The 57,671-nt window shown below is 51.4% G+C and carries 38 protein-coding genes and 2 pseudogenes (2 of these 40 running past the window's edge); 20 read left to right on the top strand and 20 right to left on the bottom strand.

What is annotated here, in order from left to right:
* On the top strand, positions 1–15,227 hold the 3' portion of the coding sequence (gene siiE, locus LDB27_RS20380; protein WP_046380565.1) for a non-fimbrial adhesin SiiE. It extends 1,459 nt beyond the left edge of the window; only the last 15,227 of its 16,686 coding nucleotides appear in the window; the start codon falls outside the window, past its left edge; its stop codon occupies positions 15,225–15,227.
* 39 nt (positions 15,228–15,266) lie between these two features.
* A complete protein-coding gene (gene siiF, locus LDB27_RS20375) occupies positions 15,267–17,333 on the top strand; it encodes an SPI-4 type I secretion system protein SiiF (protein WP_000358567.1) in 2,067 nt (688 codons plus the stop codon).
* A gap of 277 nt (positions 17,334–17,610) precedes the next feature.
* Here the strand turns inward: siiF and LDB27_RS20370 are convergent, their stop codons facing one another.
* Positions 17,611–17,892: a YjcB family protein gene (locus LDB27_RS20370; protein WP_000719058.1), complete on the bottom strand. Its 282-nt coding sequence runs from the start codon at positions 17,890–17,892 to the stop codon at positions 17,611–17,613.
* A gap of 562 nt (positions 17,893–18,454) precedes the next feature.
* Between LDB27_RS20370 and LDB27_RS20365 the strand changes: the two genes are divergently transcribed.
* Positions 18,455–20,056, top strand: coding sequence for an EAL domain-containing protein (locus tag LDB27_RS20365; RefSeq protein WP_000083655.1), 1,602 nt, complete (start codon positions 18,455–18,457; stop codon positions 20,054–20,056).
* Here LDB27_RS20365 and soxS read toward each other — a convergent pair.
* A complete protein-coding gene (soxS, locus tag LDB27_RS20360) occupies positions 20,044–20,367 on the bottom strand; it encodes a superoxide response transcriptional regulator SoxS (protein ID WP_000019483.1) in 324 nt (107 codons plus the stop codon). The genes LDB27_RS20365 and soxS overlap by 13 nt on opposite strands.
* A gap of 86 nt (positions 20,368–20,453) precedes the next feature.
* On the opposite strand from soxS, the gene soxR reads away from it, so the two are divergent.
* Together soxR and LDB27_RS20350 are read left to right on the top strand one after the other, a co-directional pair.
* The gene (soxR, locus tag LDB27_RS20355; RefSeq protein WP_000412686.1) at positions 20,454–20,912 is read left to right on the top strand and encodes a redox-sensitive transcriptional activator SoxR; all 459 of its coding nucleotides are present in this window, start codon (positions 20,454–20,456) and stop codon (positions 20,910–20,912) included.
* A gap of 292 nt (positions 20,913–21,204) precedes the next feature.
* Complete coding sequence (locus tag LDB27_RS20350) at positions 21,205–21,873, top strand: glutathione S-transferase family protein (RefSeq protein WP_000958575.1); 669 nt, start codon at positions 21,205–21,207, stop codon at positions 21,871–21,873.
* On the opposite strand, the gene LDB27_RS20345 is transcribed toward LDB27_RS20350, so the two are convergent.
* Complete coding sequence (locus tag LDB27_RS20345) at positions 21,854–22,075, bottom strand: hypothetical protein (RefSeq protein WP_001530555.1); 222 nt, start codon at positions 22,073–22,075, stop codon at positions 21,854–21,856. The genes LDB27_RS20350 and LDB27_RS20345 overlap by 20 nt on opposite strands.
* A gap of 145 nt (positions 22,076–22,220) precedes the next feature.
* Between LDB27_RS20345 and ghxP the strand changes: the two genes are divergently transcribed.
* Both ghxP and LDB27_RS20335 read left to right on the top strand, forming a co-directional pair.
* Complete coding sequence (gene ghxP, locus LDB27_RS20340) at positions 22,221–23,570, top strand: guanine/hypoxanthine transporter GhxP (RefSeq protein ID WP_000106907.1); 1,350 nt, start codon at positions 22,221–22,223, stop codon at positions 23,568–23,570.
* A 149-nt stretch (positions 23,571–23,719) separates the two neighbouring features.
* A complete protein-coding gene (locus LDB27_RS20335) occupies positions 23,720–25,366 on the top strand; it encodes a Na+/H+ antiporter (protein ID WP_001549778.1) in 1,647 nt (548 codons plus the stop codon).
* 94 nt (positions 25,367–25,460) lie between these two features.
* Here the strand turns inward: LDB27_RS20335 and LDB27_RS20330 are convergent, their stop codons facing one another.
* Complete coding sequence (locus LDB27_RS20330) at positions 25,461–26,348, bottom strand: LysR family transcriptional regulator (protein ID WP_000354962.1); 888 nt, start codon at positions 26,346–26,348, stop codon at positions 25,461–25,463.
* 103 nt (positions 26,349–26,451) lie between these two features.
* Here LDB27_RS20330 and LDB27_RS20325 point away from each other — a divergent pair, with 103 nt between their 5' ends.
* Entirely contained in the window at positions 26,452–26,862 is a 411-nt protein-coding gene (locus LDB27_RS20325) for a CidA/LrgA family protein (protein WP_000257347.1), read from the top strand.
* The gene (locus LDB27_RS20320) at positions 26,855–27,544 is read left to right on the top strand and encodes an LrgB family protein (protein WP_001067096.1); all 690 of its coding nucleotides are present in this window, start codon (positions 26,855–26,857) and stop codon (positions 27,542–27,544) included. Before LDB27_RS20325 ends, LDB27_RS20320 begins: the two co-directional genes overlap by 8 nt.
* A gap of 38 nt (positions 27,545–27,582) precedes the next feature.
* On the opposite strand, the gene actP is transcribed toward LDB27_RS20320, so the two are convergent.
* From actP to acs, 3 genes are all read right to left on the bottom strand, one after another.
* Positions 27,583–29,232 (bottom strand): cation/acetate symporter ActP, encoded by a 1,650-nt coding sequence (gene actP, locus LDB27_RS20315; protein ID WP_000832536.1) that lies wholly within the window; start codon positions 29,230–29,232, stop codon positions 27,583–27,585.
* The gene (locus LDB27_RS20310) at positions 29,229–29,543 is read right to left on the bottom strand and encodes a DUF485 domain-containing protein (protein ID WP_000999620.1); all 315 of its coding nucleotides are present in this window, start codon (positions 29,541–29,543) and stop codon (positions 29,229–29,231) included. Before LDB27_RS20310 ends, actP begins: the two co-directional genes overlap by 4 nt.
* A gap of 239 nt (positions 29,544–29,782) precedes the next feature.
* Positions 29,783–31,741 carry an acetate--CoA ligase gene (gene acs, locus LDB27_RS20305; RefSeq protein ID WP_000083874.1) on the bottom strand — a complete coding sequence of 653 codons (1,959 nt, stop codon included), beginning with the start codon at positions 31,739–31,741 and terminating at the stop codon, positions 29,783–29,785.
* 431 nt (positions 31,742–32,172) lie between these two features.
* On the opposite strand from acs, the gene nrfA reads away from it, so the two are divergent.
* The 9 genes and pseudogenes from nrfA to LDB27_RS23995 all read left to right on the top strand — a co-directional run.
* Entirely contained in the window at positions 32,173–33,609 is a 1,437-nt protein-coding gene (gene nrfA / locus LDB27_RS20300; protein ID WP_000101784.1) for an ammonia-forming nitrite reductase cytochrome c552 subunit, read from the top strand.
* Between the two features lie 111 nt (positions 33,610–33,720).
* On the top strand, positions 33,721–34,287 hold the full coding sequence (nrfB, locus tag LDB27_RS20295; protein WP_000115063.1) for a cytochrome c nitrite reductase pentaheme subunit: 567 nt from the start codon (positions 33,721–33,723) through the stop codon (positions 34,285–34,287).
* Positions 34,284–34,955 (top strand): cytochrome c nitrite reductase Fe-S protein, encoded by a 672-nt coding sequence (gene nrfC, locus LDB27_RS20290; protein WP_001278026.1) that lies wholly within the window; start codon positions 34,284–34,286, stop codon positions 34,953–34,955. Before nrfB ends, nrfC begins: the two co-directional genes overlap by 4 nt.
* The gene (gene nrfD, locus LDB27_RS20285) at positions 34,952–35,908 is read left to right on the top strand and encodes a cytochrome c nitrite reductase subunit NrfD (protein ID WP_000186604.1); all 957 of its coding nucleotides are present in this window, start codon (positions 34,952–34,954) and stop codon (positions 35,906–35,908) included. Before nrfC ends, nrfD begins: the two co-directional genes overlap by 4 nt.
* A complete protein-coding gene (locus LDB27_RS20280; RefSeq protein WP_371062301.1) occupies positions 35,901–37,637 on the top strand; it encodes a heme lyase CcmF/NrfE family subunit in 1,737 nt (578 codons plus the stop codon). Before nrfD ends, LDB27_RS20280 begins: the two co-directional genes overlap by 8 nt.
* 82 nt (positions 37,638–37,719) lie before the next feature.
* Positions 37,720–38,139, top strand: a pseudogene (gene nrfF / locus LDB27_RS24000) (heme lyase NrfEFG subunit NrfF); the annotation flags it as partial.
* Positions 38,136–38,756, top strand: a complete 621-nt coding sequence (nrfG, locus tag LDB27_RS20275; protein WP_000083226.1) for a heme lyase NrfEFG subunit NrfG — start codon at positions 38,136–38,138, stop codon at positions 38,754–38,756. The pseudogene nrfF and the gene nrfG, both read left to right, overlap by 4 nt.
* Positions 38,757–39,100: 344 nt before the next feature.
* Positions 39,101–40,411 (top strand): glutamate/aspartate:proton symporter GltP, encoded by a 1,311-nt coding sequence (gene gltP / locus LDB27_RS20270; RefSeq protein WP_000793278.1) that lies wholly within the window; start codon positions 39,101–39,103, stop codon positions 40,409–40,411.
* 4 nt (positions 40,412–40,415) lie between these two features.
* Positions 40,416–40,492: pseudogene (locus LDB27_RS23995) on the top strand (hypothetical protein); the annotation flags it as partial.
* 76 nt (positions 40,493–40,568) lie between these two features.
* Here the strand turns inward: LDB27_RS23995 and yjcO are convergent.
* The 6 genes from yjcO to LDB27_RS20240 all read right to left on the bottom strand — a co-directional run bounded on the left by yjcO (position 40,569) and on the right by LDB27_RS20240 (position 46,604).
* Entirely contained in the window at positions 40,569–41,258 is a 690-nt protein-coding gene (gene yjcO / locus LDB27_RS20265; protein ID WP_000803307.1) for a Sel1 family TPR-like repeat protein YjcO, read from the bottom strand.
* A 176-nt stretch (positions 41,259–41,434) separates the two neighbouring features.
* Positions 41,435–43,582, bottom strand: coding sequence for a formate dehydrogenase H subunit alpha, selenocysteine-containing (locus LDB27_RS20260; RefSeq protein ID WP_011233236.1), 2,148 nt, complete (start codon positions 43,580–43,582; stop codon positions 41,435–41,437).
* A 371-nt stretch (positions 43,583–43,953) separates the two neighbouring features.
* Entirely contained in the window at positions 43,954–44,862 is a 909-nt protein-coding gene (gene lpxO / locus LDB27_RS20255; RefSeq protein WP_000457029.1) for a lipid A hydroxylase LpxO, read from the bottom strand.
* A 257-nt stretch (positions 44,863–45,119) separates the two neighbouring features.
* A complete protein-coding gene (gene phnO, locus LDB27_RS20250; protein WP_001530527.1) occupies positions 45,120–45,554 on the bottom strand; it encodes an aminoalkylphosphonate N-acetyltransferase in 435 nt (144 codons plus the stop codon).
* Positions 45,555–45,705: 151 nt separating this feature from the next.
* Positions 45,706–46,149 (bottom strand): VOC family metalloprotein YjdN, encoded by a 444-nt coding sequence (gene yjdN, locus LDB27_RS20245; RefSeq protein ID WP_001131301.1) that lies wholly within the window; start codon positions 46,147–46,149, stop codon positions 45,706–45,708.
* 119 nt (positions 46,150–46,268) lie between these two features.
* The gene (locus tag LDB27_RS20240; protein ID WP_000056482.1) at positions 46,269–46,604 is read right to left on the bottom strand and encodes a zinc ribbon domain-containing protein YjdM; all 336 of its coding nucleotides are present in this window, start codon (positions 46,602–46,604) and stop codon (positions 46,269–46,271) included.
* A gap of 467 nt (positions 46,605–47,071) precedes the next feature.
* On the opposite strand from LDB27_RS20240, the gene proP reads away from it, so the two are divergent.
* Positions 47,072–48,574, top strand: a complete 1,503-nt coding sequence (gene proP / locus LDB27_RS20235) for a glycine betaine/L-proline transporter ProP (protein WP_000919710.1) — start codon at positions 47,072–47,074, stop codon at positions 48,572–48,574.
* Between the two features lie 69 nt (positions 48,575–48,643).
* Positions 48,644–48,733 (top strand): LpxT activity modulator PmrR, encoded by a 90-nt coding sequence (gene pmrR / locus LDB27_RS20230; protein ID WP_000844399.1) that lies wholly within the window; start codon positions 48,644–48,646, stop codon positions 48,731–48,733.
* Positions 48,734–48,740: 7 nt separating this feature from the next.
* Here the strand turns inward: pmrR and pmrB are convergent, their stop codons facing one another.
* The 7 genes from pmrB to melR form a co-directional block, all read right to left on the bottom strand.
* Entirely contained in the window at positions 48,741–49,811 is a 1,071-nt protein-coding gene (gene pmrB, locus LDB27_RS20225) for a two-component system sensor histidine kinase PmrB (protein WP_071585826.1), read from the bottom strand.
* A gap of 9 nt (positions 49,812–49,820) precedes the next feature.
* Positions 49,821–50,489: a two-component system response regulator PmrA gene (gene pmrA / locus LDB27_RS20220; RefSeq protein WP_000697894.1), complete on the bottom strand. Its 669-nt coding sequence runs from the start codon at positions 50,487–50,489 to the stop codon at positions 49,821–49,823.
* Positions 50,486–52,129 (bottom strand): phosphoethanolamine transferase EptA, encoded by a 1,644-nt coding sequence (gene eptA / locus LDB27_RS20215; protein WP_001630070.1) that lies wholly within the window; start codon positions 52,127–52,129, stop codon positions 50,486–50,488. The genes pmrA and eptA overlap by 4 nt, the downstream gene beginning before the upstream one ends.
* 133 nt (positions 52,130–52,262) lie before the next feature.
* Positions 52,263–53,600: an arginine/agmatine antiporter gene (gene adiC, locus LDB27_RS20210; RefSeq protein WP_000093130.1), complete on the bottom strand. Its 1,338-nt coding sequence runs from the start codon at positions 53,598–53,600 to the stop codon at positions 52,263–52,265.
* A gap of 139 nt (positions 53,601–53,739) precedes the next feature.
* Positions 53,740–54,501 carry an AraC family transcriptional regulator gene (locus LDB27_RS20205; RefSeq protein ID WP_001217075.1) on the bottom strand — a complete coding sequence of 254 codons (762 nt, stop codon included), beginning with the start codon at positions 54,499–54,501 and terminating at the stop codon, positions 53,740–53,742.
* 297 nt (positions 54,502–54,798) lie between these two features.
* Positions 54,799–57,066, bottom strand: a complete 2,268-nt coding sequence (gene adiA / locus LDB27_RS20200) for an arginine decarboxylase (protein WP_001542850.1) — start codon at positions 57,064–57,066, stop codon at positions 54,799–54,801.
* A gap of 232 nt (positions 57,067–57,298) precedes the next feature.
* A protein-coding gene (gene melR / locus LDB27_RS20195) for a transcriptional regulator MelR (RefSeq protein ID WP_000106992.1) crosses the window boundary here: on the bottom strand, positions 57,299–57,671 show its 3' portion. Its footprint extends 560 nt past the window's final position; 373 of the gene's 933 nt are visible here — the last part of the coding sequence; its start codon lies beyond the right edge, outside the window; its stop codon occupies positions 57,299–57,301.

Here is a 57,671-nt window from a genome sequence, read left to right as displayed (position 1 = left end):
ATGGGACATGGAGCTATACGCTCACTACGCCGCTCAAGGATGGCGAATACAATATAACAGCAACAGCTACTGATATTGCCGGGCATACCTCAGCGACGGCAAATCTGCCTTTTACTATTGATACACGTATCAGCTATTTCAGCGCTGAGATTGAAACGACTGATGATAGCGGTATTGTTGGAGATAACGTTACTAACAATACTCGCCCAACCTTTACAGGTAAAACTGAGCCAAATGCTATTATCAGTGTCATAAATAGTGAGACTGGCGAAGAGGTTATTTTTAAAGCGAATGACAAGGGCGAATGGACGTTCAATTTCACTTCCGACTCAGTGGAAGGGGTTAACAATCTTACGTTCACTGTTGAAGATGTCGCTGGCAACAAAAAGGATTTTTCCTTTAGTTACGTTATCGATACTGTTGCCCCTGTACCTCCGACAGTTTCTTTGGAGGATTTTGTTGTTTTACCGAATGGTATAATTTTATCAGGGAATGATTTACCGGCTTTAGTCGGTACGGCAGAGCCAAAGTCTACCATCTTATTGATGCGAGATGGTAAATTATATGACAGCATTGAGGTTGACTCAAACGGGACCTGGAATTATCAGTTTAGTAATAAATTTCTTCAGGGTGCCTATGATATTGAAATCATTTCTCAGGATGCCGCCGGTAATAAATCCTCTACTGTTAAATATTCTTTTACTATTCAAACTGAAGTTGTACCTCCAAAAGCGGAACTCGATGCCAGTGATGATTCCGGTGCAAAAGGCGACTGGATTACCAATAAACATAATGCTCTGACATTACTGGGAACAGCGGATAGGTTTGCTACCGTAAATATCCTTATCGATGGTAAAACGATAGGCGTGACGACTGCGGATGCAGACGGTAACTGGAATTTTGATATTTCCCGAAATCTGTCTGACAATGTTTATAAGATTACGGTTGAATCCATCGATCCTTTAGGAAGAACGTCATCTGTAGATTATCAGCTTACCATTGATAGCTTTACGCCGATCCCTACTGTTATGTTGCATGATAGCGCTGATTCTGGCGTTAAAGGCGATATGATTACTAAAATTAATACGCCGTTGTTTACCGGGATGGCTGAAGCTAATGCTAAGGTTTCCATCTATGTTGACGGTGTGTTAAGTGGCGAGGCTATTGCTGGCGATGATGGTGTATGGAATTTTCAATTTACCACAGCGTTATCCGATGGCTCGCATGACGTAACGGTAAAGGTAGAAGATATTGCCGGTAATACTGCCTCCTCATCAGCGTATAATTTCCAAATCGTAACGCAAACGCAAAAACCAACAATAGAGTTGGTCAACGATACGGGGGTTGATAATACAGACCATATTATTAATGAAAAGAATCCTGCACTGACAGGAACCGCTGCACCCTATTCAACGGTTAAACTCTATATTGATGGTGCACTGATCGCTGAGGTCAGAACAAATAAAGATGGCAGATGGGAGTATACCCTGAAAGCCGATCAAGGTTTGGTTGATGGCGATCATAGAATAACCGCTTCAGTTGAAGATATCGCTGGCAACATTGCCCATTCGGATCCTTTCTTAATTAGCGTCGATACTGCTATTTCAATACCGATAGTTTCATTGAGCCCGGATTCAGATTCGGGAATTTCAGATGATAATTTAACGAATATCGTTAAACCTACCTTGCACCTAAAAGATATTGATCCGGACATTATCAGTGTTCAGGTATGGGATGCCGCGTCTGATACGCAGATCGGTGTTGCCACGCAACAACCTGATGGTTCATGGGCCTATACCTTTACTTCAGATTTAACGGAAGGCTTGCATCAGGTTTATGTCAAGGTTGAGGACATTGCGGGTAATAAAGCGAACAGCGCGGTATTCGATTTTACTATCGATACCACAGTATCAACGCCGGTGATTTCCCTGCTTTCTAAGGATGATACGGGGGTTGCAGGCGATAACCTGACCAACATCAATAAGCCAGGTTTTGCTATTTCCGGTGTTGATGCCGATGCGCATCGGGTCGTCGTACAGGTGATGCACAATGGCGTGAGCGAAGAGATCGAACTTTCCCACCTCAATGGTAGCTGGTTATTTACACCAGGGAATACGTGGGCGGATGGCAGCTACACGTTAACGGTGAAAGTAGAAGATAAGGCAGGAAATACCAACTACTCAGCGCCGCTGACGGTCGTTATCGATACCCAAATCGCCATTGATGGGGTGGAACTGGTCAACGATAGCGGTGTGAAAGGCGATAATATGACCAACGACGACCGTCCCCACTTTCGTGTGACGGTACCGACGGATGTCAATGAAGTCCGTCTGAGCATTGACGGTGGTAATTCGTGGGTTCAGGCAACTCCGGGCGTGGCAGGAAGCTGGGAGTATATCTGGCCGACAGACCTGGCAGATGGTCAATACACGCTAACGGTGGAAGCGACTGATAAAGCAGGCAATACAGTGACGAAGACCATCGATTTCGCGGTGGATACCACGCTGTCAGTGCCGGTCATCGTACTGAATAGCGCGGACGATACCGGTGTCCAGGGCGATAACATGACGAATAGCACCCAGCCGACATTCGCCCTGCAGCATATTGATGATGATGCCGTTCGCGTTACGGTCAGCGTGGAGCATGGCGGCGTCACCACCACATTTGACGCCACGAAAGGTGTAGGCGGATGGACCTTTACGCCGACAGGGGCGTGGGCGGATGGTGATTATACCCTGAGTGTGTCAGTCGAAGATAAAGCGGGAAACACCAGCCATTCGGCATCGCTGACGGTGACGGTGGACACGCAAATCGCCATTAATAACATTGAACTGGTCAATGACAGCGGTATTCCCAACGATAATCTGACTAATAACGTGCGTCCGCACTTCCAGGTGACGGTACCGACGGATGTCAACGTGGTGCGCCTGAGCATTGACGGCGGCAAGACGTGGTTCAACGCTACCCAGAACGCGACGCCGGGCGTCTGGGATTATATCTGGCCGGATGATGTGGCCGACGGAGGCTATACCCTGACGGTAGAAGCGACCGATGAGGCGGGAAATAAGACAACACAGACGCTCGATTTCACCATCGATACCACTCTGTCTGTGCCGACCCTCTCGCTGGACAGCGCAGATGACAGCGGCATCGCGGGCGATAATATCACCAATGTTAAAACGCCGGGCTTTACCCTCAACAATATTGATGCCGATGTCAGCCGGGTAACAGTGGAGGTAATGCACAATGGCATTAAACAGGAGGTGCCACTGGTTCAGACCGGCGGACAGTGGCGCTTTGCGCCGACCAGCGACTGGGCGGACGGCGACTATATCCTGACGGTGAAGGTAGAAGATAGGGCCGGAAATGTGAAGCAGTCCGCGCCGTTGACGGTGACAGTGGACACGCACATCGCCATTGACCGTATTGAACTGGTTAACGACAGCGGTATCCCCGGCGATAATCTGACCAATGAAGCACGCCCGCACTTTCAGGTGACAGTACCGGCGGATGTTAACGGTGTAAGACTGAGCATTGATGGCGGCAAAACGTGGTTTGACGCTACGCAGAGCGCGACGCCGGGCGTTTGGGATTATACCTGGCTGACGAATGTGGCTAACGGCCCTCACACCCTGATGGTGGAAGCGTCCGACAAGGCGGGAAACAAAACGACGCAGAAACTGGACTTCATCATCGATACCATGCTGTCAGAACCGACGATTACCCTGGACAGTGCGGATGACAGCGCCGCTGGCGATAACATCACCAACGTTAAGATGCCAGGCTTTACCCTCGGTAATATCGACGCCGACGTGACCAAAGTGGTGGTGACGGTGGCGCATGATGGTAAGAACCAACAGATAGAGTTGATTAAGAACGGCGGTGTGTGGCGCTTTACGCCGGGCGCAGCCTGGACCGATGGCGACTATACGCTGACGGTAAAGGTAGAAGATAAGGCGGGTAATACAAATTATTCTGCGCCGCTGACGGTGACTATCGATACGCAAACGTCTATTGATCGCATTGAACTTCTTAATGACACGGGTATTGTCGGGGATAACCTGACCAATGAAGCACGTCCACAGTTTCATATTACGGTACCGACGGACGTGAACTCTGTGCAACTGAGTCTTGATGGCGGCATCAACTGGGTTAACGCAACGCTGACGCCCGACGGCGTTTGGGAGTATATATGGCCGACAGATCTGGTCGAAAATACGTATACCCTGACAGTGAAAGCAACCGATGTTGCAGGCAACACGGCGACGGAAACGCTCAATTTTATCATTGATACCACATTGTCGACACCGACCATCACGCTGGATAGCGCAGATGATAGCGGCACCGCCAACGATAATAAGACTAACGTTAAAACACCGGGTTTTATTATCGGCGGTATTGATTCTGACGTGACTCAGGTCGTCGTGCAGGTGATGCGCGATGGTCACAGCGAGGAGGTGGAGCTGACGCAGACTAACGGGCAGTGGCGTTTTGTACCCGGCAGCGCGTGGACTGATGGCGACTATACGCTGACGGTAACGGTGAAAGATGAGGCGGGTAATATTCGCCACTCAGCGCCGTTGACGGTCACCATCGATACGCAAATCGCCATTGACCATATTGAACTGGTCAATGACAGCGGTATTCCCGACGATAATCTGACCAATGAAGCGCGCCCGCACTTCCAGGTGACGGTACCGACGGATGTCAACGTGGTGCGCCTGAGCATTGACGGCGGCAAGACGTGGTTCAACGCTACCCAGAGCGCGACGCCGGGCGTCTGGGATTATACCTGGCTGGCTGATGTGGGAGAGGGTAAGCATACCCTGACAGTGGAGGCGACCGACAAGGCGGGAAACAAAACGACGCAGCAACTGGACTTCATCATCGATACCCTACTGTCAGAACCGACTATCGTGCTGGACAACACGGACGACAGCGGAACAAAAGGCGATAACCTGACCAACGTAAATAAGCCGACGTTTTTACTGGGCAATATTGACGCAGACGCGCGGTATGTCACGGTTGAGGTGCAGCATGGTGGCACGAAAGAAGTGCTGACGGCCACCAAAGACGCGACCGGCAACTGGAGCGTAACACCGACCGGCACATGGGCAGATGGCGACTATACGCTGACGGTGAGGGTGGAAGATGAGGCGGGGAACGAAAAACACTCAGCGTCGCTGACGGTCACTGTTGATACCCAAATCACCATTGATGCTATTGAACTGGTTAATGATAACGGTATTCCCGGCGACAATATGACTAACGACGCCCATCCGCAGTTCCGCGTGACGGTACCGGGGGACGTTAACGAAGTCAGTCTGAGCATTGACGGTGGCGTGACCTGGGTTAAGGCGACACAGAGCGCGACGCCGGGCGTCTGGAATTATACCTGGCCGGGCACCGTGCCGGATGGCGACTATACGCTGAATGTGAAAGCGACTGACAATGCGGGTAATACGGTGACGGAGACACTCCACTTCACTATTGATACCACGCTGTCGACGCCGGTCATCGTACTGGATAGCGCGGACGACACCGGCATCCAGGGCGATAACATGACCAATCGCACCCAGCCGACATTTAACCTGCAACATATTGATGATGATGCCGTTCGCGTTACGGTCAGCGTGGAGCATGGCGGCGTCACCACCACATTTGACGCCACGAAAGGTGTAGGCGGATGGACCTTTACGCCGCCGACATCATGGGGGGCGGGCGATTATACCCTGAGTGTGTCAGTCGAAGATAAAGCGGGGAACACCAGCCATTCGGCATCGCTGACGGTGACGGTGGACACGCAAATCGCCATTAATAACATTGAACTGGTCAATGACAGCGGTATTCCCGACGATAATCTGACTAATAACGTGCGTCCGCAGTTCCAGGTGAAGGTACCGACGGATGTTAACGAGGTGCGCCTGAGCATTGACGGCGGCAAGACATGGTTCAACGCTACCCAGAGCGCGACGCCGGGCGTCTGGGATTATACCTGGCTGGCTGATGTGGGAGAGGGGAAGCATACCCTGACAGTGGAGGCGACCGACAAGGCGGGAAACCAGACGACGCAGAAACTGGACTTCATCATCGATACCCTACTGTCAGAACCGACTATCGTGCTGGACAACACAGACGATAGCGGAATAAAAGGCGATAACCTGACCAACGCGAATAAGCCGACGTTTTTACTGGGTAATATTGACGCAGACGCGCGGTATGTCACGGTTGAAGTGCAGCATGGCAGCACGAAAGAAGTGCTGACGGCCACCAAAGGCGCGACCGGCATCTGGAGCGTGACACCGACCGGCACATGGGCAGATGGCGACTATACGCTGACGGTGAGGGTGGAGGATGAAGCGGGTAACGTAAAATACTCGGCGCCGCTGACGGTCACGGTTGATACCCAAATCACCATCGATGTTATTGAACTGGTTAATGATAACGGTATTCCCGGCGACAACCTGACCAATGACGTTCGTCCACACTTCCGCGTCACGGTGCCAGGGGATGTCAACGAGGTACGTCTGAGTATCGACGGCGGTAATACGTGGGTTCGTGCAACACAGGGCACGGCAGGGAGCTGGGATTACACCTGGCCGAAAGATGTGACCGACGGGCTACATACCCTGACGGTAGAAGCGACCGATAAGGCGGGAAATAAGACGACGCAGACGCTCGATTTTACCATTGATACCCGGCTGTCAACGCCTACCATCACTATGGATAGCAGGGACGATACAGGTGCCATTGGCGATCATATTACGAGCGTCAAAAGACCGGGCTTTACCATTGGCAATATTGACTCCGATGCGCAATCGGTCATTTTGCGGATCACACAGGGCGGCAATAGCCAGGAAGTGACACTAACCCAGGTTGGAGGACAGTGGCGCTTTACGCCAGATGCTGACTGGGCGGACGGTAGCTATACACTGACGGTAGAGGTAACGGATAACGCAGGAAACGTTCGTCAGTCCACGCCGCTGATAGTGACGGTAGATACGCAAACCAGCATTACTGATATTACATTGGTCAATGATCATGGCGTGCCGGATGACAATCTAACTAACAGCACCCGTCCGCAGTTTGAGATCACGGTGCCGGCGGATGTGAATTCTGTGCAACTGAGCATTGATGGCGGCGCAAACTGGGTGAGCGCGGCGCAGGGTATCGAAGGCGTCTGGGGCTATACCTGGCCAACGGATATGGGCGATGGAAAACACACCCTAACCGTCATGGTCACCGACAGAGCGGGCAATACGGCGACGCAAACGCTTGAATTTTTCATCGACACCCGGTTGTCGACGCCGACCATTGCGCTGGATAGCACGGATGATACCGGTACGCCTGGCGATGATATGACCAATCGCACCCGGCCGACCTTTATTCTGCAGAATATCGATTCGGATGTTATCAACGTTACAGTCAGCGTCACGCATAATGGAACGACAACCTCGTTTACTGCGACACAGGGGGCTGGAGGATGGAGCTTTACACCGCCAGCGCCGTGGGGCGACGGTGATTATACGCTGACGGTGACAGTGGAGGATCGGGCGGGAAATACGCGTCCGTCTACGCCGCTGACGGTGACAGTGGATACGCAAATAGCCATTGATCATATTGAATTAGTCAACGATAGCGGCGTCCCTGGCGATAATATCACAAAACATGTGCGTCCGCAGTTCCAGATCTCGGTACCGGATGATGTGGAAAAGGTTCTTCTGAGTATTGACGGCGGCACGACCTGGGTTACTGCAATCAAGAGTTCGACGGCTGGCATTTGGGATTACACCTGGCCGACGGATATGCCAGAGGGACAGCATACCCTGATCGTGGAAGTGACTGACGGTGCGGGTAATAAGATGACGGGGACGCTCGATTTCACTATCGACATCACGTTGTTGACGCCAACCATTGAGCTAGCGCCCGATCAGGATACCGGACAGAATAAGAACGATAATCTGACCAGTGTCACTCAGCCGATATTTGTGTTGGGGAGTATCGATAAAGATGTTCGACACGTGGAATTGAGTATTGAGCATAACGGCACGTTTAAAACGGTGGTACTCACCGAATCAGCCGACGGCTGGCGTTATCGACCGGATTCTGCTTTGGCGGACGGTAGCTACACATTCACCGTGACGGTAACAGATGTGGCAGGCAACCAGCAAACATCCGCGCCTTTAAAGGTGACGATAGACGGTACGTTGACTACGCCGGTGATTGAACTGGCAGCTGGCGAAGATAGCGGTACTGTTGGCGATCGCCTCACCAATCACGATCGGCCGGTGTTCGACATACGCCAGGTTGATTCTGACGTTACGCGCGTGATGGTCAAAGTAACTTACAACGGTAAAACGCACGAGGAAGCGGCGGTATTCACCAATGGTCAATGGCGCTTTACGCCTTCTGCGAGCTGGGCTGATGGCTCATATCAGTTAGCCGTTGTGGTGGAAGATCTGGCGGGGAATGTAAAAGAATCTGCGCCGTTAGAGGTGCGTATTGATACCACGACAACCATTAACAATATCGTATTGCTTAATGATACTGGCGTGCAGAATGATCAATTAACGAATGTTGCCAAACCGTCATTCAGAATTGACGTTCCCGGTGATGTCATCCAGGTACGCGTAACCCTGGATGGTGGCGCTAATTGGAATGTGATACGCAAAAATGCCGACGGACAGTGGATTTTTGACAGTCCGAATACTCTGGTTGACGGCACATATACCCTTCGCGTAGAGGCCACGGATGAGGCAGGTAATATTGCGAATAAAGATTTAGTATTTAATATCGATACTAATATACAGGTTCCGACTATTGCTTTAGACGCAGGACAAGATACCGGAGCGAATACCGCCGATAATATTACTAATATTTCACGACCCACCTTTACGATTGGTAATGTTGACCCCGATGTTATTAAAGTCGTGGTGACGATTGATGGTCATGATTATAACGCGACTAAGGTTGGGGCTGGTTGGCAATTTACACCAGGCAATGCCATTCCGGATGGTTCTTATAATATTACCGTTACGGTTGAAGATAAGGCCGGAAATACCGCGACATCGAAACCATTACCTGTTGTGATAGATACGACGGCTGAAATTGAAAGCGTCACGTTGGTTACAGATAGCGGTGATAGCGATGTAGATAACATTACCAAAGTCGACAAGCCGCAGTTTAGTATTGTTACCGCTGATGATATTACCCATGTGCGCGTTAAAATCGATAACGCCGCTAATTGGATTGAACTCACAAAAGGAGGGGATGGCCGCTGGATATTTAATGTCGGTTCGGCATTACCTGATGGGAAACACACTCTCTTGGTTGATGTGACTGATATCGCTGGCAACGTTGCGCAAGAAACGCTGCAGTTTACGATTGATACGACTCTGCGAGAGCCGACAATTGTACTCGATCCCACCCATGATACTGGTGATGATACTAATGATAATCTTACCAGGATTAACAAACCGGTGTTTATTATCGGTAATGTCGATAATGATGTATCACACATTGTGGTTCATATTGATGGTCGGGATTACACCATTGAAAACACAGGGGGGAATTTAACCTTTACGCCGGATCAACCGCTGTCTGACGGTCAGCATACGATCTCTGTTACCGTAACGGATATTGCTGGTAATACCAAAACATCGGCCGAACTGCAGATTGAAATCGACACGCAGGTTCAGATTGACAGTGTTACGTTAACAACAGATAGCGGCGTCAACGATCACGATAATGTCACCAATGCTACCCGTCCCTCTTTTGAAATTGCAACGCCTGATGATGTGACATCGGTGCTGGTTTCTTTCGATGGCGTAAACTGGACGCCTATCAGTAAAAATGCGGCCGGGCAGTGGGAATTTACTGCAGGTAGCGCATTGTCTGATGGTCATTATACTCTCCATGTCCAGGCGACGGATCGGGCAGGGAATACGGCAAATTCCACGCTGGGCTTCACCGTGGATACGCAGATTGACGGCCTGAGCGTCGTGATGCTGGACGACGCCGGAAAGGATTCTACGGATGGTATTACGAATATTACCTCTCCACGTTTTGAAATTTCAGCCAGAGAACCGCTGCAGAGCGTGACGGTAATTTTAAACGGGAAATCCAGCACACTGACTCAGGGGGCAGGTAATAAATGGCTGTTTACCCCTGATACACCGTTAGTGGATGGAACTTACAAAATAGAAATAGTGGCTGAAGATATCGCAGGTAATAAAATTAGCAAAGAGGTATCATTCACAATAGACACTATTGTTTCTGATCCCAGTATTGATTTGCTGGATGCGGATGATACTGGCGAAAGCGCTGTTGATAATATTACGAGTGTCACTAAACCACGTTTCGTTATTGGCAATGTACCCGCCGATATTGATACTGTTGTAATCAGAATTAACGGCGTTTCTTATCCGGTTACGGCAAATGGCAATAACCTCTGGGAATTTCAGGTTCCCGTTGCGTTAAACGATGGCGTATATGAAGCCGTTGTTGTCTTCAGAGATATTGCCGGAAATACTTCTGAAACTAAGCTGCCCTTTACCATTGATACCACGACAAGCGTCAGTGTCAGAATGGAGCCAGCATCTGATACCGGCAGCTCCAATAGCGATAACCTTACGAATAAGCAAAATCCCAAATTCGAAGGTACTGCAGAGCCCAATGCGAAACTGGTGATTACCATTGTTGATGATAAGTCAGGTCGGGAGGTTCTAAAACACACGATTACGGTTGGCGCCGATGGCAACTGGAGTGTGACGCCGAATATACTGCCGGATGGCATGTATACCATCAACGTCGTCGCAACAGATGTCGCGGGAAATACTGCGCAAACGCAGGAAAGATTCACTATCGATACGGTTACGATCGATCCTACCATTCGCCTTTCGGATCCATCTATTGATGATCAGTATGAAGCAACCAGCCTGCGTCCTGAGTTCAAAGGGCTAGCCGAAGCGTTCTCGACGATTATGATTCAGTGGGATGGGAAAGTGGTCGGCTCGGCAAACGCCAATGCGAATGGCGAATGGAGTTGGACGCCGCCATCAGTATTAGCGCCAGGCTCCTATGTTGTGAGCATTGTTGCCAAAGATAAAGCGGGTAATGAATCGTCGCAGGTCGACTTTCCTGTCGTAATACCTGTTATTGATGTCACGCCTCCAACCATAAAGCTCAGCGAGGAGAGCGATAGTGGTGCCTTAGGAGACTTTACCACGAATAATAAAACGCCGACCCTGGTTGGGAACACGTTACCTAATGCGATTGTGAGTATTTATGTGGATGGCGTGAAGGTCGGCGAGGCGACAGCGGATACAGCGGGTCGATATACTTTCCAGTTATCGGAAATGAAAGATGGCCATTATGTCGTCCAGGTGGGTATCGTCAACCCTCGCGATAATAGCGAACTGCGTTCCACCGCCGTTGATGTCACTATCGATACCGAGGTTGCTGAACTGGTATGGAATATATCTGGAATGCATGAGGGCGGATATATCAATACGGTGACGCCGGAGATTGGCGGCACCAGTGAGCCAAACAGCAAAATCACTATCTTTGTGAATGGCGTTGAAAAAGCGATTGCTTATACGACAGGCGCAGGACACTGGGGCGTAGTATTACCTGCTTTGGGTAATGACGGTAATTATGTATTAACGTTTAAAGTTGAAGATGTTGCCGGCAATATCAGAGAGTTTGGTCCGCAGAATGTGATACTGGATACGGTAATTTCGCCGTTAACCGTGGTATTACGCGAAGCTGATGACAGTGGCAAAGTTGGCGACTGGATCACCAATAAATCTCATGTCACCATCGATGGTACTGCCGAAGCCGGAAGTACTTTAACCATCAGGAATCCGCAGGGGGTGGTTATTGCTACCCTGGTGGTAGGCAATGATGGTCGATGGAGCGCAGAATTAGATCTGCGTGAAGGTAGTAATGCCTTTGTCGTGGTATCGGAAGATAAAGCGGGCAACAGCCAACAAAAAGATATCCTGATAGAACATGATACGCAGATTGAAATCAGCGATATTTCATTAAGTCGGGATACTAATAGCGGTGATAAATATGATCTGATTACCAATAATAAGTCTCCGGTACTGGTTGCCATGACCGATCCCGGCGCGACGGTACAGGTTTATATTAATGGTGTGTTACAAGGCACAGTAGAGGCGAGTTCGTCAGGTAATATTAGCTATACCATGCCGGCAAATAGCGCCGACGGCGAGTATCAGGTGCAATTTGTTGCTACGGATACTGCTGGTAACCGGGTTGAGTCTGCGATTACAACCGTGACAATCGATTCTCAAATTGCTGTCTTTGACATTGATGAAGATTCATTACCGGCCCTCTCTAATAACCGGGCGTTGTCAGTCTCAGGTGTCGGGGAGGCAGGTTCTCAGGTCAGCATCTTTGTCGATGGTAAATTAGTCAACGTTGTTATGGTTGAGGCTGATGGCACATGGCGCGCGCCGATACTGCTGCAAGATGATGGTACGTTTAATATTCATTTCAGCATTACTGACGTTGCTGGCAACACTGAAGTGAGCAAGGATTATAGCGTGGATGTCGATTCATCAACCGACTTCCCAACGCTCAACCTTGAAGATGCGAGCAACTCTGGTTCACTTGACGATCTGATTACTAGTCACAACAAGCCTGTGTTAGTTGGCACCGCAGAAGCGGGAGCCACAATCCATATTTATGTGGATGAAAAGATCGTGGCAAATGTTCTTGTGCTTGAAGATGGAACCTGGTCCTATCAGTTTGATAATGCGTTAAAAGATGGTGAATATTCTATCCGAGTGGTTGCCGAAGACCCGGCAGGTAATACGGCAGAATCGCCTCGCTTACTCGTCACGATAGATACCAGTACGTTTATCGATAATCCTGTTATGATGGCAGGTTCTGATAACGGTATTTTCAGTAATGATAGTATAACGAGTCAAACCCGGCCTGCGTTTAGTATTTATGGAGAAATGAACCAGAGTGTTCAGATTTTCATTGATGGGGTGTTAGTCGATACGATCACGGTGACGGACAGAAATCAAGTTTATCGACCTGAGTCACCGTTGGGCGATGGTTCCCATAGCATTTATTATGTTATCACCGATAAAGCAGGCAACACGGCTACCTCGAAAACGCTAAACTTTACTATCGATACCTTTAATACGACGCCTGTCGCCATTGATTCTATCGGTGGACAAACGTTAGCAGAGATGACCGGTAGTGATGGCAAAATATATATAACGGACACGACACGTAACTTATTGTTTAGTGGCAGTGCCGAGCCCAATAGCAAAATAGAAATCATCATTAATGGCTTAAATGTGGGGGAAGTTTGGGTTAATGACAAAGGCCACTGGCAGATGCCGGTGAACCCGCTTTATTTCACAGAAGGCCAGCTGGATATCACTGTTAAATCTACGGACCGTGCTGGTAACGTAAATCAGGAAAAGTATTCCATTTGGGTCGATACGCATATCCAGGTATTTACCAGCGAGCTTGATGACAATAAATCATCATCGAAAACGGACTGGTGGAGTAATAGCTCCACTATTACCATGAGAGGTATGGGGGAAATTGGCGCTACGGTATCATTAATCGTGGCAGGGGTCACGCTGGCAACCGCTGTCGTTGCGGCTAATGGGCAGTGGGAGTTATCGACCGATCAGCTTCCGGAAGGGAAATACGATATCACTTTGAGTATTGAGGATAACGCAGGCAACCGTAAGGAAGAGGTACATGAAATATTTATTGATCGAACGCCGCCAAACGCTCCGGTCGTAACTTATTCAGATATTGTCAACGATCTAATTATTATGCAGGGGACGGCGGAAGCCAAATCTCAGCTAATAATAACCGATAGTAATGGGAATACTTATACGTTAACCGTTCCTGATAATGGTAAATGGAGTATGGCGATCCCGTATCCATCGGAAGGGAAGTTTACCATTACGAGTGTGGATGCGATTGGTAACCGGAGTGATGATGTCCCTCTCGATATCATGAAAGAGACTCCTGTTATTTCATTATCTCCAGACTCAGACAGTGGTACGGTGGGCGATAATATTACGCGAGATAATCAGCCTACCTTTATTATCGGGAATCTGGAAAGCGATGTTGTGGTCGTTCAGGTCGATATCAATGGAACCGTATATAATGCTGAAAAAAATGCCGATGGCGTTTGGTTCTTTACGCCAGGTACACCGTTAGCTGATGGTTCCTATACGATATCGGTAATCGCAAGCGATGCCGCGGGTAATCAGAAAAACTCGTTACCCATTACCGTTACGATCGACAGTACGCTGACCGTGCCGGAGATTGCGCTGGCAGCAGGTGAAGGCAATGGCGCTTCAGACAGCGATAACGTGACGAATCACAATCACACCCAGCCTAAGTTCACGCTGCAGCATATTGATGCTGACGTGACCGGGGTGACCGTAAACGTGACGCATAATGGCGTGACAGACATCTATCAGGCGACGCAAGGCGCGGATGGCTGGACCTTCACGCCGCCAGCCGCCTGGAATGATGGTACCTACACGCTGAGCGTGACGGTGGTGGATCGCGCGGGGAACTCACTGCAATCTGCTTCGCTGGAGGTGACGGTTGACTCAACGGTGACGGTAACAGCGGATAGCCAGCATGACGATGCGAGCGATGACGCCACGCCAACAGCGGTTACTCCACCGGAGTCTGAAACAGTGAATGCCGAAAGCGCTACGCATCTTCGTACAGTGCCGTCTGCGGCGGAAGAAAGCGTGGTGAAGGAGACAGCCTATAGTATTACCTTGTTAAACGCTGACTCTGGGGATGAAATAGATCGTTCAATTAGTCAGACACCTTCTTTTGAAATATCAGTACCTGAGAATATTGTTAATGTCAGTGTTATGTTTGAAGGAGAAGAGTTTACTCTGCCGATAACTAACCAGAAAGCAATATTCGAAGTTCCGCTATCTTTGGAAGATGGTGAATATACTATGGACGTGAAATTCCTTGATAAGGACGATGATTTCCTGATTAAGGAGAAAACATTCTCAGTCGATCACTCCTCGGCGGATATTGTGAACGCAATGAATGCAAGAGGAAAGACCGAGGATGATATTAATGATTCCCCTTCAACGAGTTCTGTAGGGCACAACAATAACGGCGCTATTGAAGTTTTCGCCGTTAATGAAGTTACGTTACCTGTAGATAATCAAGAAGAACACGCATAATAACGGAGACCCCTCACCTTTGGGTGAGGGGGTTTACTTATGGATAAAAAACTAGAACCTTATTATTTAAGTGCGGAAACGGCATTATCTATAGTGTCTAAAAAATTCAACATAAAAATTGACATCAAAGAAGATGATATAAATTTAAGATTTAAAAAGTACGACAGAAATAACACTGACGACTCTATACAAATGAAGAATTTCTTTTTGTCGTTAGGGCTTTCTCTACAGGATATATTATTTAATAATGGTGAGGATTTACTAAATGAGCCTATGCCGATTTTACTATTAACACCAGAAATGAAGTGGATGGTGTGTGTGAGTGGCGGGCAAAAAATAAAGTTGGTAAACGCGCGCGGTGAACTCTGTTATGTTGAAATTGAAGATGAATATTTAAAAGAGTTATCTGCATTTAGTATACTACCTTTAAATAAAGTTGTTGATAGTATAAGAGTAAAAAATATCATAAAAAACTCTTTATCGATGAACAAGATTTTTTATACTAAATACTTCTTTTCATCTCTTTTTATGGCAATTTTTGCGTTAACTATTCCAGTATTTAGTAATCTGTTCTATGATAAGCTTGTTCCAAGTGCTTCGGTTTCATCTTTATTTGGCGTGGCTATAATTGTTGCTGTATTTATTGTTTTTGAGTTTATCCTTCGTACTTCGAAAGATATTTATCAGTCTATCACAGCAAGGCAGGATGACGTCGATATTGATATCGCATTTCTTGAAGCGGTACTTTATAGTAAAAAGAAAAATGGCAGATCCATGTCATCAGCATTTGTGCTATGGAATGAGTTTCAGAAAATTAAACCCGTTTTATTAAACTCGATCTTTCAACGTATAGCCGATATTCCAATATTTATTATATTTCTCATTGTTATATATGTAAATTTAGGTCTGGTCGTTATTGTCCCTGTTGCCATGTTTATCGTCTCTATTATTATTTCCCTCGTTAACCACCATTATACTAATGAGTTAATGAACAAACAAAAAGAAGGACAGAAGAACAGGAATATCTTCATCTCAGAGGTTTTCTTATCTATTAAAATGATCCATACCTTAAATAATCAAGGTTTACTTTTTGATTGGGTCAACACATCAAATGAACAGTCGTATCTTAACCTGAAGATAAGGAAATTAAATCTTATCTATCAATCTATATTGGGGAGTATGTCATCTATTACCCAAATAACTATTATGGTAATAGCCTTTTTTATGGTAATCAAGGGTGATGTTACTACTGGCGCAATTGTTTCATCTGTCATTGTCTCTGGTCGTATTTCCGGGATCATTTCGAATTTTTCTTCTACATTAATCTCTATTTTATCAGCAGAAAAAACCGGTAAGGATCTGCTTTCTTTTTTTGATGAAGATCAGGCAGAAAAAACACCGGCATTACAGTCCATATCAAAGTGCAATGGCGATATCTCTATTCGGGGTGTGAGTTATCAGTATGACGCTCAATCTCCGATGATTATTAACCGACTGTCTATAGACATACCTGCGGGGCAGCGTGTCGCAGTGATAGGCGAATGCGGTGCAGGAAAAAGCTCATTACTGGGAATGCTATCTGGCTACCTTTCGCCAACAGACGGCGCCATCTTATATGATGGATATAACTTAGGGCATTTATCGCAGAACTTTTTTTCTCAGCATTTAAGCGTGGTGACGACACATGATGTTTTATTCACCGGAACCATTGAAAGTAATTTCGCGTTAAAACCGCAAAACGACAGGGGCCGGGTACTCAAGGCGCTCCATCTGGCGAACTGTGGTTTTATCTTGCAACATCCTATGGGGCTGAAGTTTCCGGTGAATTTTATGGCTAAAAACCTGTCATCCGGACAGCAACAGCAGTTATTATTAGCACGTAGTCTGAGCAGTAACGCCAGCGTCTTTTTATGGGATGAACCAACATCAAATCTGGATGAAAATACCGAGAAGCAAATTTTTGATAACTTAGATGAGTTTATTCATGGGAAAACGTTGATCATGGTGACGCATCGTCGATATCTGATAAAGTATTTTGACCGGGTTCTGGTAATGAAAGGTGGAAAAATAATCCGTGATTGTTCTCCGGATAAATTATTAATGTAAAATAAGCAGCGCTTGTCGCTGTTATCAGGTGGTACTGCTTAATAAAAAAGACCCGTTGCACAAACGGGTCTTTTTTGTCATTTAACGAGTCGGCAATGTCTTCAATAAGTTTAGCTCGATTCTGTTAGGGCTATTCCACTTGCCATTTTTGGATAACCACACCTGGCGGCCCTCATCAACGGCAATGCGAGGGACGTGATGGTTCGCAAGGCTACTCCTGGCGCGCGATTCCGCGTTGAGATAACCGGTGGGCGGCTTCATCGGCAGCGATAGCGTATCAGGTCAGCACCATCGGCCATTCTGGCGGGGTCTGGCTCATCGTTTCGACCATTACGGCTTCAATGTTATGCCAGATCGCAGCGAGATCCATCATGGTAATACCGAGTAAACCGGTGGCAAACCAGCAGGCGGATACCACGCCCAGACCGCTACTGATCACCGCCAGACCAATATAATCTGATTTACGGAAACGGATATTGAGCGTGCTGGCTAAAAACATGAGCACGGCGCTCAACAGTTGCCAGCGGAGAAGAACGACACCAGTGGTTATGGCAGCCATGAAACATTTCCTCTGAATAGACCTTTGTCCAGGACAGCACAGCGTTGTTCCCGGGAAACGTGGGACATTCTGGCTATCAACGGACGTCACATCAACATCGAATGAAACATTGTTTCTGTTTCATTGTTTTTGTGAACTATATCACAAAAACAGGCTTGTTCGCCAGATCGGCAATGTATTTTTTGTGCGTTTTATAACCTTATTTTTTGTGTGACTTCTGCGCGTCCGTAGAGAAACAGCCGGAAAGCAAAGATGTATTATTACTACTCTTTTATTTTTTTTCGTGAAATTCAGACCTGATAAAAATATCAAGTTATTTATCAAAAGAAAGGAGTAAAGATGTATACCCCATCGTTTACTTAGGTATAAATCTGATGTTATCAAAAATATTTAGCGTCCTGCCTGGTATGCGAGAGAGATTGCGCTTAGTTATTAATGGTAAATGTTGATCGGTAAAAGTCTGTTGCTAATATTGATAAATTCATGCACCGTAAACCTCCGTTTGGTTCACGTCTTATTTTGCCAACAATAGTCACAAATAATGCAGGGAAATAGGCTGAAAATGAGTCAAAGCACACGACGCAAGGTGTTGAGATTTCTCGGAACGATCATTGTGGTGTTACTTCCTGTATTGCTGGCGATCTGGTTTGCTCATATCCGGGCAGTCTCTGAAACCAGAAATCAGTTACATTCATTTGCGCAGTTGGTATTAGATAAAACGGAGCGGGTTATCCTGCAAGCAGATTTAGCCCGCGATGCCGCTGAACAATATCAGGGGCAAGCCTGTACGCCAGCCCATCAACAGCGAATGCTGAATATTATCCGCGGTCGTTTGTACATTTATGAGTTGATTTATGCTAAGGGCCAGCGTTTTCTATGCTCTACGGTTATGACGCCAACAAGTCCTTATTTTATTCCCCGCGCTGACTATAAACGAAAGCCTGACATCGCTATTTATTACTATCGTGATACGCCTTTTTTCAACGGTTATAAAATGACATATATGCAGCGGGGAAACTATGTCGCGGTTATCAATCCCTTATCTTATAGCGAGGTGATGTCAGACGATCCGGCGTTGGCCTGGGGAATGTATGATACGGTGACCAACACCTTTTTCTCTCTGAGTGAACAGGCGCAGGCTGATCACCTATTACCTTTGGTACGACGGAGTGAACCTGTGTTCCAACAGGGTGAGCGTTTTTATACTCTGGTTAAATCAGCAAAACGACCGGTTGCCGCGATTGTGTCAACCTCAAAGCAACGCTTTTACCAGAACCTCTTTCATCAGCTTACGTTAACGCTACCGTTAGGGATCATCTGTAGCATTATCGTCTTATTTATGTGGTCACGATCCCGGCAGGCATATTACTCACCGCGTCGATTGCTGCAACGGGCCATTACCAGGCACCAGCTTTGCCTTCATTATCAGCCGATCATTGATATCCGAAACGGGACATGTGTAGGTGCCGAAGCGCTATTGCGTTGGCCGGGCTATCACGGTCCGGTGATGAGCCCGTGCGAATTTATTCCGCTGGCGGAAAAAGAGGGGATGATTGAGCAGATCACCGATTATGTCGTCGAAGAGGTATTTAATGATTTAGGTGGTTTTCTGGCCGCGCACCCGCATCTTTATGTCTCTATCAATCTCTCTGCCGCCGATTTTCTCTCTTCCCGACTAATTGTGATGATTCATGAAAAAACGCGTCAGCATTCAGTGCTTGCGCAACAGATAAAGGTTGAAGTGACCGAGCGCGGATTTATTGATGTGCCTAAAATGACGCCGATTATTCAGGCGTTTCGCCAGGCGGGATACGAGGTGGCAATTGATGACTTTGGTACCGGCTATTCGAACTTGCATAACCTGTACTCATTAAATGTCGACCTTTTAAAAATTGATAAATCTTTTGTCGACACGCTAACCACTAATAGCGCCAGCCATTTGATTGTGGAACATATTATTGAAATGGCGCAAAGTTTGCGGCTAAAAATCATTGCGGAGGGGGTTGAAACGGCTGAACAGGTTAGCTGGTTGCTAAAACGCGGCGTTCAGTATTGTCAGGGATGGCACTTTGCGAAGGCGTTACCACCGCAGGAATTCATCTCCTGGCTACAACAAACGCCCGCGCCTCTGACGATACGCGGGCAGACGCCCTACAGGCGGTGACGGTAATCGCTGGGAGTGCGATCGAACTCGCGGCGGAATACACGCGAGAAGGTTTGCTGCGATACATAGCCCAGGTCCATCGCGATATCAAAAATCGGGCGCTCGGTCGTTCGTAGCTCAACAGCCGCCAACAGGAGACGGCGCTGGCGAATATACTCGCCTAATGTTTGATGCGTTACCGTACGAAACATCCGCTGTAAATACCACTTGGAGTAGCCCGATTTTTTTGCCACCACATCAATGTTTAGCGGTTGGTCGATATGTTCATCAATCCATTCGATAAGGGTCTGAATTATCTGCTGATGCGACATATTGTTGCCTCTTAAACAGTATTCGATTCGTCGTTTTGTCTGCGGGCGAGTATAATTCCTCAAGTTAACTTGAGGTAAAGCGATTTATGGAAAAAAAATCTCCCCGTTTAAAAGCCTTACTGACGCCGGGGGAAGTTGCGAAACGTAGCGGTGTTGCTGTGTCCGCCCTGCACTTCTATGAAAGCAAAGGGCTAATTACCAGTATCCGTAATAGCGGTAACCAACGGCGATACAAGCGTGACGTGTTGCGTTATGTCGCGATTATCAAGATCGCCCAGCGTATCGGCATCCCGCTGGCAACTATCGGCGACGCGTTTGGTATCTTGCCGGAAGGACATACGTTAAGCGCGAAAGAGTGGAAGCAGCTCTCCTCGCAGTGGCGCGAAGAGTTAGACCGACGTATTCATACGCTGGTGGCGTTGCGCGATGAGCTGGACGGTTGTATCGGCTGCGGCTGTTTATCGCGTAGCGACTGTCCGCTGCGAAATCCAGGCGACAGGCTTGGCGAACACGGGACGGGTGCCCGGCTGCTTGAAGATGATTAACATGCACTCGGCCATCGGGCTGAGTTCACCTAAAACTAAAGCGCCGCTAAGGGCGCTTTAGTTTGTTTCCGGTCTTTGTCTTTCGCTCTATCCCGCTGATTACAGGAGGGTTTCCCCCGACGTCAACACCCCTCATATCGAGCACGTGGTGGAGGTTCCGGTTTGTGTTGATACTGTAAGTGTAAGCGACGACGCCCTGTTCGCCAGCGAAATGCTGATTTTTTAGCCGAAATTTTTACGGCAACTGCCATAATTTTCTATAGTTAGTTGGCATACCTTACAGGAGACAGCCATGCTGACGGTGCACCATTTAAATCAGTCTCGTTCGCAGCGCATCCTCTGGGCGCTGGAAGAGCTGGCGTTGCCTTACCAGATTGTGCGTTACCAGCGTGAAAAGACCATGCTGGCGCCGCCGGCATTGAAAAAAGTGCATCCGCTGGGCAAGTCTCCGGTTATCGAAGATCACGGTATGGTTATTGCGGAATCGGGCGCCATCCTGGAATATTTGCAGGACACTTACGACAGTATCGGACGCTTTAAACCTGCGGATGCGCAGGGGAAACAACACTATCGATTCTGGCTACATTACGCTGAAGGTTCGCTCATGCCCTTGCTATTGATGAGACTGCTCTTTACCTCTCTGGGTAAACCGCCGGTACCATTGGGCCTGCGAACGTTGGGCGGCGTTATCGGTAAGGGCGCGCAAAAAGCGTACCTCAATCCGCAACTGGAAACCCATGCGCGCTTTATTGACGGGCATCTGGCAAATCACCCCTGGTTTGCCGGAGAGCAGTTAAGTATGGCGGATATTCAGATGAGCTTCCCGCTATTTGCGCTGCTTGCCCGAGGCGGGATCGCTCATCTCGACCATATCAACGCATGGAAAGCGCGGGTAGAAATGCGTCCAGCCTGGCAGCGAGCGATTCAGCAGGGCGGTCCGTTTACCATTCCCGGCGGATAATGGCGTTTTTGTGAGCAGATTGCGCAACGTATTTGCTAACAGCGATGCGAAAAATTGTTGCTGGATTGCGCAGGGACGATAACGTTTGCGCATCGTCTGGCGATTTATTGAGCATACTAAGCAGAAAAGCATAAAAAGCGGCAAAGTTCAGTTGAAAAAGCGTTGATGATCGCTGGATAATCGTTTGCTTTTTTTTTGCCACCCGTTTTGTATACGTGGAGCTAAACGTTTGCTTTTTTGCGGCGCCCCGGTTGTCGTAAATGTAGCACAAGGAGATAACGTTGCGCTGTTAGTGGATTACCTCCCGCGTATACCGACGAATAATAAATTCTCAGGGGATGTTTTCTATGTCTACGCCTTCAGCGCGTACCGGCGGTTCACTCGACGCCTGGTTTAAAATTTCACAACGCGGGAGCACCGTTCGCCAGGAAGTCGTTGCTGGCTTAACCACGTTTCTCGCGATGGTTTACTCCGTCATCGTGGTGCCAGGGATGCTGGGTAAAGCCGGGTTCCCGCCTGCCGCCGTCTTTGTAGCGACCTGCCTGGTCGCAGGCGTCGGCTCTATCGTTATGGGGCTTTGGGCGAATCTGCCGCTGGCTATCGGTTGCGCTATCTCGTTGACGGCGTTTACCGCGTTTAGCCTGGTCCTGGGGCAGCATATTAGCGTACCGGTCGCGCTTGGCGCCGTATTCCTGATGGGCGTACTGTTTACCGTTATCTCCGCCACCGGCATTCGTAGCTGGATTTTGCGTAACTTGCCGCAGGGCGTGGCCCACGGAACCGGTATCGGTATTGGCCTGTTTTTGTTGCTGATTGCCGCCAACGGCGTCGGCCTGGTCATTAAAAACCCGCTGGATGGCCTGCCGGTCGCGCTGGGCGATTTCGACACCTTCCCGGTGATTATGTCGCTCGTGGGGCTGGCTGTTATTCTCGGTCTGGAAAAGCTGAAAGTCCCCGGCGGCATTCTGTTGACCATTATTGGCATTTCTATTGTGGGTTTGCTCTTCGATCCTAACGTCCATTTTTCCGGCATTTTCGCCATGCCTTCGTTGAGCGATGAAAACGGCAACTCACTGATCGGCAGCCTGGATATTATGGGCGCGTTAAACCCTGTCGTTCTGCCAAGCGTACTGGCGCTGGTGATGACGGCGGTGTTTGATGCGACCGGAACGATCCGTGCGGTCGCAGGGCAGGCTAATCTGCTGGACAAAGATGGACAAATTATCGATGGCGGTAAAGCGCTAACCACCGACTCCCTGAGTAGCGTTTTCTCCGGCCTGGTCGGGGCGGCGCCTGCGGCGGTGTATATCGAGTCTGCGGCTGGTACGGCGGCGGGCGGTAAAACGGGCCTGACGGCGATTACCGTGGGCGTGCTGTTTTTGCTGATCCTGTTTCTTTCGCCGCTCTCTTATCTCGTTCCCGTCTACGCAACCGCCCCGGCGCTCATGTATGTCGGTCTGCTGATGCTGAGTAACGTGGCGAAAATCGATTTTGCTGATTTCGTCGATGCGATGGCGGGGCTGGTAACGGCTGTATTTATTGTACTGACCTGTAACATTGTCACCGGGATTATGATCGGCTTTGCCACGCTGGTCGTCGGGCGTCTGGTTTCCGGCGAATGGCGTAAGCTGAATATCGGAACTGTCGTCATTGCGGTCGCGCTGGTCGCTTTTTATGCTGGCGGCTGGGCTATCTAGTTCTGCCTTCATTCTGAAAAACGGGCGGCGTTGGTCGCCCGTTTTCATTTTCAGGACACATCACGTTACCTTTTGCGTTAATCTGAAGAAGGTGAAACCGAGGCATGATGCCTTTCTCCATCATAAAAAACATCGCAAACAGGGAACGCATGGAAATTTTCTTCACAATACTCATCATGACCCTTGTGGTCTCGCTGTCGGGGGTTTTTACGCGTGTATTACCCTTCCAGCTTCCTTTACCCCTTATGCAGATCGCCGTTGGCGCGCTGTTGGCGTGGCCGACGTTTGGTTTGCATGTGGAATTCGACCCGGAACTCTTCCTGGTGCTGTTTATTCCGCCGCTGCTGTTTGCGGATGGCTGGAAGACGCCGACCCGTGAATTTCTTGAGCATGGACGAGAGATTTTCGGGCTGGCGCTGGCGCTGGTCCTGGTAACGGTCGTGGGAATCGGCTTCCTGATTTATTGGCTGGTGCCCGGCATTCCGCTGATCCCCGCCTTTGCGCTGGCCGCCGTGCTGTCGCCGACCGATGCGGTAGCGCTCTCCGGAATTGTGGGCGAGGGGCGTATCCCGAAAAAAATCATGGGCATTCTGCAGGGAGAGGCGTTAATGAACGACGCCTCCGGTCTGGTATCGCTGAAATTCGCCGTCGCGGTGGCGATGGGGACGATGGTCTTTACCGTCGGCGGCGCGACGCTGGAATTTTTTAAGGTCGCTATCGGCGGTATTCTGGCGGGTTTTGTGGTCAGTTGGCTGTATGGCCGCTCGCTGCGTTTTTTGAGCCGCTGGGGCGGCGATGAACCCGCGACGCAAATTGTCCTGCTGTTTCTGCTGCCCTTCGCGTCTTACCTGATTGCCGAGCATATTGGCGTCTCAGGCATCCTGGCCGCGGTTGCCGCCGGGATGACCATCACCCGTTCTGGCGTAATGCGCCGCGCGCCGCTGGCAATGCGTTTGCGCGCGAACAGTACCTGGGCGATGCTGGAATTTGTCTTTAACGGTATGGTCTTTCTGCTGTTGGGACTGCAATTGCCGGGTATTCTGGAATCTTCGCTGGCGGCGGCGGAAGCTGACCCGAATGTCGAAACCTGGATGCTCTTTACCGATATCGTGCTGATTTATGCGGCATTGATGCTGGTTCGCTTCGGCTGGCTGTGGGCCATGAAAAAGTTCAGCCTGCGTTTTTTGAAGAAGAAACCGATGGAGTTCGCCAGCTGGACGTCGCGTGAAATTCTGATTGCTTCCTTCGCTGGCGTTCGTGGGGCGATCACCCTGGCTGGTGTGCTCTCTATACCGTTACTTTTGCCGGATGGCAGCGGATTTCCGGCGCGTTATGAACTGGTATTCCTGGCGGCTGGCGTCATTCTGTTCTCGTTATTTGTCGGCGTGATCATGCTGCCGCTGCTGTTGCAACATCTGGAAGTCGCCGATCATGCGCAACAGTTGAAAGAGGAGCGTATCGCCCGTGCGGCGACGGCGGAGGTGGCAATTGTCGCCATTCAGAAAATGGAAGAGCGTTTGGCGGCGGATACCGAAGAAAACATCGATAATCAGTTGCTTACTGAAGTAAGCTCGCGTGTCATTGGTAACTTGCGTCGCCGTGCCGATGGGCGAAACGATGTCGAAAGCTCCATACAGGAAGAAAATCTGGAGCGACGTTTCCGTCTTGCCGCGCTGCGTTCTGAACGCGCCGAGTTGTATCATCTGCGCGCCACACGAGAAATCAGCAATGAAACATTGCAAAAGCTGCTGCACGACCTGGATTTGATGGAAGCGCTACTGATAGAAAATCAGTAGTCCTTGTGGCCCGGTGGCGCCATGCTTACCGGGTCTACAAGTAGGCCGGATAAGGTGCTTGCGCCGCCATCCGGCAAGGGTTTTAACCTATGGCTTACGGTTGTTTCAGCCAAAACCCTTCGCAACAGGTTAACCATGCCCGGGCGCTGTGCGACAGATACACGCCCTCTCGCCAAATCATGCCTAACTGCCAGCGGAGATCGCTTTCCAGCGGTAGCCAGCGCAGCGTGGCCTTATCCAGACGCTGACAAATCGGCTCCGGCAAAATGGCGATGCCGACGCCCGCTTGCACCATGGCGGCGAGAAAATCCCATTGCCCGCTGCGCACGGCAATCCGTGGTTTTACGTCATGCTGGCTAAATAAGGTCATCAACTGGCGGCTCAGGGCAAAGTCTTCGTTATAGATAAGAAGAGGATGCTCCGCCAGTGCTTCAGGCGCGATGGAGTCGCAGGTTGTCCACTGACCTGAACGGGGAACCAGCACGCACAGCGGATGACTGAACAGCGATAATGTCGTCAGCCCGCTCGCTTCTTCCACCGGGAGCGCGGTCATCGCAACATCCAGCTCGCCATTCATTACCGCCTGCTGTACCGTCAGGCCGCCAAACTCCGAAATTTTGAGTTCAACGCCAGGGTAGCGTTGTCGAAACAAACTGATTGGCCCGGCCATCAACATGCCGACCATCGGGGGAATACCCAGCCGCAGCACGCCCTTATTGAGATGGTTAATATCGCTCAACTCGGCCTCTAACTGGCGAAACTCAGCGAGGATCGCCAGACCGCGTTCAAACACCACGCGTCCGGTATCGGTCAGCAATAACTTACGTCCGTCGCGGATCAGTAGCGTACAGTTAAGCTCATCTTCAAGATTTTTCAGCATCTTGCTAATGGTGGGCTGGGTGACAAATAACTTCTCCGCTGCGCGGGTGAAACTTTGCTGGCGCACCACCTCGACAAAATAACGCAGCGTTCTGATATCCATGATTATTCCTTCCGACTATGCCTGCAATGATTTTAATTCATTTCTGCCCGTGACGGAGGTTCTCTATACTGGCGCTCCGTATTATTTTTCAGGACATTCCCTCATGGCTGTGGCGATAAGCCGCGTTACGCCTGCCGTTGTGCAACGACTCCAGGTACCGGTTCAGGTACTGCTCTATGCAGGTTTATTCATTTTTTCCCAATATCTTGTCTCCTGGCTGCACCTGCCGTTGCCCGCGAATCTGGTCGGCATGGTACTTATGTTGGCGCTGATCGTTTGCCGGATTATTCCGCTTAGCTGGGTACGCGCAGGCGCACGCTGGCTGCTGGCGGAGATGCTGTTATTCTTTGTTCCCGCCGTCGTGGCGGTAGTGAACTATGCCCATCTGTTACTGGTGGACGGCTGGCGCATCTTCTCGGTGATAGCGATCAGTACCTTAATGGTACTCGGTGCGACGGCGTGGGTGGTGGATAAAGTGTATCGCTATGAGATGAGCAGGCTAAACCGTGAATAACGTTCAGTTAAGCGTACTGTGCCTGGTGATTACGCTGGGGATTTACTTCGCCAATAAGCGTCTGTATCGCCGTTTTCGCAAACTGCCGTTGATGCCATTAGTGTTGACGCCAGCACTGCTGGTGTTAATGCTGGTGTTCGGTCATATCTCCTGGCAAAACTATATTGGTGAATCGCACTGGCTATTGTGGCTGCTCGGCCCGGCGACCATTGCCTTTGCGGTGCCGGTGTACGATAACCTCGCGATTATCAAACGTCACTGGATGTCGCTCACCGCGGGCGTAGTGACGGCGACGGTGGTGGCGGTCACCAGTTCCGTTTGGCTGGCGCGTCTGTTCACGTTATCGGATGAGATTCAGCGTAGTCTGGCGGTACGTTCCGTTACTACGCCGTTTGCGCTGGCGGCGGCAGAACCCCTGGGCGGGCAGCCGGATCTGGTGGCGCTGTTCGTGGTCGTCACTGGCGTGTTTGGCATGGCGGTCGGCGACGCGCTATTTTTGCGTCTCTCTATCCGGGAAGGCATGGCAAAAGGGGCAGGATTTGGCGCGGCGTCACATGGGGCGGGCACGGCGCGTTCCTATGAACTTGGTCAGCAGGAGGGTGTCGTCGCCAGTCTGGTAATGATGCTGTCCGGCGTGGTGATGGTGCTGGCAGCCCCGCTGGTGGCGAGGGTAATGTTCTGATTTTCCTCCGACCCACAGGGCCGGAGGAAACGGTAAGATTAATGCGCACGCCCTTGTTGTACGCCGAATCCCGTTTGGGAGCGGATAAACTGAGCGCGGAACTGCTCACGTTCACGGTTGCCTTCTGCCGAGTTATCGGTGGCCGAGAAAAACCAGATCCCCAGGAACGCCACGCTGATAGAGAACAGCGCCGGATACTCATACGGGAAGATCGCTTTTTCGTGGCCGAGGATCTGCACCCAAATGGTAGGGCCAAGAATCATCAGCACCACCGCTGTCAGTAAACCTAACCAGCCGCCCAGCATAGCGCCGCGCGTGGTCAGTTTTGACCAGTACATGGAAAGCAGAATGATAGGGAAGTTGCAGCTCGCGGCGATAGCAAACGCCAGGCCCACCATAAAGGCGATGTTCTGATTTTCAAACAGGACGCCGAGGATAATGGCGATCACGCCCAGCACCAGGACGGTGATTTTCGACACCTTCAGTTCTTCACGTTCGGTTGCGCCTTTGCGGAACACGTTAGCGTACAAATCATGCGACACCGCCGATGCGCCCGCCAGCGTCAGACCGGCAACCACCGCCAGAATGGTGGCAAACGCCACTGCCGAAATAAAGCCGAGGAACAGGTTGCCGCCTACCGCGTTGGCCAGATGCACCGCCGCCATGTTATTGCCGCCAATCAGCGCGCCCGCCGCATCTTTATAGGCGGGATTCGCCCCCACCAGCATGATAGCGCCGAAGCCGATAATAAAGGTCAGAATGTAGAAATAGCCCATAAAACCGGTGGCGTAGAACACGCTCTTGCGCGCTTCGCGGGCATCGCTGACCGTAAAGAAACGCATCAGAATATGCGGCAAGCCGGCGGTGCCGAACATCAACCCCAGACCCAACGACAACGCCGAAATCGGATCTTGCACCAATCCTCCAGGGCTCATAATCGCCGTGCCTTTCGGGTGTACCGCCATGGCTTCGGTAAACAGATTATTGAAGCTAAAGCCGACGTGTTTCATCACCATAAAGGCCATAAAACTGGCGCCAAACAGCAACAGGACGGCTTTGATAATTTGCACCCACGTTGTTGCCAGCATCCCGCCGAACAGCACGTACATCATCATCAGCACGCCGACCAGCACTACGGCGATGTGATAGTTGAGGCCGAACAGCAGTTCAATCAGTTTACCGGCGCCGACCATTTGGGCGATGAGATAAAGCGCCACCACTACCAGGGAGCCACAGGCCGAAAGAATACGGATTGGCCCCTGTTTCAGGCGATAAGAGGCAACGTCAGCAAAAGTATAACGTCCCAGATTACGCAGGCGCTCGGCAATCAAAAACAGGATGATTGGCCAGCCGACAAGGAAGCCCAGCGAATAGATCAACCCGTCATAACCGGAGGTAAACACCAGAGCGGAAATGCCGAGAAATGACGCGGCGGACATATAGTCGCCGGCAATCGCCAGGCCGTTCTGGAACCCGGTGATATTGCCGCCAGCGGTGTAGTAGTCGCTACGGGAACGTACGCGTTTAGAGGCCCAGTAGGTAATACCGAGCGTAAACACGACGAAAATCAAAAACATGATAATCGCCTGCCAGTTGGTGGGCTGGCGTTCAACCGCGCCGCTAATGGCATCCGCCGCATGAGCGGCGAAGGGGAGTGCGGCGGCAAGCGCCGTCAGAACTCTCTTCATAATGCTTTCACCTCATGCAGTACGGCGTTATTAAGACGATCGAATTCGCCATTCGCCCGCCAGATATAAATTCCGGTCAACACAAAAGAAATCACAATCACCCCGACGCCAATGGGAATTCCTCGGGTGACGCTGGTTCCCGCATGTAGAGGCGTGCCCAGCCAGCCAGGCGCGAAGGCGATCAGTAAAATAAAGCTGATATAAACCGCCAGCATGATAACCGACAGAATCGTGGCAAACCGTTGCCGTTTTTCGACTAATTCCCTGAAACGCGCACTGTCTTCTATCCGCTGATAAATTTGGTCATTCATCACAGAGCTCTCCAGAGGTCCCCCTGCGTCTTTCGCGCTACAGGCGCGTTGGCCGCACTCGCGCGCCCCAGCCACATAGTGAACTATGCTGCTGAGGATGTGCTCGCTTGCCGCCTTCCTGTAACACGAAATCCTTTGGGGGAGGTTTTTTTATATTTCCCTCTCCCGGTTTGAGAGAGGGCAGGGGTAGGGTCGTAGGCCGGATAAAACGCATTCGCGTTGCCATCCGGCATTTATGGTTATGACGGCATCGCGATGGCCTGCTTCTCTTCGAGCAGTTTCTCCACCACGCCAGGATCGGCGAGAGTCGAGGTATCGCCCAGATTGCTGGTATCGCCCGCCGCGATTTTGCGCAAAATGCGGCGCATAATTTTGCCGGAACGGGTTTTTGGCAGTGAGTCGGTCCAGTGCAGCACGTCCGGCGTCGCCAGCGGGCCAATCTCTTTACGTACCCAGTTGCGCACCTCCGCGTACAGTTCTGGCGACGGCTCCTCGCCGTGGTTGAGCGTGACATAAGCGTAAATCGCCTGGCCTTTGATAGCGTGTGGAATACCCACCACCGCCGCTTCGGCGATCTTCGGATGCGCCACCAGCGCCGATTCGATTTCCGCCGTACCCAGACGGTGGCCGGAGACGTTTAACACGTCATCCACGCGACCGGTGATCCAGTAATAGCCGTCTTCATCGCGACGCGCGCCGTCGCCGCTGAAATACATATTCTTAAAGGTAGAGAAATAGGTCTGCTCAAAACGTTCATGATCGCCGAACAGAGTGCGCGCCTGGCCCGGCCAGGAATCGGTGATGACCAGATTGCCTTCCGTCGCGCCTTCTTGCGGATGACCTTCGTTATCCACCAGCGCAGGCTGTACGCCAAAGAAAGGACGGGTGGCGGAACCGGCTTTCAGTTCGATAGCGCCCGGTAGCGGCGTGATCATAAAACCGCCTGTTTCAGTCTGCCACCAGGTGTCGACGACCGGACATTTTTCCTTGCCGATCTTCTTCCAGTACCATTCCCACGCTTCGGGATTGATCGGCTCGCCGACGGAACCCAGAATGCGTAGTGAAGAGCGGTCGGTGCCTTCAATGGCTTTATCGCCTTCCGCCATCAGCGCGCGGATGGCCGTTGGGGCGGTATAGAGAATGTTGACCTGGTGTTTGTCGACCACCTGGCACATGCGAGCGGGCGTTGGCCAATTCGGCACGCCTTCAAACATTAAGGTGGTCGCGCCGCAGGCCAGCGGGCCATACAACAGATAGCTGTGCCCCGTCACCCAACCCACATCGGCGGTACACCAGTAAATATCGCCAGGGTGATAATCAAAGACATACTTAAAGGTGGTCGCGGCGTAGACCAGATAGCCGCCGGTGGTGTGCAGCACGCCTTTCGGCTTGCCGGTGGAGCCGGAGGTATAAAGGATAAACAGCGGATCTTCGGCATTCATCGCTTCAGGCTGGTGTTCAGGGCTGGCTTTTTCAATCAAATCGCGCCACCACAGGTCGCGGTCTTCTTGCCAGTCAATGTCGCTGCCGGTGCGCTTCAGGACGATCACATGCTCAACGCTAGTGACATTCGGGTTTTTCAGCGCGTCATCGACATTCTTTTTCAGCGGGATACTGCGTCCGGCACGTACACCTTCGTCAGCGGTGATCACCAGCCGCGAGCTGGAGTCGATAATGCGTCCGGCGACGGCTTCCGGCGAGAAGCCCCCGAAGATCACCGAATGCACCGCACCGATGCGGGCGCAGGCCAACATTGCCACCGCCGCTTCCGGCACCATCGGCATATAAATCGCTACCACATCGCCTTTTTTAATGCCCAGATCCAGCAGTGTATTCGCGAAACGGCAGACATCGCGATGCAGTTCGCGATAAGAGATATGTTTACTCTGCGACGCGTCATCGCCTTCCCAGATAATGGCGGTGCGATCGCCATTTTCCTGCAAATGGCGGTCAAGACAGTTCGCTGCCAGATTCAGCGTGCCGTCCTCGTACCATTTAATCGACACATTGCCTGGCGCAAAGGAGGTGTTTTTCACTTTTTGGTACGGCGTGATCCAATCGAGAATTTTTCCCTGTTCGCCCCAAAACGTATCGGGGTCGTTAATAGACTGTTTATATTTAGTCTCATACTGCTCTGGATTTATCAGGCAACGATCCGCAATGTTGGCGGGAATGGCGTGTTTATGTGTTTGGCTCATGCTGTTGTTCTCCTTGTAGGATGTTAATAATATGTCGCATAAACGTTAAATGTAGGGTCTTAATAAGTTTTGTTTAGTATTTGGGCGACAGATCACGCAAAAAGGGAACTGTGCAAATAAGCAGCAATCTATTTTTTGATTGTGTCCCGCAAAATTAGATAAATTTTCGGGATAACATGACGTTATATGAAATTTTTTAAAAAAGTGATCCGTGTCCGGAAATCAGAAAAGAGAGGGAGTTTTGTCCAGGTTACTAACTCTAAAGTGGTATTTTACATACACTTACAATTGATTAAAGACAACATTTTAAGTGTGGTTATTTGTTACACATAGAGGAGATCAATGTAATAACAGTATTTGTGCGGTTGCTGTTATGGAAAACGATAAAAAATCGCCATTAAAGATAATGGCGCAATCTGGATGAGACCTCTATGGCAAGGAAAACACTACGCGCACGCCGTTTCTTCAGCCTTATATTTCCTTTTTTCTTCATTACCTCTGTTTACGCTGAGCAAACGCCTGTATCCGCAAAAACCGTTACTGTTGAAGCGAAAAATGAAACGTTCGCGCCTCAACACCCCGACCAATATCAGTCATGGAAAGCGACGTCAGAACAGTCTGCCCGTGAAGATGCGCTGGCGGAAGACCCTCGTCTGGTGATCCTGTGGGCGGGCTATCCCTTCTCCCGTGACTACAACAAACCACGCGGCCACGCGTATGCGGTAACTGACGTGCGCGAAACGCTGCGTACCGGCGCGCCAAAAACGGCGGAAGACGGCCCGCTGCCGATGGCCTGCTGGAGCTGTAAAAGCCCCGATGTCGCGCGCCTTATCCAACAAGAAGGCGAAGACGGCTACTTCCATGGCAAATGGGCGCGCGGCGGCCCGGAAATTGTCAACGATTTGGGCTGTGCCGACTGTCATAACACCGCGTCGGACGATTTCGCCCAAGGGAAGCCCGCGTTAACGTTGTCGCGCCCCTATGCTGAACGGGCGATGGAGGCTATCGGCAAACCGTTTGATAAAGCGGGACGGTTTGATCAGCAATCGATGGTCTGCGGCCAGTGCCACGTGGAGTACTACTTTGACGGTAAAAACAAAGCCGTTAAATTCCCGTGGGACGAAGGCATGAAGGTCGAAAATATGGAGCAATACTACGACGCCATCGCCTTCTCTGACTGGACTAACTCGCTGTCGAAAACCCCAATGCTCAAAGCGCAGCACCCGGAATATGAAACCTGGAGCGCGGGCATTCATGGTAAGAACAACGTGACCTGTATCGACTGCCACATGCCGAAAGTACAGAACGCCGAAGGCAAGCTCTACACCGACCATAAAATCGGCAACCCATTCGACAATTTCGCGCAAACCTGCGCCAACTGCCACACCCAGGACAAAGCGTCCCTGCAAAAAGTGGTCGCCGAGCGTAAACAGGCGATTCATGACCTGAAAATCAAGGTTGAAGATCAGCTGGTACATGCGCACTTCGAAGCGAAAGCCGCATGGGATGCGGGGGCGACAGACGCGGAAATGAAACCGATTCTGAACGATATTCGCCACGCGCAGTGGCGTTGGGATCTGGCGATTGCGTCACACGGTATTCATATGCATGCCCCGGAAGAAGGTCTACGGATGTTAGGCAGTGCGATGGATAAAGCCGCGGATGCCCGTACTAAACTGGCGCGACTGCTGGCGACCAAAGGCATTACCCATGAAATTCCGCTGCCGGATATTTCGACGAAAGAGAAGGCGCAGAAAGCGATTGGTTTGAATATGCAACAAATCAACGCGGAGAAGCAGGACTTCCTGAAAACGGTCGTACCGCAGTGGGAAGATCAGGCGCGTAAAAACGGTCTGTTAAGCCAATAACCTCACATGTGACAAATTTGCCGGATGACAGCGCAAGCGCTTTATCCGGCCTACAGAAGTCTTGTAGGCCTTAAAGCTGCGCGCCATCAGGCATTATGTAATGGAGTGAATATGAGCGTATTACGTTCGTTATTAACTGCTGGGGTGCTGGCGTCAGGCCTGTTCTGGAGCCTGAGTGGAATTACTGCCACGCCAACGCCGCAGGAGTCGGATCAACGCTGGACGGTCACCCAGCAGCGTAATCCGGATGCTGCCTGTCTGGACTGTCACAAGCCGGACACCGAAGGTATGCACGGTAAACATACGGGCGCTATCAACCCGAACAATAAATTGCCGATAACCTGTACCAACTGCCACGGTCAACCGTCGCTTCACCACCGTGAAGGGGTGAAAGATGTGATGCGTTTTAACGACCCGATGTATACGGTAGAGCAGCAGAACAGCGTCTGTATGTCCTGCCACTTGCCTGAACAACTGCAAAAAGCGTTCTGGCCGCACGATGTTCATGTTACTAAAGTGACCTGCGCCAGTTGCCATTCCCTGCATCCGCAGCAAGACACGATGCAGACGCTAAACGAGAAAGGGCGGATCAAAATATGCGTGGATTGCCACAGCGATCAGCGTACTAACCCGCACTTTAACCCGGCGTCCGTTCCGTTGCTTAAGGAGCAGCCATGAGTTGCACCCGACGTCAATTTATTACCCGCGTCGGCGCGCTGGCGGCGGTCAGTGGGATGGCAGGACGCGTTGTAGCGAACACGTTGAATATTAATGGCGTGCGTTATGGCATGGTACACGATGAGTCATTATGCATCGGCTGCACGGCCTGCATGGATGCCTGTCGGGAAGTCAACAACGTGCCGGAAGGCGTATCGCGCCTGACGATTATTCGCAGCGAGCCGCAGGGGACGTTTCCGGAGGTGAAATATCGCTTTTTCCGCCACTCGTGCCAGCACTGCGACCATGCCCCCTGCGTTGACGTCTGCCCGACGGGGGCATCATTCCGCGATGCCGCCAGCGGTATTGTCGATGTGAATCCGGACCTTTGCGTCGGCTGCCAGTACTGCATTGCCGCGTGTCCCTACCGCGTGCGCTTTATCCATCCGGTCAGTAAGACGGCGGATAAATGCGATTTCTGCCGGAAAACCAACCTGAAAGCGGGCAAACAGCCCGCCTGCGTTGAGTCATGTCCGACGAAGGCGCTGACGTTTGGTAATCTGGACGATCCCAACAGCGATATCTCCCGTTTGTTGCGGCAAAAAACTACCTATCGTTACAAGCTGGCGCTGGGCACAAAACCGAAGGTCTACCGCGTTCCCTTTAACTATGGGGAGGTGAGCCAATGACACCCGCTTCTGCATTTCATTTTGCATCACTGGTGTGGGACTGGCCCATCGCCATCTATCTGTTCCTGATTGGCATCTCTGCCGGACTGGTTACGTTGGCGATTCTGCTGCGCCGCTTCCATCCTGAGGCGGGCGGTTCGGACAGCACGCTGCTGCGCACCACGCTGGTGTTAGGGCCGGGGGCGATTATTCTTGGTCTGCTGATTCTGGTCTTTCACCTGACGCGCCCGTGGACCTTCTGGAAGCTGATGTTCCACTACAGCTTTACCTCGGTGATGTCGATGGGGGTGATGCTGTTCCAGTTGTACATGGTAGTGCTGGTGCTGTGGCTGGCGAAAATCTTTGAAAAAGAGGTGATTGCCCTGCAGCAGCGTTGGCTGCCGCGGTTAGAGATCGTGCAGAAAGTGTTGGCGCTAATAACGCCGTTTCATCGCGCGCTGGAGACGTTAATGCTGGTGCTGGCGGTCCTGCTCGGGGCGTACACCGGCTTTCTGCTGTCGGCGCTGAAATCCTATCCGTTCCTGAATAACCCGATCCTGCCGGTGCTGTTCCTGTTCTCCGGCATCTCCTCCGGCGCGGCGGTGGCGCTGATCGCTATGGCGTTACGCCATCGTAGCAACCCGCACAGCACCGAGGCGCGCTTTGTGCATCGCATGGAGGTTCCGGTGGTATGGCTGGAAATTTTCCTGCTGGCGGCGTTCTTCGTCGGTCTGGCGCTGGGCGATGACGGCAAAATGCGCGCGCTGGCGGCGGCGCTGGGCGGCGGATTCTGGAGCTGGTGGTTCTGGCTTGGCGTCGTAGGGCTGGGATTGATTATCCCGCTGCTGCTGAAACCCTGGGCAAATCGTAGCGTCACGTTTCACGGCGTGCTGGCCGTTTGCGGCGCCAGTTTGACCGGCGTGCTGCTGCTGCGCTTTTTCATTCTTTATGCGGGACAGCTAACGGTTGCATAATCTGGACATCTTCCTTCCTGAAGCCGGATTTCTGGCGCTGTTGTTGAGTCTCGGGGTCAACGTGTTGACCCCGCTGGCGACGTGGTGCGGGATGGGGCAGCACTGGCGTGGCGTCATGCGCCTGACGACCTGCGGCGCGTGGACGGCGTTCACGCTGCTGCTACTGGCGTTTGCGATTCTGGTTAGCTGTTTTCTGACCAGCGATTTTTCGGTCGTTTATGTTGCGCAGCATAGCCATAGTCAGTTGTCATGGGGACTGAAACTGGCGGCGGTATGGGGCGGTCATGAAGGCTCGCTCCTGCTGTGGGCGCTGCTTCTTTCGGGGTGGACGGCGCTATTCGCCTGGCGCTCCCGGCATGAATCTGACGCGCTTTTTCCGCTGACCCTGAGCATCTTGTCCCTCATTATGGCCTCGCTGCTGCTATTTATTGTGCTGTGGTCCGATCCGTTCCTGCGTATTTTCCCTCCCGCCATGGAAGGGCGCGACCTTAATCCCATGCTGCAACATCTGGGGCTGATCTTACATCCGCCTCTGCTCTATCTGGGTTATGGCGGCCTGATGACCGCGGCGAGCGTAGCGCTGGCTTCGCTACTGTGCGGCGGCTTTAACGCGGCAACCGCCTGGGTGTGCTGGCGCTGGGCGTTACCCGGCTGGTGCGCTCTGACGCTGGGGATCATTCTCGGATCGTGGTGGGCGTATTGCGAACTGGGCTGGGGCGGCTGGTGGTTCTGGGACCCGGTGGAAAATGCCTCGTTGTTGCCGTGGCTTGCCGCCAGCGCCTTGCTGCACAGTCTGTATGTCAGCCGCCAGCGCGGGAGCTTCCGTCACTGGTCGTTGCTGCTGGCGATACTGACGCTGATCCTCTCGTTGCTGGGAACGCTGATTGTGCGTTCCGGCATTCTTGTTTCGGTACATGCCTTTGCGCTGGATAACGTGCGCGCGGTGCCGCTGTTTACCCTTTTTGCCGCGTTAAGTCTGGCATCGCTTGCTCTGTACGGCTGGCGGGCGCGGGAGCCGTATCCGGCGACGCGTTTGGACGGCGGAAAGTGCGAAACGCTCATTCTGGCGACGTTGCTGCTCTTTAGCGCCGTCTTGTTGATCGTGCTGGTCGGGACGCTCTACCCCATGATTTATGGTTTGATGGGCTGGGGAAGGCTTTCGGTGGGCGCGCCCTATTTTAATCGCGTCACGCTGCCGTTTGGTCTGCTGATGCTGGTGGTTATCGTACTGGCGCCAATCAGAAGCCGCAAAGTCTCTGTGCATCGTCAGCTTCCGGCATTGCTGGCGCATACGGGCGTATTTATCTTCGCCGCCGGGATCATGGTTTCCAGCGGTAGTCGGCATGAAATCAGCCTTAACCTCAGCCCCAGTCAGCAGGTAGTACTGGCGGGCTATACCTTTCGTTTCGAGCGTCTGGATCTGGAGGCCAAAGGCAACTACACCAGTGAAAAAGCGCGGATCACGTTGTGGCGGAATGAAAAACGCATTGGCAGCCTGCAGCCTGAAAGGCGCTTCTATGCCGCGCGTCGTCAACAGATGATGGAGCCGGGGATTCACTGGAACCTGCTACATGACTGGTACGCGGTGATGGGCGAAAAAACCGGACCGGATCGTTACGCCATGCGCTTATACGTGCAGACCGGCGTGCGCTGGATCTGGGGTGGGGGATTGTTGATGGTGTGTGGCGCGCTGCTGAGCGGATGGCGGGGGAGGAAGCGTGATGCGTAAATTACTCACAGCGTTGCCGGATGGCGGCGTAAACGCCTTATCCGGCCTACAGGATGCGCAAACCGTAGGTCGGATAAGCGTAGCGCCATCCGGCAGAAAGTTTTTACTCTTAACGATCGTCCTGTTTTTAATCACCTTCGCCACCCACGCCCAGGTGGTGGATACCTGGCGCTTTGACAATCCGCAACAGCAGGAAAAAGCGCTGTCTATTGCCAGTCAACTGCGTTGTCCGCAGTGTCAGAACCAGAATTTGCTGGAATCCAATGCGCCCGTGGCGGTCAGTATGCGCCATCAGGTTTACAGTATGGTGGCCGAAGGTAAAAGCGAAGCGGAAATCACCGCCTGGATGACCGACCGTTATGGTGATTTCGTACGCTACAACCCGCCGTTGAATGAGCAAACGCTGCTGTTGTGGGCGCTGCCGTGCCTGCTGTTATTGCTGGTGGGCGTGGTGGTCTGGCGGGCGAGAAAGCGTCAGCACGCAGAAGAGGGGGAACAATGAGCCAGTCTGAACACTCCACTGCGCCGTTACGTCCCATGCCCGTAAAGCGTCTGGCGGCTGCGGCGGTGTTGATGGTGGCTGCCTGTATCGGCGGCTATATGTTGACGCCGAAATGGCAGGCTGTGCGTAGCGAGCAACAGCGTCTGGCCGATCCGCTACGTGACTTTACGAACCCGCAAACGCCAGAGGCGCAGCTTTCCAGGCTGCAAGAAAAAATCCGCGCCAATCCGCAGGATAGCGAGCAATGGGCGCGGCTGGGCGAGTATTATCTCTATCGCAATGCGTATGACAATGCGCTGCTGGCATATCGTCAAGCGTTGCGTCTGCGAGGCGATAACGCGCAGCTTTTCGCCGCGCTGGCAACGGTGCTGTATTACCAGTCCGGGCAACATATGACGCCTGCGACGCGTGAAATGATTAATAAAGCGTTAGCGCTGGATGCGACAGAAGTGACCGCGCAGATGCTGCTGGCGGCGGATGCGTTTATGCAGGCGGATTATGCGCAAGCCGTGTCGCTGTGGCAAACCTTACTGGACGCTAACTCGCCGCGAGTGAACCGCGCGCAGCTGGTAGAGGCCATTAATTTGGCTAAATTGTTACAAAATCGGCAGAAATAATTTTTTCTTTTTTGTGACTTTTGTCATGTGTGCTGTTTAAAAAAACGGCGAATGAGACACAAGTAAAAATTAATTACCTCAGTGTATTATTCGTTTTTGACGAAGTAAAAAACTTTCCATAACAAATAGTTATTCATCATTAACGCCATAAACTCGCGTTATTATGCATAAAAACAGCCAAAAGCCCTGTTATGAAAGGGTTGCGCAAGACGCTATGCAAATGATACTGATTATGCGCGTTAAAAAACTCTACAAACCAACGCAACACAAATCATACCCTTTCAGTATGTATTGCTCTCATGCTTTCGGCGGAGAGCAACGCTTCATCGAGGAAGTCTGTTGTTATGAAAAATTTGAAAGTCAGCCTGGCCTGGCAAATTTTGCTGGCTATGGTGCTGGGCATTCTGTTGGGCAGCTATCTGCATTATCACAGTGACAGTCGTGAATGGCTGATTGCCAACCTGCTGTCGCCTGCTGGCGATATCTTTATCCACCTGATTAAAATGATCGTCGTGCCGATCGTGATCTCGACTCTGATTGTCGGCATCGCCGGCGTTGGCGATGCGAAACAGCTAGGCCGTATCGGCGCCAAAACCATTCTCTATTTTGAACTGATCACCACGGTGGCGATTATCCTCGGCATTACGCTGGCGAATGTCTTTCAGCCAGGCTCAGGCATTGATATGTCGCAACTGGCGACCGTCGATATTTCGAAATACCAGAACACCACGGCGGAAGTACAAAGTCATGCGCATGGGCTGATGGGGACAATACTGTCGCTGGTGCCGACCAATATCATCGCATCGATGGCCAAAGGGGATATGCTGCCAATTATCTTTTTCTCGGTCCTGTTTGGGCTGGGGTTGTCGTCCCTGCCGGCAACGCACCGCGAACCGCTGGTGACGGTATTTCGTTCCATCTCTGAAACCATGTTTAAAGTCACCCATATGGTGATGCGCTATGCGCCAGTAGGCGTTTTTGCGCTGATCGCCGTCACGGTAGCGAATTTTGGTTTCGCGTCGCTGTGGCCGCTGGCGAAACTGGTGCTGCTGGTACACTTTGCCATTATCTTCTTTGCGCTGGTGGTGCTGGGCATCGTGGCGCGCCTGTGCGGGTTAAGTATCTGGATTCTGATTCGCATTCTGAAAGATGAATTGATTCTGGCGTACTCGACCGCCAGCTCCGAGAGTGTGCTGCCGCGCATTATCGAGAAGATGGAAGCTTACGGCGCGCCAGCCTCTATCACCAGTTTCGTGGTGCCGACCGGGTACTCATTTAACCTCGACGGCTCCACGTTATACCAGAGCATCGCCGCCATTTTTATCGCGCAGCTATACGGTATCGACCTGTCGCTGTGGCAGGAAATTGTACTGGTGCTGACGCTGATGGTGACGTCGAAAGGGATTGCCGGCGTGCCAGGCGTTTCCTTCGTGGTGTTACTGGCGACGCTGGGCAGCGTGGGCATTCCGCTGGAAGGGCTGGCGTTTATCGCCGGTGTCGACCGTATCCTCGACATGGCGCGTACTGCGCTAAATGTGGTGGGGAATGCGCTGGCGGTGCTGGTGATTGCCAAGTGGGAACACAAGTTTGACCGTAAAAAAGCGCTGGCCTATGAGCGCGACGTACTGGGGAAATTTGATAAGACCGCCCAATAACGGATTGCCGGATGGCGCTTTGCTTATCCGGCCTACAGAGAAAGAAAATGTAGGCCGGATAAGGCGTTCACGCCGCCATCCGACAACCTGCTCCGGGTTGCCTGATGGCGCTACGCTTATCAGGCCTACAACGACTACGTTCATCAGGCAATAAACATCAGCCATTTGTTAGCGTTTCGAACTCTTCGCAACCGGTATCAAACCCTTCCAGACAGCTTAGATTCAACCAGTGCAACGCCTTCTGCTTGTTCTTTTCAATAAAGCCCGGTTCACCGTTTAAAAACATCATTCCCGCCCAGTATTCTGAATAGCCGGTACGGGAAATGGCGGAACTGCGTTTGAAATACCAGGCGGCTTTTTCATCATCGGCGGCAATGCCCACGCCGTTGGCGTAAATCAGGCCAAGCAACATTTGCGCATCCACCGCGGAGTCGTTATCCAGATCTTCAGAGGCCTTTTGCAGCAGCGAGATGGCTTTTGGGTAGTCCGGACGCCCGGCCTGGGTGTTGACCAGGATCCGCGCCAGCGTAATTTCGCCCGCTTTACTGCCCGCGTTAGCCGCCTTTTCAGCCAGCTTTTTCGCGTCGGGATAATCCAGGCTTACCGGATTAGTGATTTTGATTTGCGCCAGTAGCGCGCAGGCGTCGGCGTCGCCATTGTCGGCGGCTTTTTGCGCCCAGTATTCAGCTTTGTTCAAATCGCCATAGCTCAACCAACTGTCGGCCAGAAAATATTGCGCGCGTCTGTCACCTGCCTCTGCTGCCTGCAAATACTGGCTACCCGGCTCAGGATCTGCGGCATGGGCAAAGAATGTCATAAACAACATCAATGCAAGAAGTGGTTTCATTTTGAATTTTATTTAGGGTACGGAAAAGACAGTATAAAGAGATCGTATGGATAAAAAAACAGCCTCCGGGCGGAGGCTGTTATAGGGAAAATGCCTGATGGCGATGCTAATGCATCTAATCAGGCCTACAGTAGACGCAGGCCGAATAAAGCATTCTGATGCCGCCATCCGGCAGATCAACCCATTGCGCTTTCGCGCAGGCGGGTTTTCAGCTTGTTGTACTCATCAATCACATACTGCTCGGCGGCTCGCTGATCGGCGATCGGCTCAACGCGTACGGCGCAGTATTTGTACTCCGGCGTTTTGGTAATCGGGCTGAGGTTTTCAGTCACCAGCTCGTTACAGGCGCCAATCCACCACTGGTAGGTCATGTAAATCGCCCCTTTGTTCGGGCGATCGCTGACCTGCGCGCGGGTGATGATTTTGCCTTTGCGCGAATGAACCCACACCAGCGCTTCATCTTCAATGCCCAGACGCGCGGCGTCGGCGGTATTGATTTGCGCATAGCCCGGTTCATCGGCCAGCGCGGCCAGCGCCGCACAGTTACCGGTCATTGAGCGGCAGGAGTAGTGGCCGACTTCGCGCACCGTCGACAGTACCATCGGGTACTCTTCGGTGAGTTTATCGATAGGCGCTACCCAGTCGCAGGTGAAGAACTGCGCCAGACCGTTGGGGGTATCGAACTTCTCTTTAAAGAGGTACGAGGTTCCCTGATCGGCATCCGACGTGTCGCGGCACGGCCACTGGATATAGCCCAGCTCGCCCATTTTCTCGTAAGTGGCGCCGTAGAAATCCGGGCACAGATGACGCAACTCATCCCAGATCTCCTGGGTGTTGTTGTAGTGCATCGGATAGCCCATCCGGGTGGCGATTTCACTTATAATCTGCCAGTCGGTTTTCAGGTCCCACTTCGGCTCAACGGCTTTAAAGAAACGCTGGAATCCACGGTCAGCCGCAGAGAAGACGCCTTCATGCTCGCCCCACGAGGTGGAGGGTAAAATCACATCCGCCGCCGACGCGGTTTTGGTCATGAAGATATCCTGCACGATGACCAGTTCCAGATCCTCAAACGCTTTACGTACTGCAGAGAGTTCCGCATCGGTTTGCAGCGGATCTTCACCCATAATGTACGCCGCGCGCACTTCGCCATGCGCCGCACGGTGCGGCAGCTCGCTGATGCGATAGCCGGTATGCGCAGGCAGACTTTCTACACCCCAGGCTTTAGCGAACTTCTCGCGATTTTCCGGGAACTTAACGTACTGGTAGCCCGGATAAGTATCCGGCAGCGCGCCCATATCGCACGCACCCTGAACGTTGTTCTGGCCGCGAACCGGGTTAACGCCCGCGCTTGGCTTGCCGAGGTTGCCGGTCAGCATCGCGAGGCTGGTCAGTGAACGCACGGTTTCCACACCCTGATAGAACTGGGTGACGCCCATCCCCCACAAGATCGCTGCGCTTTTCGCGCTGGCATACATCCGCGCCGCCTGACGAATCTCCTGTGCGCTCACGCCAGTGATCTCTTCGACGGACTCCGGCGTATAGCCTTCGACAATCTTGCTGTACTCTTCAAAACCTTCAGTACGGCTGGCGACAAACGCTTTGTCGTACAGGTTTTCTTCAATAATGACATGCCCCATGGCGTTGAGCAGCGCGATATTCGAGCCGTTTTTCAACGCGATATGCATGTCGGCAATGCGCGCGGTTTCAATTTTGCGCGGATCGCAGACGATAATTTTCGCCCCGTTGCGTTTAGCGTTAATCACATGATTCGCCACGATAGGGTGGGAATCCGCCGGGTTATACCCGAAGACGAACACTAAATCAGTGTTATCAATTTCGTTAATCGCATTACTCATTGCGCCGTTACCGACCGATTGGTGCAGACCTGCAACCGATGGGCCGTGTCAGACGCGAGCGCAGCAGTCAACGTTATTGGTACCAATAACGGCGCGTGCGAATTTTTGCATTACATAGTTGGTTTCATTTCCGGTACCGCGAGAGGAGCCGGTTGTCTGGATTGCATCCGGACCGTACTTCGCTTTGATGGCGCTCAAACGTTCAGCGACGTAATTGAGCGCTTCATCCCAGGAAACAGATTCCAGTTTGCCGCCACGCTGGCGACGGATCATTGGGGTTTTCAGGCGCGGGGTCAGGATCTGGGTATCATTAATAAAATCCCAGCCGTAGTAGCCCTTCAGACACAGGGTACCCTGGTTGGTTTTCCCCTGCGCCGCCTCAGCCCGGACGATTTTGCCGTTATCGACCACCAGATTGATTTTGCAACCTGATGCGCAATACGGGCAAACCGTGACGACTTTTTTCATCGGTTTCGCTCCAGTTAATCAAATCGCGCATACGCGCTGTCGCCCTCAGTATGCATGTTTTATGCCACTTTTTTAGTATGGGCTTTCCCTGATATTACGGGCGAATTTTGTTCAAAACCCTGACGAAAAACAGGCTATCGTCAGTTTTGACGTGTCGAAAGAAAATGCCGTATGACATTTATTATGGGGAGAAACGCGGAGCGCAGGCCAGATAGGGCGGAGCCGCCATCCGGCAATCTGCTCTGCCTGAAGTGGGGGTTTTTAATAAATTGTCCGGATGGGGATGGATAGACTCAAGGCCAGGGAACGCGTTGAGACTAACGCCAGGATAGAACGGGCCGCGGCAGGCAGTTCCATACCGCGGCCCGGCTTCAGAGGAGGCTGAAAAGGATTATCGCGGCAAAAATAGCGGCAATAACGAGATATTTCAGCGCGTAATAGAGAGTGCGGTTTTTCTTTTTCAGCCGTTGCCCGGCATCGCGTGCTGCGTGAACGTATTTAAAGATGCGATTAATCGCACCGGTACGATCGTTCTCGTCGTTTGGCGAACTGGCGGCGGACATCAACGATGCGCCGACCCAGTGGTTTACGCTCTGCGCCCAGCGCCATTTCATTGGGCGCTCAATATCGCAAAAGAGGATAATACGTGTCTGCTCAGTTTTATTTTCCGCCCAATGAACGTAGGTTTCGTCGAAGATGACGGCTTCGCCGTCGCGCCAGCTATGGCGCTGTCGATCAACTTCAATAAAACAGCGGTCATCATTCGGTGTGCTTAATCCAAGATGGTAACGTACTGAACCGGCATAGGGGTCGCGATGTTTTCCCAGATAGGCCCCGGGAGGCAACTCGGCGAACATCGCCGCTTTGATAGAGGGGATGCTGTTGACCAGCTTTGTCGTTATCGGGCATAACGTTTCCGCCGACGGGTGGGCATCGGAATACCATTTAAGGTAAAACCGTTTCCAGCCGCGCTTGAAAAAGGTGTTGAATCCGGCGTCGTTATTGGCCTGCGCGGCTTTTATGTGATGCTGAAGCCGTAGCGCCTCTTCACGAATCACCTGCCAGTTTTCCGTCAGCTTCTGCAGCTCTGGAAATGCCGTGGTATCAAAGTACGGCTGCTTTGCCGGTAACGTTGAGAAGCGAGTCATGAACATATTGATCGGCGCCATAAACGTCGAGTGGTCAAAGAGCTGACGGGAAAGCTTTTGTTTTTCCACCCCGCGTGAATGCGCATAAATGACGCTGATAATAAAAATACCGATAATGATTGCTGCGAACATAACGTCACTGTCCTTCTAAGAAAACCTCATCCCGGGATTTTCAGGCAACCCTCCCGGTGATGCCAAAGAGAAAAGTGTAGTTCGTTGACAATAAATTTACATTTATACAACTTAAAAGGGCCATTTTTGTTAAAGAAGCGAGTCAGCCCGTTTAATCTTTATCCAGGCTTGCCGACAGTAGAATTAAGATGGCTCCGCTACTTCACCCGGTGACGGTTGATTACGTTATGTCTTATCTCCCGATGACGGCTGCCAGATCACAATGCTTTCGTAAACCGAAAATGACTTTGCTTGTAACCTTCGCGAACATAAAAACGGTGTGCATCGCGGCGTTTAATATTTGTGGAAAGCTCCGTTAGCTCGGCGCCCGCCTGACGTGCTTCTTCTTCTGCCCAGGCCAGAAGCTGACTGCCAACTTTTTGTCCCCGCATCTGCGGTAATACCACCAGCTCCTGAATTTCGCCAATCCAGTTGGCATGATGGAGATGAAACTGCATATGCAGGCTGATCATGCCGACTACCTCTCCGTTGCGCAGCGCTAAACGATAATGAAAGTTGGGGTCCAGTAAATTAGCGGCGAACCCATCCCTGAAAGCCTGATAATCAAGCTCATCTTTAAGTAACTCACAGATAAGCGCGTAAACAGAATCGGTATCCTCTGTTGTCGCGTGGCGTAATTCACAGACTGGCATAATGTCCTCCCGATGCTTCATCAGGATCAACCATCTTTCGCCAGACTGTAACAAACTACCGTCATTATTTATTCTATGGCAGTTAAACGGCGGATAACGTGCAGCCAAAGATCACTCTGATGGCAAGGGGGAGGGCGAGCCTCCCGGGGAGTTAGGTGGCAGGCTGATGTTTAACCACGTTAATCATCCACGGCACACCGAAACGATCGCTGACCTTGCCGAACCCCTGCGCCCAGAAGGTCTCCTGCCAGTCCATTTCGATTTGCCCTTGTGCGGCAAGGTTATCAAACCAGCGCTTCCCTTCTGCTACATCCTGGGTATCAAGCACCAGCGTAAAGCCGGAATAATGCGCCGTTCCCGACGCGCTGGCATCACTCATCATGATATCGCTGCCGGCAATGCGCATGTTGGCGTGGGCGATAGCAGTATCGGGAAAGCGCATTCCTGACGGGCAGCCCTCTTCGTTATCCGCCGCCGAGGGGGGCATTTCACCGAAGCTGAGTTTATAAAGCAGTTCTGCGCCTAACGTTTGTTGATAATACGCGATGGCGTCGGCACAGTTGCCGGCAAAAGAGAGATAGGGACTTAACGGCATGATGGTTACCTCAGGTAAGAGATGCTCGTTAAGTGTAGTTCGAAATTGGCACAATATTGTCGGTGGCAGGCCCGCTCAGGCCCGGTAAGCGAGGCGCTACCGGGCAATGACACGGTAAATCAGTTCTTTTTCACGAACTCGGATTTCAGTTTCATCGGGCCAAAACCATCGATTTTGCAGTCGATGTTATGGTCGCCTTCAACCAGACGAATATTCTTCACTTTGGTGCCGATTTTCAGCATGGAAGAGCTGCCTTTTACTTTCAGATCTTTCACGATGGTGACGCTATCGCCGTCCGCCAGCAGGTTGCCGTTGGCGTCTTTGACAATCAGCTCATCGCTCTCCTGAGCGGGTTCCGCATCGTTCCATTCGTGAGCGCATTCCGGGCAGATGAACATGCCGTTATCTTCGTAGGTATATTCGGAGTTACATTGCGGGCAGTGGGGTAATGACATGTTGGTATCCTCAAAAAGTCAGCGGGGGCAAACGCGCCCAAAAATGGCAGATCGCCGAAAAAGGCCGCAATTATACACAAAATCCTTAGCGTTGTCGGGACTATTGCCGCTTTTATAAAAGGGTCAGCGCAACGACAGTCAGCAATGGTTTACACTCAAATAACCGCTTTTTTACTGTCACCACAGCGCATTAGGGCGTCCTTATTTACACCTTTTGACCGAATTGACATATATGTGTGAAGTTGATCACATATTTAAACCCTGTTAGGGTAAAAAGGTCATTAACTGCCCATTCAGGCGTCAACAGGTTCGGTTGTACAGTCCGTAACCGGACAGTGTAAGTAAACCTGCTACGCTTGTATGAGGGAGAGCGTTCGCGCCCCTCCCTCCGCTCGACGGCGACGCTGGCGCGGTATGCCAGTGCCCGCCGTATATAGCGCTACAGGGCTTAGCCTATGAGGACAGCTATGCTGAAAAGGAAAAAAATAAAACCGATTACACTGGGCGATGTGACCATCATTGATGACGGTAAACTTCGCAAAGCGATTACCGCCGCCTCGCTGGGCAACGCGATGGAGTGGTTTGATTTTGGTGTTTATGGATTTGTTGCCTACGCGTTGGGTAAAGTCTTTTTCCCCGGTGCCGATCCCAGCGTCCAGATGATTGCCGCGCTGGCCACGTTTTCCGTTCCCTTCCTGATTCGTCCGCTCGGCGGGTTATTCTTTGGTATGCTCGGCGATAAATACGGGCGCCAGAAGATCCTGGCGATCACGATTGTGATTATGTCGATCAGTACTTTCTGTATCGGGTTAATTCCCTCTTACGCGACGATCGGTATCTGGGCGCCAATACTGTTGTTGCTATGTAAAATGGCGCAGGGCTTCTCGGTTGGCGGGGAATATACCGGCGCGTCGATCTTTGTCGCGGAATATTCGCCGGATCGTAAACGCGGATTTATGGGAAGCTGGCTGGATTTTGGTTCCATCGCCGGGTTCGTGCTGGGCGCGGGCGTGGTGGTCTTAATCTCAACGATTGTCGGCGAGGAGAATTTCCTGGAGTGGGGCTGGCGTATTCCGTTCTTTATCGCCCTGCCATTGGGAATTATTGGTCTCTACTTACGCCATGCGCTGGAAGAGACGCCAGCGTTTCAGCAGCACGTGGATAAACTGGAGCAGGGCGACCGCGAAGGGCTGCAGGATGGGCCGAAAGTCTCCTTTAAAGAGATTGCCACCAAACACTGGCGTAGCCTGTTGTCATGTATCGGTCTGGTGATTGCCACCAACGTGACCTACTACATGCTGCTCACCTACATGCCGAGCTACCTGTCGCATAACCTGCACTATTCTGAAGATCACGGCGTGTTGATTATCATCGCCATTATGATCGGGATGTTGTTTGTGCAGCCAGTGATGGGGCTGCTGAGCGACCGTTTCGGTCGACGTCCATTTGTGATTATGGGCAGCATTGCGCTGTTTGCGCTGGCGATCCCGGCCTTCATCCTGATTAACAGTAACGTTATTGGCCTGATTTTTGCCGGTTTGTTGATGCTGGCGGTGATTCTGAACTGCTTTACCGGGGTGATGGCCTCGACATTGCCGGCGATGTTTCCGACGCATATTCGTTACAGCGCGCTGGCGGCGGCTTTTAATATCTCTGTATTGATTGCCGGTCTGACGCCAACGCTGGCGGCCTGGCTGGTGGAAAGCTCGCAGGATCTGATGATGCCGGCGTATTATTTGATGGTCATCGCGGTGATAGGCTTGATTACCGGTATTTCCATGAAAGAGACGGCCAATCGTCCGTTAAAAGGCGCAACGCCAGCGGCGTCGGACATCCAGGAAGCGAAGGAAATTCTGGGCGAGCATTACGATAATATTGAGCAGAAAATCGACGACATCGATCAGGAAATCGCGGAACTGCAGGTCAAACGTTCGCGTCTGGTACAGCAACATCCGCGTATCGATGAATAAATTTCGCGCTTAAGGTTCGCTTAATCTCTCGCGGGCATACTCTCCTCCATACCTTTGGAGGAGAGCGTCATGAAAAGCTATATTTATAAAAGTTTGACGACCCTGTGTAGTGTGCTGATTGTCAGCAGTTTTATCTATGTGTGGGTCACGACGTATTAAACGCCTGTTATGCCTTTTTCAACATCACCCAGGCACGGGTGCCTGTTCTTTCCGTACGGTTTTGCAGGAAAAACTGTCCCTGATGTAGCTGGGTGATGCGGCTGACGATACTCAGCCCCAGGCCAATTCCGCCATAACGGCTGTCCATCCGCACGAACGCTTCGCTTAGCTTCCCGCATTTGCTTTCATCAATACCCGGCCCCTCGTCTTCGACCGCCATAATAGCGTCGGGGTCGGCGCTAATGTGGATAGTGATATGGGTTCCTTCAGGGCTATAGCGATGCGCGTTTTCCACCAGATTTCGCAGCAGCATACGCAGTAACGTCGCGTCACCGCGCACCACCACGTCCGCCGCGCTTTCCGGCAGCAACAGAGTTTGCTGACGCGTTTCCAGCATGGTGTTCAGCTCATCGTAGGAGGGGAGGATCACATCTTCCAGCAGTTTTACTTCCTGATAATTCCCGGAAGAGAATGACTGGCCCACGCGCGCCAGTTGCAGAAGCTGGGAGACGCTATCCATCATCTGGTCAAGACGGGCGATAAGCGGCGCGACATCAACATTGTGGGTTTTTGACAATAATTCCAGATGCAAACGCACCCCCGACAGCGGCGTGCGTAGCTCATGGGCCACATCGGCGGTAAAAAGGCGTTCATTGTCGAGCGTGGTGGTCAAACGCGTAACCAGTTGATTGATCGCCGAGACAACGGACTCAATCTCAAGCGTGGAGCTGTGAATGGCGATCGGCGTCAGATTATCCGCCGTCCGCGCTTCCAGCTCTTTTTGCAGTTCGGCGAGTGGGCGGGTAATACGCCGTACCGCCTGGTAGCAAACAAGCAGCGTCAGGCTAACCATAAATATGCTGGGGACGATCAGGCTGGCGACCGCCTCGCGAATTTCGTGCATGATATGGCGATCGTTGTTGCGATTATCCCGCAGCGCCTGCTCGAACAGTTGGATTTGCTCAGTGCTTTCATGCCATAACCAGAAGGTACTGATTAGCTGGAACACCAGCAGAATAAGACCAATTGTCAGAGTTAAACGCTGGCGAAGGGTCATCGCTCTTCGCTGAAAACGCATCAGGCTCACTTAGCTTTCCTCAGTGGCAACCAGCATGTAGCCAAACCCGCGAACCGTGCGAATGCGCGACTTGCCGACTTTGTCGCGCAAATTATGTATATGCACTTCCAGAGTGTTGGTCGAGGGTTCGTTATCCCAGTTGTAGATATCGTTATAAAGAATTTCCCGGTGCACCGGACTGCCTGCCTTGAGCATCAACCGTGAGAGCAACGCGTACTCCTTAGGCGTCAGGGTCAGTTCCTGTCCATCCCTCCATGCCTGATGGCGGCCTATATTGAGCGTCAGATTGCCAACCGTCAGTTCACTTTCACCCTGGTTATTATGGCGGCGCAGCAGCGCGCGGATGCGGGCGTGCAACTCCTCCAGGGCGAAGGGTTTTACCAGATAATCATCTGCGCCGACATCCAGCCCGCTAATGCGATCGTTGAGCGTATCGCGGGCGGTCAGAATGAGTACCGGCAGAGTATATTTTTTCTGTCGGATTCGCGTCAGGAAATGCAGGCCATCCTCATCGGGCAGCCCTAAATCCAGCACCATCAGACTGTAATGACCAGACTCCAGACTATGCTCGGCGGCACGCGCTGTCGAAACGCCATCACACGCATAGCCTTCGGTTTGCGCGGCGAGTATTAACCCCTGTAATAATAGCGTGTCGTCTTCAACAATCAGTATCTTCATTCGCTTAGTCTCCTGCACGGTTGCAGAATATCATCTGCGGCCTGGTAATACGTCGTTTGTACGCCGGTTAATCCCAGCATGGTTGAGAAAAGATTGTCCTGTGAATAATCCAGCGTGCTCGCCCGTTTTTGCAGGCAGGCCTGATCCACCTGATAACGCTGTTGATAATCTTTAGAAAGCCAAATGAGCATCGGGACATGTTTTTGCGTATCCGGCGCAATGGAATACGGCAGACCGTGTAAATAAACGCCATTTTCACCCAATGATTCGCCGTGATCGGAAAGATACACCAGGCTGGTTGTGAATTTATCCTGATGAGATTTCAGCAGGTTAATGGCTTTATCTACAATATAGTCCACGTACAGCACGGTATTATCATAGGTGTTGATCAACTGCTGTTGGGAACAGTTCTGAATTTCGTTAGTGTCACAGGTTGGGGTAAATTTTTTAAACTGCGGTGGATAACGGTTGTAATAGGTTGGGCCGTGGCTGCCGATGGTATGTAGTACAATAACGCCATCGCCTTTCAAATGGTCGATATAGTCTTCCAGACCGTGGAATAACACCTCATCGTAGCACTCGCCGTCGATACATTGTCCGGGCAGGTTTAGCTCGGTGACATTTTGATGCGGAACGCGATCGCATGCGCCTTTACAGCCGCCGTCATTATCATTCCACAGTACGTTAATCCCCGCGCGCTGGATAATATCCAGTAGCCCTTCCTGGTGATGCGCCAGCTCTTCGTCATAATGTTTGCGCGGCATATCAGAAAACATGCAGGGAACGGAGATCGCGGTCGCCGTACCGCAAGAGGTGGTATGCGGGAAATAGATTACATCGTCTTTCGCCAGCCGCGGATTGGTGTCGCGCGGATAGCCGCCAAGAGAGAAATCATCGCCGCGCGAGGTTTCGCCAACGATAAGAATCGTCAGGTTTTTGCGATCGCCTTTCAGCATTAATGGATTGCGATGGGCATCCTCGCCAATGCGTACCAGCGGCAAATTCGCCAGCCGTTGATGCGAATACCATGACCAACTGGCGACAATACTGTTCGATGGGCTTAACGCTTTGATCAACTGTTTATTATTTCGAAATAGCGAGGCGTAATCTTTATAGAAAAAGGCGGCGACCAGAATAACTAATAAAATAGAGATCAGGACGCTGGCCAGGCGGTAAAGCCCGCTACGTAAGCGCGGCGTCGCCGGGCGGATTTTGACCCAGAAGGCAATCACGGCGGCCAGAACGCCGCTTAATCCCAGCGTCAGCACCATTCTCGGCGTCATCAGCGCAAAGGTTTCCGCAGGCGTGGTATCCATCATATTGGCGATCATGGAGCGATCGATGATGATGCCGTAAGTCAAAATAAAATACTGCGCGGCAGCGCCGACCAGAATAAAAACGCAGGCCAGCAGTCGGTTTAGCCAAATAAATGAGGCCAGCGTTAGCACACTATTGACCACGCTAAACGCGACGACCGGCATGGAAATAAACACCAGCACATTGCGCAGCGAGTTTAACGGTAGGTCTTGTAGTACCTGCTTGTAGAACGCAATGTTCAGGCAGACGGCAATATAAAAGGAAAAAAGCAGAAGCCAGGCGATTTGCCCAAGAACAGGTCTTTTAAGAAAGCGCTTTAACATGTTGATGCGTCCATCGATTCGGTGACGCTAATCGTGACAAAGTAAAATTAAGTGAACCTTAAGAACTTAATGTTGGTGGCGGCCGGATAACCTGCGCTATCCGGCCTGTTGCGATAACATTAACTACACGTGGTCAATCCTGTTTAACCGGCGCATCCAGCGGATACGGGTTTTTGTGAATGCGGTTGTAGTTCAACGCATACAGCGCGGTGATCACCATCAACGTGACGAACGACCACATCACTTCTTTGGCGCCGGAACCGATGACCGCCCAGATGCAATACACAAACGCGACGAAGGTAATCAGCAGATACAGCGGGCGCGCTTTACCAAAGTGGCCGTGGCCCAACAGCAACAGCGCGGCACAGGTGTAAAGATAAGGCACCAGGGTGAAGATAACCGACACGGAGGAGACCAGACCAAACTCTTTCGCGGCGTTCGGCGACATACTGCTGAACTGGAAGATAGTCATCAGCACGCCGACGATAAGCAACCCAGCCACTGGCGTACCGGCTTTATTAACCCGCGCGAAGATCGGCGGGAAGAGACCATCGTCCGCCGCCGCTTTTGCGGTTTGACCGGCAAGCAGCGTCCAGCCGCCGAGAGAGCCCAGGCAACCAGCTGCCGCACAGAAGGAAACAATAGCCCCTGCGGTATCGCCCAGCGCCATACGCGCCGCGTCACCGAAAGGCGATGCCGATACACGCAGCGCCGCGTTGGGGATCATCCCCATAATCGCCGTTGTGGAGAGTACATAGCAGACGGCGGCGATCAGTACCCCGCCGATGGTGGCGATAGGCACGTTGCGTTTCGGGTTTTTGACCACACCGGCCGCAACGGAGGCGCTTTCTACCCCGATGAATGACCACAGCGTAACGTTCAACGTGCTTTGAATTGCGCCGAAGGTATTCATGCCGCTCACGTTCCAGGCCGCCATATAGGTTTCGCCTTTAAACCAGAACCAGCCGAAGACCGCAATCCCTACGATAGGCACCAGCGCCAGTACGGTGGCGACGGCCTGTACGCGGGTAATCATTTTCGGCCCGACGATGTTCAGCAGAACAAAAATCCACAGCACCGCGACGCAGGTAAGCGTTAATACCAGCGGATCTTTCAGAATCGGGAAGAAATAGCTCAGATAGCCGACGCCGATAACGACCATCGCGATATTACCGATCCAGCATGCCAGCCAGTACAGCACGTTCGTTTGATAGCCCAAAAACGGCCCGAAGCAGCGGCGTGCGTAGGCATAGGAACCGCCGGGACTGGGATCTAAGGACGACATTTTGGCATAAACCATCGACAGCGCCAGGGCGCCGATGATAGTGACCAGCCATCCGTAGATTGCAATCCCGCCAGTGGCCGCCAGGTTGGCAGGGAGTAAGAATACCCCTGAACCCATAATATTCCCCGATACCATTAAGGTGACGGGGATTAGGCCCACTTTGTGAGCATCAGCATCCGAAGACATAATTTGGACTCCTGAAAAGGTGACTTCGTTACGATAAATTACGTCGTATCATACCCCCTCAGAATGCCGCTGAATTATGTCGGAGACGGGTTATCGCCAATGCTGTTATTATCGTGTCTTATCGTTGAGTGTAGAAAAATTAGGCAGCCGATCGTTCCCGATGTTGGCTAACATAATGCAGGGGGGTCATACCATAAAACTCTTTAAACACGGAAATAAAGTACGATGTGCTGTTATACCCACACAGCTGTGAGACTTGAGAGATATTCTTTCCGTCCATTAATAATTGGTTTACGGCATAACGCATTCGGCAGGTCGTGATTATTTGGCTATAACTGGTATTCTCGTTTTTGAGCTTTTTCTTTAACAAGCTTGGACTCAGGCACAGGCAACTGGCAACGGCGCTCAGATTCCAGTCTTTATGAATATCGCTCTGAATGATGTGGTAAACGCTGTCACTGATGCGGCTGCGCAGCATGTGCATTAACAAAGAAATAAATTTTTTGTGGTCAAGAAAGCGGGATAAAACGGTGAAAAGGAGCGCACGGGTACGTTCACTAACAATTTCATCCGGTGTTTCCATCGCGCTGTAGCGGGCAGCGACCCTGAAGATATCCGGCGTCAGACAGTTGGCGGTCAATAAGGGATCGGCGTTGCGTTGCCAGACGGGAAGGTGTGAGAGATCTTTATTCAGGAATTGTAAATAGTCTTTAATATTATTGCGACTCACTTGTATTACTAGCACGCTATTTAATGATGAAATGTCAATAACGTTATTTTCACAAGCCAGAATGGCCATATGATTCGCTTTTAAACTGATTGGCTCCTTACCATTTACTCGTAACCATGTATCTTTTTCGGTTAATAACACTATGCAAGGTTCGTTGCTGCAAATCCTCATACCCGAACTCCTGGAATATGAACATAAAATACCGGATCTCGCCAAACGGGAGAGATAACGGGGACTGAGTCAATTGTGTGATGAATTGAAACTGCACTAAAATAACTTTCCTGAATAATATTACAATATTTGTACGATGATTTAGGGTGTACAAAAAGTTGTACGCGAGTGGCAACTTGTCATTTTTGTATAAAAAAAGCGCGGGATGGGGCCCGCGCAAAAAGGTATGACAGTATTATTGTTTTGCAGCAATACTCAGGGAATACATGCCATCCTCAAAAAAAAGACTCTTTGTGATTAGGCTTTCACGCACATAACGTGATATACGCCATCAATAATTTCCGTGCCTTCGGTTTCATGCTCAAAGCCAGGGAAGTGATGATCCCAGGATTGCAGTGAGCGTAAGTAACCCACCTGCGGACTGTTTTCATCGCCAAAGTTTTCGCCGGAGAGCAGCATCGGGATTCCTGGCGGGTAAGGAATAACGGAGTTCGCCGCGATGCGACCCGGTAGATTTTCAATCGCCACCATTTCAATATTGTTGTTCACAATCGCGTTGTAGGCGTCGCGCGGGGTAATCTCCGCAACCGGCAGGGTGGAATAGGCGGCGTTGAGACGAGCGCCCGGGTTATTTTCACGTAGCCAGGCAAACATTTTATCGCCCAGGTCATGAATACCCATGTTCGCGTAAGTGTCAGGATAATCCTGCACCAGTTCCGGCATCACCTGCGCCAGCGGCGTATTCGCGTCGTAATGATGTTTGAAGGAGCACAGCGTGTTGATCAGCGTTCCCCATTTCCCGCGAGTTACCCCCATGGAGAACAGGAACATAATCTGAAAGTCGGTGGTGCGGGTCGGCACGATACCGTGGCGGCCAAGCCATGCTGTGACCAGCGCAGCAGGTACGCCGGATGCTTCCAGTTCGCCATCGTCGCCCATACCCGGCGCCAGGATACTGACTTTAATCGGGTCCAGCATACTCCAGTTATCCGGCAGGTCTTTAAAGCCGTGCCAGGTTTCTCCGGGGCGCATGACCCAGCAGTTCTGGTCGGTGGCCAGCAGTTTTGCCGGCGCGTCGGCGAAGTCATACGTTTTACCGGTTTGTGGATCGGTGACGACGTCTTTATTCCACGGTTTAAAGAACCAGTCGCCTTCATCGGTAAACTCTTTATAAAGACGCGCCATCGCCTGACGGAAATCAACCGCTTCGTCAATCACCTCTTGAGTCAGGGACAGGCCGCTGTTACCGTCCATCATCGATACCGCCACATCGTTGGATGCGCAGATGGCATATAACGGAGAGGTGGTGGCATGCATCATATATGCCTGGTTGAAGCGGGAGAAATTCACCGCGCCACGGCCTTCACGGACATGAATGTAGGAAGCTTGTGAAAGCGCATTCAGTAGTTTGTGCGTGGAGTGGGTGGCAAACACGGTCGGACCGTTATGGTCGCCTGGCTCGCCGCGCATCGCGTAGTGATCGCAATAAATCGGGTTGAAGCGCGCATAGCCGTACCATGCTTCGTCGAAGTGAATGCGATCGCTGGTTTTTGCCAGCAGATCCTGCGCCTCTTTGGCGTTATAGCATACGCCGTCATAGGTACAGTTGGTCACCACGCTGTAAGACGGTTTCTGTCCGGCTTTGGTTTTGGTCAGCGGGCTGGCGCTGATTTTTTTCTGCAAGGTTTCAGGCTGCATTTCCTGCGGGTAGATTGGCCCGATAATGCCGTAACGGTTACGGCTTGGCACCATATATACCGGTTTGGCCCCAGTGAGGATCAGCCCCTGCTCGATGGATTTATGGCAGTTACGATCCAGTACAACGACATCATTATCCGTCATACAGGCCTGCATAATAGTACGGTTAGAACCGGAAGTCCCGACAACCACGGACCAGGAGCGGTCAGCACCGAATACGCGGGCGGCGTTTTTCTCGCTTTCGCCAAACGCGCCGGTATGGTCGAGGAGTGAACCGAGCGTGGTACGCTCAATCCCCATATCGCTGCGGAACAGGTTTTCGCCATAATAATCGTGATAAAAGCGACCGGCAGGCGTTTTAGTGAAACCGACGCCGCCCTGGTGTCCCGGCGCCGCCCATGAATATTCATGAATGTCGCTGTATTTCATCAACGCGTTAAACAGCGGCGGTAACAGTTGCTGGCGATACCGGGTCATGGCGGCAACAGCGCGTCCGGCGATAAAGTCAGCGGTGTCTTCCAGAATCCAGGCGAATTCATCGACAAGCTCCAGCAGGTCGCGGTCCAGCGATGCCGTCGCTTTTTCCCTGTCGCCTAACAGGAAAACGGGCACGTTTTGCTGACGCTCGTGAAGCTTACCGATCAATTGCCTGACGCTCAGGTGCTCATCCGGTTGTTCCATTTGGTAGCTAAACATCAGACAGTCAATGGCTTCGTTCGCGGACAAGATGGCATAGCCGTCATCGAAGGATGTCGATTTAATGACGGTAACATTTTGTTGGCTCAAGGCATCCGCCAGACGCTCAACCGCGTTGCCAACCCAGGTGTCCTGATGCAGAAACTCACTTTCAACAATTAATACTTTCATCATCTTTTACCCGGTTGTGGAGGCCGTGCAATTTACGCCTTGCCGACCCGCCGTATGAATGTGACGTGGGCAAGTATTACCCCGTCAAATAGGGGGTGTAAAGTGATGGAATAATGGTCAGTTATTGATATTATTGTTTAATAAACAATGGGTTAATTATGGATATCGAGCGATTTCACCTGCCGTTTATCGACAGGTGAATTATTTTTTTGGCTGATAGTGGTATCCGGCTTTAGCCGGGCATCGTCTGGCGTCGTTGCTGGCTTAGCTTGCGATATTGTTGCGGAGACATGCCGACAAATTTGCTAAAAGTACTGTAAAAACGGCTGCTGGATCGGAACCCGGCAGTCAGAGCGACATCGAGGATCGTTTTGTCAGTATCGCTCAATAAGGCACGTACGTGATTGATGCGCATCGCCGTGATGTACTGCTTCATCGTCAATTGCATAACCCGCTGGAATATTCCCATCGCGTAATTAGCATTGAGTTTGACATGCTCCGCGACGTCGTTAATGGTGAGCGCCTGATCGTAGTTATCGGCAATAAATCCCAGCATCTGGCTTACGTAAAACTGCGCATGGCGTGAGACGCTATTCTTGTGGGTG

It is taken from the genome of Salmonella sp. JXY0409-18 (assembly GCF_020268625.1).
GTDB lineage: Bacteria > Pseudomonadota > Gammaproteobacteria > Enterobacterales > Enterobacteriaceae > Salmonella > Salmonella enterica.
Note: the sequence above shows the minus strand (reverse complement) of the source record. Positions and strands in the feature narration are given on the sequence as shown.

Coding starts and splice junctions, on each gene's coding strand:
- siiF (WP_000358567.1), top strand. CDS start 15,267: ATGGATAAAAAACTAGAACCTTATTATTTAAGTGCGGAAACGGCATTA.
- LDB27_RS20370 (WP_000719058.1), bottom strand. CDS start 17,892: ATGGCTGCCATAACCACTGGTGTCGTTCTTCTCCGCTGGCAACTGTTG.
- LDB27_RS20365 (WP_000083655.1), top strand. CDS start 18,455: ATGAGTCAAAGCACACGACGCAAGGTGTTGAGATTTCTCGGAACGATC.
- soxS (WP_000019483.1), bottom strand. CDS start 20,367: ATGTCGCATCAGCAGATAATTCAGACCCTTATCGAATGGATTGATGAA.
- soxR (WP_000412686.1), top strand. CDS start 20,454: ATGGAAAAAAAATCTCCCCGTTTAAAAGCCTTACTGACGCCGGGGGAA.
- LDB27_RS20350 (WP_000958575.1), top strand. CDS start 21,205: ATGCTGACGGTGCACCATTTAAATCAGTCTCGTTCGCAGCGCATCCTC.
- ghxP (WP_000106907.1), top strand. CDS start 22,221: ATGTCTACGCCTTCAGCGCGTACCGGCGGTTCACTCGACGCCTGGTTT.
- LDB27_RS20335 (WP_001549778.1), top strand. CDS start 23,720: ATGGAAATTTTCTTCACAATACTCATCATGACCCTTGTGGTCTCGCTG.
- LDB27_RS20330 (WP_000354962.1), bottom strand. CDS start 26,348: ATGGATATCAGAACGCTGCGTTATTTTGTCGAGGTGGTGCGCCAGCAA.
- LDB27_RS20325 (WP_000257347.1), top strand. CDS start 26,452: ATGGCTGTGGCGATAAGCCGCGTTACGCCTGCCGTTGTGCAACGACTC.
- actP (WP_000832536.1), bottom strand. CDS start 29,232: ATGAAGAGAGTTCTGACGGCGCTTGCCGCCGCACTCCCCTTCGCCGCT.
- LDB27_RS20310 (WP_000999620.1), bottom strand. CDS start 29,543: ATGAATGACCAAATTTATCAGCGGATAGAAGACAGTGCGCGTTTCAGG.
- acs (WP_000083874.1), bottom strand. CDS start 31,741: ATGAGCCAAACACATAAACACGCCATTCCCGCCAACATTGCGGATCGT.
- nrfA (WP_000101784.1), top strand. CDS start 32,173: ATGGCAAGGAAAACACTACGCGCACGCCGTTTCTTCAGCCTTATATTT.
- nrfB (WP_000115063.1), top strand. CDS start 33,721: ATGAGCGTATTACGTTCGTTATTAACTGCTGGGGTGCTGGCGTCAGGC.
- nrfC (WP_001278026.1), top strand. CDS start 34,284: ATGAGTTGCACCCGACGTCAATTTATTACCCGCGTCGGCGCGCTGGCG.
- nrfD (WP_000186604.1), top strand. CDS start 34,952: ATGACACCCGCTTCTGCATTTCATTTTGCATCACTGGTGTGGGACTGG.
- nrfG (WP_000083226.1), top strand. CDS start 38,136: ATGAGCCAGTCTGAACACTCCACTGCGCCGTTACGTCCCATGCCCGTA.
- gltP (WP_000793278.1), top strand. CDS start 39,101: ATGAAAAATTTGAAAGTCAGCCTGGCCTGGCAAATTTTGCTGGCTATG.
- yjcO (WP_000803307.1), bottom strand. CDS start 41,258: ATGAAACCACTTCTTGCATTGATGTTGTTTATGACATTCTTTGCCCAT.
- lpxO (WP_000457029.1), bottom strand. CDS start 44,862: ATGTTCGCAGCAATCATTATCGGTATTTTTATTATCAGCGTCATTTAT.
- phnO (WP_001530527.1), bottom strand. CDS start 45,554: ATGCCAGTCTGTGAATTACGCCACGCGACAACAGAGGATACCGATTCT.
- yjdN (WP_001131301.1), bottom strand. CDS start 46,149: ATGCCGTTAAGTCCCTATCTCTCTTTTGCCGGCAACTGTGCCGACGCC.
- LDB27_RS20240 (WP_000056482.1), bottom strand. CDS start 46,604: ATGTCATTACCCCACTGCCCGCAATGTAACTCCGAATATACCTACGAA.
- proP (WP_000919710.1), top strand. CDS start 47,072: ATGCTGAAAAGGAAAAAAATAAAACCGATTACACTGGGCGATGTGACC.
- pmrR (WP_000844399.1), top strand. CDS start 48,644: ATGAAAAGCTATATTTATAAAAGTTTGACGACCCTGTGTAGTGTGCTG.
- pmrB (WP_071585826.1), bottom strand. CDS start 49,811: ATGCGTTTTCAGCGAAGAGCGATGACCCTTCGCCAGCGTTTAACTCTG.
- pmrA (WP_000697894.1), bottom strand. CDS start 50,489: ATGAAGATACTGATTGTTGAAGACGACACGCTATTATTACAGGGGTTA.
- eptA (WP_001630070.1), bottom strand. CDS start 52,129: ATGTTAAAGCGCTTTCTTAAAAGACCTGTTCTTGGGCAAATCGCCTGG.
- adiC (WP_000093130.1), bottom strand. CDS start 53,600: ATGTCTTCGGATGCTGATGCTCACAAAGTGGGCCTAATCCCCGTCACC.
- LDB27_RS20205 (WP_001217075.1), bottom strand. CDS start 54,501: ATGAGGATTTGCAGCAACGAACCTTGCATAGTGTTATTAACCGAAAAA.
- adiA (WP_001542850.1), bottom strand. CDS start 57,066: ATGAAAGTATTAATTGTTGAAAGTGAGTTTCTGCATCAGGACACCTGG.